Genomic DNA, 57671 nt, shown 5'->3' on the forward strand with positions numbered 1-57671 from the left:
AAGGATACCACCGTATACCGCAACTCACACCACCAAAACGGGTAGGTAAACCCAAATTCAAAGGCAATTTCATATGCTTGGGAAAACAACTGAAGCAATCGACGTCATGCTGGCGGACAGCAATCCGCTGGTGCTCTCGGCAATGTCCGAAATCTTTGAACGCGACACCCGATTCTCGCTTGTCGCAACCTCGGCAACCGCAGAAGGCTTTCTGGGAATGGTTGTGCGCGTGCCCGTTAAGATCGCCGTCATCGACTGGAACCTGCCCGTTCTTGGGGCTGCGAAGTTGATAGAGGTGCTGCGCGAACAGGAAAACGCGCCCCGGTTCGTGGTCTATGGCGATACAGCAGGAGATATTCCCAGATTGGCGATGCAGGCCGGTGCTGCCGGGTTTGCTGCGCGCTCGGGCGAGGTCGAAGGGTTGTTAGAAACCTGTGCCGAAGTGGCAGCGGGCAAAATGGTTTTCCCCTTTATCGACGTGCGCAAGATGCAGCAGGATCCCATACACAGCCTGTCCCGCAAAGAGCGCGCGATTCTGGATGCGCTGGCCAAGGGGATGTCAAATCGAGACCTGTCAAAAGAGCTGCAAATCTCGACCAATACGGTGAAATTTCATTTGTCCAACATCTATGAAAAATTGTCGGTGAAGAACCGGGCGCAGGCGATTGCCTATTACTATTCTTCGCAGTTTTCCGGAGGCTCAAAACAGTCATAAGTCTTCAGACGACGGAAGGTTTATTTGTCTGAAAACAACGATCACCCGGAAAATTCAGCCCGGCGTGGGTACGCCGGGCCTTGAAAGTGCTACCTTTAACTCAGTCGTAAAGGACGGCCGCGATTTCCGGATCGTCGATGTTGGATGCATCATAGTAGTAGAAGCCAGTATCGATCAGTCCCGGAACCTCTCCACCCTTGGTGGCGGCGACGGCAGCTTTGACCGTCTCGTATCCGATGCCAACCGGGTTCTGAGTGATTGCTCCGGCCATCAGGCCGCTTTTGATCGCGTCCTTCTGGGCTTTGCCCGAGTCATAGCCGATGATCACCAGATCCTTGGTGCCAAGTTCCTGCACACCGTTCACCACACCAATCGCTGACCCCTCATTGGTGCCGAAGATACCTTTCAGGTCTGGGTTCGCTGTCAGAATGGCCTTGGTGACTTCGGTGGATTTCAGGTGGTCGCCCTGACCGTATTGAACTGTGACAACCTCGATATCCGGGTATTTCTCTGCAATGCGATTAACAAAGCCGTCGCGGCGGTCAATCCCGGTCCGGCTGGTCTGGTCGTGTGCAACAACTGCCACCTTGCCGCTGCCGCCGAGCAGCTCGGCCATCTTGTCGGCCGCCAGCGATGCGGCGGCGACATTATCGGTGGTCGCGGTAGCTAGGGGGATGTCACTATCGACGCCACTGTCAAAGGCGATCACGGGAATGCCTGCCTCTTGCGCCTGACGCAGCAGGGGGATGGCGGCTTGACTATCCAGCGCAGCAAATCCGATGGCGGCGGGCTTGTTGGCCAGCGCGGCGGCCAGCATGTCGATCTGCCTGTCCACCATCGTCTCATTGTCTGGGCCTTCGAATGTGATCCGAACACCCTCTTCGGTGGCGGCCTGTTCCGCACCGGCCTTCACCGCCTGCCAGAACTGGTGCTGGAAACCTTTCGAGACCAGCGGAACATAAATTTCCTCGGCAAAGGCAGTGGTGGCGGGAACGCTGAGCGCCACAGCGCTGAGAGCCCCGAGAATTAAGCGGCGTGAAAGCATGTCTTCTCCTCCTGTTGAGTCTTTATCCTGTTGAATTTTCTTTTGGTTTTGCCTGTATTGAAGTTGCCTCAGCTCGTTTTTCCGCGGCGCACCATATCGGCGTAGACCGCAAGGATGATGATGGCGCCGGTCACCACCGTCTGCCATTCCTGCGCCACCGACAGGACACGCAGCCCGTTGGTCAGAACTGCCATGATCAGGGCGCCGATCAGCGTTCCCAGAATGGTGCCCCGCCCGCCGGACAGGGATGTGCCGCCGATGACCACCGCGGCAATCGCCTCCAACTCATACCCAAGCCCCAGAGCGGGCTGGGCCGAGTTCAAGCGCGAGGCGATGAGAACGCCCGCGATCCCGCAGATGCCGCCGGCAAGGGCATAGATCCGCATTTTCCAGGCATCCGTGTTCACACCGGACAGGCGCACCGCCTCTTCGTTTGATCCCAGTGCAAATGTGTACCGGCCCAGCACGGTACGGCTGAGGATGTATGACGTGGCAATGGCCACCAGAAACAGGATCAGCACCCCGTTCGGGATGGGCAGGCCGGGAAAAACATCGCCGATCAGCGATCCGCGCGAGATTTGGTCAAAGCCGGGTGTATCATTGAAATAGATCGGTCGCGTTCCGGAGATCACCAGCGACAGACCCTTGAGGATCAGCATCATGCCGAGCGTGGCGATGAACGGCGGGATCTTCATTTTGGCGACGAACGTGCCCGAGCACAGGCCGCAGAAGGCGCCAGCGGCAATGGCCGCAATTACGCCAAGCAAAAGCGGCATGCCCAGATAGGTTAGAACCACCCCGGCGATGACGGCGCAAAAGGTCATCAATGTGCCCACCGACAGATCGATGCCACCAGTAATGATGACAAGGGTCACGCCCACGGCAAGCACCCCATTGACCGAAGTCGCCTGCAAAATGGCGATCATGTTCGAGGTTTGCATGAAGTTGGGCGACGCTATCGAGAATCCGATCAGTAGAGCGATGAGGCTGGCAAAGGCCAGCAGCTTTTGATAGGCGCCCGTGTCGGTCAGCGGAGCCAGCGGCTTTTTTTGCTTCACGTCGGTTGCAGTGGTCATTGATGTGTCCCCGTTGCGTGCTCTGACACCTGCATTGCCGCTTCGCGTTGCGTGGCCAGTTTCATTATTTCTTCCTGCGTGGCCGTTTTGCCGCCGGGCAGGATTCCGGTCAGGCGCCCTTCGCACATGACAGCGATGCGATGGCTCAGCCGTAAGATTTCAGGCAGTTCCGATGAGATCACGATGATCGCCTTGCCATCGGCAGCCAGTTCTTCGAGAAGTTTGTAAATTTCGGATTTAGCACCGACATCGATCCCGCGCGTCGGTTCGTCGAAAATCAGAATGTCGCAGTCACGCAGTAGCCATTTGGCGATGACAACTTTCTGCTGATTGCCACCCGACAGCAGCCTGACCTCTTGCGTGTCTGACGGTGTGCGAATGCCTAACTGAGCGATATAGTTCTGCGCTGTGCGCGAAATACCGGCGTCATTCAGGACGCCGCCGCGCCGGGTAAACATGTTCATCGAGGCCAATGCGATGTTGTCGCGGACGTTCATGCCGGTCGCCAGACCGAAATGCTTGCGGTCTTCGGAAAGGTATCCGATCCCCGCCTGTACGGCATCGGCCGGGGATGCAATCCCGACGCTGTGACCATGCACGCGAATTTCGCCCGCGTCTTTGGCGTCAGCCCCGAATATGGCGCGCGCGACCTCGGTCCGGCCCGCGCCCATCAGCCCGGCAAAGCCCAGAATTTCACCCTTGCGGACGGAAAAACTGACGTCCTGAATTTCCCTCCCACGGTTAAGCCCAACGACTTCCAGCGATACTTCGGCTTTGCTCAGGTCCGGAATATCCTGTGGCTCTTCCTTGACCTCCCGCCCGACCATCATGGCGATGATCTGCGAAATGGGTGTCGCGGCGGCATCGACCGTTCCGACGTATTCCCCATCGCGCATGACGGTCACACGGTCGGCGATCTGTTTGAGCTCGTCCATCTTGTGGCTGATATAGACGATGCCCACGCCTTCGGCCTTGAGGCGCCGGATGATAACGAACAACTCGGCGATCTCGGCATCGTTCAGCGCCGCTGTGGGTTCGTCCATGATCAGAACCTTCGAGCGGTAGGACAGTGCTTTTGCGATTTCGATCATCTGCTGTTTGGCGATGGTCAGGTTTCCAACCAGCGTTTTCGGGTCCAGCGACAAATTCATCGAGGCAAAGACCTCTGCCGCCTGCGCATTCAGCGCGGCTTCGTCCAGACGACCAAACCGCTTGCGCGGCTCACGCCCGATATAGATGTTTTGCGCGGCAGTCAGATCGTTCATCAGGCTGAGTTCCTGATGGATGATCCCGATGCCAAGATCCTGCGCGGCGCGCGGAGAGTCCGGATCGACGCTTTGGCCGCCGATCTTCAGTTCGCCCGCATCACGCTGGTAGATGCCGGACAGGATTTTCATCAACGTCGATTTGCCTGCTCCGTTTTCACCCATCAGGGCGTGAACCTCTCCGGGCTCCAGATCGAACCTCACGGTCTTGAGGGCGTGCACGCCGGGGAAGTGCTTTTCGATCCCCGTCATTTCGACCAGTTTCGTCATTTCTCCTCCCCCGATCCGGTCATGTTGCGCCATCCTTCCGCATCACATCACGGCCCCGATCTGCCAGGGGACGAATTCGACCCCGCCAAATCCAAGTTCTTCGCTTTTGGTCTGCTTGCCGCTGGCAACGTCGATCATCAGTTCGAACAGTTCTTCGCCCTTGGCTTCGATGCTGACACCGTCGGTGACGATGTCGCCGCAGTTCAGGTCCATGTCCTCGGACATGCGCGCATACATTTCAGAGTTTGTGGCCAGCTTGATGCAGGGTGTCGGCTGATACCCTGAGACCGAGCCTCGTCCGGTGGTGAACACGATCAGGTTCGCGCCCGAGGCAACCTGTCCGGTGACCGAGCACGGGTCAAACCCGGGGCTGTCCATGAAGACGAAACCCTTTTTGTCGACAAGCTCTCCGAATTTGTAGACATCGCGCAGGGGTGCGCTGCCGCCTTTGGCCACGGCGCCCAGAGATTTTTCCAGAATGGTGGTGAGGCCGCCGCGCTTGTTGCCCGGACTGGGATTGTTGTCCATTTCACCGCCGTTTCGAGCGGTATAGTCTTCCCACCAGCGCACCCGCTCGACCAGTTTTTCGCCGACTTCGATTGTCTCGGCACGCCGGGTCAAAAGATGCTCGGCCCCATAGATTTCCGAGGTTTCGGACAAGATCGTGGTGCCCCCGTGGCGCACCAGAAGGTCCGAGGCACAGCCCAGGGCTGGATTGGCTGTGATCCCCGAATACCCGTCCGATCCGCCGCATTGCATCCCGACGGTAATCTCACTGACAGGGGCGGGCGCGCGACTGGCCTGATTGGCCAGTTCGGCAATGCCCCGCAGTTCGGTCAGTCCCTTTTCGATGGTCTTTCGCGTCCCGCCTTCGTGCTGGATAGTCATGTATCGCAGGATGCCGTCAGCCCGGATTGGCCGACCGCCAACCAGATCCGCCACCTGCATCACCTCGCACCCAAGACCGATCAGCAGAATGCCTCCGAAATTCGGGTGCTGGGCATATCCCGCCAGCGTGCGGAACAAAGTGTCATAGCCTTCGCCCGTGCCGGACATTCCGCAGCCCGTGCCGTGTACGATGGGAACAATCCCGTCAACATTGGGATAGGCGTCAAGCAGACCAGCTTTTTCGGCCGCTTCTGCGATGAAACGCGCCACGGAACCTGCACAATTCACCGAAGTCAGGATGCCGACATAATTGCGGGTTCCGACCTTGCCGTCGGCGCGGTGATAGCCCTGAAACGTCCTATTGCTGCCAATGGCGGGTAGAGGATCGTTCTGGCTGGCAAAGCCATAATCCTGCTGATGCGCGCCCATGCCCAGATTCTGGACGTGAACATGATCACCCACTGCAATGTTGCTTCTGGCCTGGCCGATGATCTGGCCATAGCGAAGAACGTTAGCGCCTGCCGCAATCGGCTTGCTGGCGATCTTGTGGCCGCGGGTGACGGCTGAGGTCAGTGGTGCTTTCAGGCCCGCTACAATCTGCCCGGCAGGCAGATCACGCAGTGCAATGACCACATTGTCCTGTGACTGCAACTGAACAACATCGCTGGCTTGCGCGTCCACGCTGAGCTTCCTCCTGCCTTGCGTCCGAATTCGCTACGAGTGATGTATGTGCTAGCTTGACTTGAGACGCATGTCAACTAACATGTTAGTCGACACGGAGGAATGAATGACCGCCCCAACGGAAATCGATGCAGCCCAACTGAAAGAGATAAGCGCGCTTGAAGGGTCGCTGGCGCAGCGGGTTTACCTGTCGCTCAAGGGCGCCATCCTGTCTTTGGAATTCCTGCCGGGCACGGTTTTGCGCAAAGGGGCGATCTGTGAGCAGCTGGGTGTATCCCGTTCTCCCGTCTCTGAAGCGATAGCGCGGCTTAGTGCCGAAGGACTGGTGGATGTGGTTCCCCAATCAGCGACACGTGTTGCCTATTTCTCGATGGCTGAAATCCGCGAAGGTGCATTTTTGCGCGAGGCGCTGGAATTGGCTGCCGTGGCCAAAGTGGCGGAAGACCGAACCGATGAGCAATTGGCGCAACTGACCCGCAACCTGCGTCTGCAAGGGCTGCTGGTCGAAGATCAGGATTTTGCCGGGTTTTATCAGGCGGATGAGGAATTCCACGCGATGTTGATGCAATTTACCGGATTTACGCGTCTGATAGCGGTCGCCCGGATGGTTTCGCTGCAAGTCAGCCGTGCGCGGGTGCTGCTGCTGCCAACGCCTGGCCGCGCTGTGGAAACCTATGAAGAGCACCTCGCCATACTCGAGGCTATTCGCAGCCGTGATCCTGCCGCAGCGCAGGCCGCCATGCGCCGCCATCTGGGTCAGTTGCTGCCGCGAATTGAGCCGCTTGAGCAGCAACGCCCCGAACTGTTTAGCTCTTCCTGAGACGAGGATTAGTAATGAAAGTAACCGATACCGCACTACTCAACGCCCGTACTGCCCGGTCTGTGCCGCTGACGCGGATGGGCTTTGGTGGGGCGCCGCTTGGGAACCTGTATCGCAAGGTCAGTGACAAGGATGCGCAGGCCGCTTTGCAGGCGGCGTTTGACGCCGGTATCCGGTATTTCGACACAGCACCGCAATACGGGCTGGGACGGTCAGAGCAGCGGTTTGGTCCCGCAATCGGCAGGTTCGGTCGGACCAACATCCAGCTTTCGACCAAGATCGGTCGCCTGCTGCTGGATTGCGAACCGCATGAAGTGACGCCCGAGGCCTTTGTCGATGTTCCTCAGAAACGGATCGTGTTCGACTATACATATGACGGGGTAATGCGGTCATATGAGGCCAGCAAGGCCCGGCTGGATGTTGAAAAGGCAGACATTCTGCTGGTGCATGATGTGTGCGCCTTCAGCCAGGGGTCACAGGAGGCATCGGATGCCAAGGTGCGTGAACTATTTGACGGCGGTGGTTTTCGAGCCCTGACCGAGTTGCGCGCTGCCGGAGAAATCGCTGCCATCGGCGCGGGTGTGAACGAATGGCAGGTCTGCGAACGTCTGCTGGGTCTGGGTGATTTCGATGGTTTCCTGCTGGCCGGTCGATACACACTGCTGGAACAGGACGCGCTGGAGAGTTTTTTGCCCCTATGCGTGAAACGCGATGTCGGCATCATTCTGGGTGGCCCGTACAATTCGGGCATTCTGGCGACCGGGGCTGTGCCGGGTGCGAAATACAACTACGCCGACGCCCCGCCTGAAATCCTTGACCGGGTCCGGCGGATCGAAGCGGTTTGCGCCGCCCATAAAACTCCGCTGATCGCCGCCGCGCTGCAATTCGTTTTGGGGCATCCCTGCGTGAAAACGGTTGTCCCCGGTGCGGTTAACGCAGCCGAAGTTCAGGCCAATGTCGCTTTGCTTGAACGCCCGATACCCACGGCGCTATGGTCGGACCTGCGCAATGAAGGGCTGATCCGATACGATGCGCCTTTGCCGACGGAGGGTGCGCATGCTGCGTAACATCGACCCGATCCTGTCGCCCGACCTTCTGCATGCCCTGCGGGCAATGGGGCACGGGGACATGATCGTCATCGCTGATGCCAACTTTCCCGGTGAAAGTCTTGGCCCGCCTTGTGTCCGGGCTGATGGCTCTTCTGCCAGCGAAATGCTGCGCGCGGTGTTGTCGGTGATGCCGCTGGATACATTTGCTGAGGACCCGGCGCTGACGATGCAGGTGGTCGGCAACGCGGATGAAATCCCCGAAGCGGTGGCCGATTTTCAGACCATCATAAATTCGGTTGCAGATAATCCCGCGCAAGCTGCCGGGCTGGAACGTTTCGATTTCTACGAACGTGCCGCGCAATCCTTTGTCGTTGTGCAAACCGGAGAGCGCAGATTGTACGGCAACATCATTCTGACAAAGGGCGTGATTGGATGAGCCGGATCGACGCGCATCAGCATTTCTGGGCTTTGAAGCGGGGCGATTACGGCTGGCTTACGCCAGATCTGGGGCCGATCCACCGGGATTTCGGTCCGCACGATCTGGAACCGCTTTTGCAGACACATGATATCAGCGGCACTATTCTGGTTCAGGCAGCGCCCACGGAAGCTGAGACCCGGTTCATGCTGAACCTTGCCGATAGCAATCCGTTTATCAGGGGGGTGGTCGGATGGATCGATTTTTCAGCCCCCGACGCGCCGGAACGGATCGTTGACCTTGCCCGGCATCCCGCACTGGTCGGGTTGCGGCCGATGATTCAGGATATACCCGACCCTGACTGGATGTTAGGCGAGACGCTGACGCCCGCATTCCAGACAATGTTGGCGCAGGACCTGACATTCGAGGCCCTGACATTGCCGAGGCACCTGCCGAACCTGCTGACCCTGTTGCATCGGCATCCTGAAATGCGCGTTGTGATTGATCATGGCTCAAAGCCGGCAATCCGGGATCAGCTGATTGATGGATGGGCGCTGGATATATCGGCGCTGGCGCGTGAGACAGGTGCCTATTGTAAACTGTCCGGCCTGATGACCGAGGCGGCAGCGGATTGGTTGGTCGAGGACCTGAAACCTTATGTCAGTCATCTGCTGGACTGCTTTGGACCGGATCGCCTGATTTGGGGCAGTGACTGGCCGGTCTGTACGCTGGCAGGGTCATATGACCGCTGGATTGAGACCACTGAAACCCTGCTAGCCGAACTTTCCGGGCCAGAGCGGGACGCCGTCCTTGGCGGCAACGCGACCCGCGCTTATCTGTTGAGAGAGTGACATGACCCCTGATCTGGACCCCGCCGGCCTGTGGTTGGGCCGAATTGACGTCCCGGGCATCGGACCTTGTGTCGTAACCCTGCGCGAAAACCATCTGGTGAATATCACTGATCGGGCGGCACCGACTGTCCGTGATATTCTCGAACGCGAGGACGCCGCCGAATATGTACGCAGCGCCCCCGGTAAGTATCAATGGCCGCTGAACGGGGATCATCGTTGGCTGGCCCCATGTGACTTTCAGGCGATCAAGGCCTGCGGCGTGACCTTTGCCGGATCAATGGTCGAGCGCGTGATTGAAGAACAGGCGGCGGGCGACCCGGATCGTGCCCACAGTATCCGCGAGAGGATCGGCACACGGATCGGTGAAAGCCTGTCGAATATCGTTCCCGGATCCGAAAAGGCCGCCGAGGTGAAACGGGCACTGATCGACGAAGGATTATGGAGCCAGTATCTGGAGGTCGGCATCGGACCTGATGCCGAGGTGTTCACCAAGGCGCAGGTATTGTCCTCGGTCGGGTTCGGCGCTGATGTGGGTCTGCATCCGATCTCGACATGGAACAACCCCGAACCCGAGGTTGTGCTGGCTGTGAACTCGGGCGGGCGAATTCAGGGTGCGGCGTTGGGCAACGACGTCAATCTGCGCGATGTCGAGGGTCGCTCGGCGCTTTTGCTGGGCAAGGCCAAGGATAACAACGCATCCTGCGCGATCGGACCGATGATCCGGCTGTTCGATGACAGCTTCACACTGGACCATGTACGAAAGGCCGAACTGACCCTGACAGTCATTGGCGAGGACGGATACGTGCTGAACGGAAGCTCATCGATGGCGCAGATCAGCCGCGACCCCGCTGATCTGGTTAGGCAGACTATCGGGCGCCATCATCAGTATCCGGATGGTCTAATGCTGTTTCTTGGCACGCTGTTTGCGCCGACACAGGATCGCGACACGCCGGGGCAGGGGTTCACGCACAAGCTGGGCGATGTGGTGAAAGTGGCCTGTCCCGAACTTGGGCAACTGGTCAATACCGTCCGGTTGTCTACCGAATGCCCCGAGTGGAGTTTTGGCGCGACCGCGCTGATGCGAAATCTGGCCGCGCGCGGCCTTTTATGAATGCAGGATAGGCAAAACATGCTGACAGGACACCATCTGATTGCCGGCCATTGGGTTGGCGGCAACGACAGTTTCGATTCTGACCCGGCCAAGGGTCCATCACACACATTCTGCATGGGTAATGCAGAGCTTGTGGACCGCGCAGTCGACGGGGCTGAGACGGCTTTTGCCAGCTTCGGCTGGTCCTCGCGGGCCAGTCGTGCGGCCCTGCTGCGGCGCATCGCGGATGAAATTGATGCGCGTGGTGATGCGATCACCGAAATCGGGTGTCAGGAAACCGGATTGCCCGAGGCGCGTCTTGTCGGCGAACGTGGACGCACCACCGGCCAGCTGCGCCTTTTTGCCGATCATATCGAACGGGGCGACTATCTTGATGTGCGCCACGACGCGGCCTTGCCTGACCGCGCACCCCTGCCACGGTCCGATCTGCGTCTGGTGCAGCGTCCCATCGGTCCCGTGGCGGTGTTCGGCGCGTCGAATTTCCCGCTGGCCTTCTCGGTTGCGGGTGGCGACACGGCGGCCGCCCTTGCCGCGGGTTGTCCGGTGGTCGTCAAAGGGCACGAGGCCCATCCCGGAACCGGCGAGATCGTCGCTCAGGCGATCCACGCAGCCCTGACTGCGCTTGACCTGCATCCCGGTATCTTTTCGCTGGTGCAGGGCGGTGCGCGCGAAGTCGGGGAACGGTTGGTCCAGCACCCCCTGATCCGCGCCGTGGGCTTTACCGGATCATTGCGCGGCGGACGCGCCCTGTTTGACCTGTGTGCGCAACGGCCCGAACCGATCCCGTTCTTTGGCGAGCTGGGGTCGATCAATCCCATGTTCCTGCTGCCCGAAGCCTTGTCAGCAAAGGCCGAGGCCTTGGGTGAAGGCTGGGCAGGGTCCCTGACCATGGGTGTGGGGCAGTTCTGCACCAATCCGGGTGTCGCTGTTGCCATGGCCGGGCCGGATGCCGAGCGTTTTGCCGATGCTGCGCGTCACGCGTTGCAGCAGACCGGGCCACAGACCATGCTGACGCAAGGCATTGCTGCGGCCTATGAGGCGGGTGCGGACCAGATGGCGCAGCAGGCGAATGTAACGCCTCTTCTGAACCCATCCTGTTCCGAGCGGGCGGTGGCCCCAGCATTGTATTCCGTTTCGGGTGCGGACTGGCTGACCAATCCCGACCTGCATCATGAGGTTTTTGGCCCCCTTGGTCTTTTGGTCACAGTTTCCGACTTCGACCAGATGATGCAGGTGGCGCGCACCCTTGACGGGCAACTCACCTGTACCCTGCACATGGAGGCTGCGGATCGCGACCGCGCCGCGCAGCTGTTACCGGTGCTGGAGCGCAAGGCAGGTCGCCTGATCGCCAATGGTTTCCCTACCGGGGTCGAGGTTTGCGACGCGATGGTGCATGGCGGCCCTTATCCGGCCTCCACCAATTTCGGCGCAACCTCGGTCGGGACGCTGTCCATCCGGCGGTTTCTGCGCCCTGTCTGCTATCAGGACATGCCAACAGACATTATTCCGGAATACGAGAGTTAAGGAGATCGAGGTGACAATCGACAATGGACGTTTGGCCGGAAAGCGGTGTCTGATCACTGCGGCGGGTCAGGGCATCGGGCGCGCGACCGCTGAATTGTTCGCCGCACAGGGCGCCGAAGTGATCGCCAGCGATATCAACGCGACCGTGCTTGAGGAACTGGACGCGCTGAACGGAATAACGGCGCGGCAGCTTGACGTGACTGATACTGATGCGGTTTCGCGTGCAATGGTGGAGATTGGACCGCTGGATGTGTTGTTCAACTGTGCCGGATATGTGGCGGGTGGCAGCATTCTGGAGTGTGACGAAAGCGATTGGGATTTCAGTTTCGATCTGAACGTCAAGGCAATGTATCGCCTGTGCAAATTGACGCTTCCGGGGATGCTGGAGCGGAGCGGGGGCTCCATCATCAATATGTCTTCGGTGGCTTCCTCGATAAAGGGTGTGCCGAACCGGTTCGCCTATTGTGCCTCAAAGGCGGCGGTAATCGGTTTGACCAAGGCGATCGCGGCGGATTTCGTCGAACAGGGCATACGGTGCAATGCGATCTGTCCCGGCACAGTGGACAGCCCCAGCCTGCATGACAGGCTGCGCGCAACCGGCGACTACGACAAGGCGATGCGGGATTTTGTTGCTCGCCAGCCCATGGGGCGCATCGGAACGGCCGGGGAAATTGCCGATCTGGCGCTCTATCTGGCCAGTAACGAAAGCCGGTACACGACCGGTCAGGCCATGGCCATCGACGGTGGCTGGACCATCTGAAGCAAGGGAAAGAAGTTATGAAACTGTTACGCTATGGCCCTGCGGGGCAGGAAAGGCCCGGCCTGCTTGCCGAGGATGGGAGCCTTCGTGATCTGTCCGGGCATATCGAGGATCTGTCCGGCGACGCTCTGAGTGACGCTGCGCTGGAACGGCTGAGGGCACTTGATCCGGCGAACCTGCCCATGGTCGAAGGTTCCCCCCGCCTTGGCCCGTGTGTAGGGCATGTTGGCAAGTTCATTTGCATTGGCCTGAATTACGCGGACCACGCTGCGGAATCCGGGATGGAATTGCCGGAAGAACCGGTGATCTTTTTCAAGGCAACTTCAGCAATCATCGGACCGGATGACACCGTGGAAATCCCCCGTGGATCGGGCAAAACCGATTGGGAGGTTGAACTGGGTGTCGTGATCGGAAAAGAGGCCAAGTATGTGTCCGAGGCCGAAGCGCTGGACCATGTGGCAGGGTATTGCGTGATCAATGACCTGTCCGAGCGTGACTTTCAGTTGCATCGCTCGGGCCAATGGGTGAAAGGCAAATCTGCGGATACCTTCGGCCCGATCGGGCCATGGCTGGTGACGCGCGATGAAATCGCCGACCCTCAGAACCTTTCCATGTATCTTGAAGTGAACGGGCACCGCTATCAGGACGGCTCGACCCAAACGATGTATTTTGACGTGGCGACGGTGATTTCCCATCTGTCGCAGTTCATGTCTTTGCAGCCGGGCGACGTGATCTCGACCGGGACGCCACCCGGCGTGGGTATGGGGCAGAACCCGCCGACCTACCTTAAACCGGGCGATGTGATGGAATTGGGCATCGAAGGACTGGGGGTTCAAAAGCAGCAGGTCGTGGCTGGCTGAATGTGATTGCAACCGGGCCGACGGATCGTCGCGCCCGGTTGCCAACCGTTCAGGGATGTCAGGCTTTTACACGCTGCATTTTGGGGTCGTATAGCGGCTCCAGATGGACCTTTGCGGATACGCGTTCCGTTGCGACCTCAAGCTCATATTTGCCGGACAGAACGTAGTCTGCCGTCACGCAGTCCGGATTGCGAACATAGCCGTAGCCAATGGACTGACCAACGGTATAGCCATAACCACCCGAGGTCAGCCAACCAACGCGTTCACCGTTGCGATAGATGGTCTCGCGGCCCAGCAGAACCACATCAGGGTCGACCGTGAAACAGGCCAGCATCTTTTTGACGCCTTTGGCCTTTTGCCGTTCAGCAGCGGCCCGGCCTTTAAAGTCGATATCCTTGCGTAGTTTCACGGCCCAGCCCAGCCCGCTTTCGAACGGTGTGTGATCGGCACCGATATCCGACCCCCAAGCGCGATAGCCCTTTTCCAAGCGCAGGGATTCAATGGCACGGTATCCGGCATTGACCAACCCATGCGCCTTGCCAGCCTGCATCAAAGCGGCATAGACGGTCTGGGCGTATTCCACCGGCAGATGCAGTTCCCATCCCAACTCGCCCACATAGGTCACACGCAGCGCCTTGACCGGGCAACCGGCGATTCCGATGGTGCGGATAGTGCCGAATTTGAACCCTTCGTTCGAAACATCGTCGCGGGTGACTTCGGACAGGATATCGCGCGCTTTCGGCCCCATCAGCGACAGAACGGCATTGGAGGATGTGATATCAAATAGCTGGCAGTTCATGCCTTCGGGGATGTTGCGGCTGATCCAGTCGAAATCATGGGTGGCATAGCCGGTGCCGGTGACGATGTAGAACTCGTCATGCGCGACGCGGCCGACAGTGAGATCACCTTCGATGCCCCCTTTGTCGTTCAGCATCTGGGTATAGACCAGCGCCCCCACAGGTTTGTCCACGTCATTGGCGCAGATCCAGTTCATCGCGGCGAGTGCGTCCGGGCCTTTCAGGGCAAACTTGGCGAAAGATGTCTGGTCGAACAGCACCGCTGCCTCGCGCGCCGCTTTGTGTTCGCGCCCGACGGCTGCAAACCAGTTCTGGCGGCCAAAGCTGTATTCGTCCTTTGCGGTCTCGCCCAGCGATGCGTCCGCGTACCAGTTCGGGCGTTCCCAGCCCAGCTTTTCACCAAAGCATGCGCCCTGATCCTTGAGCGTGTCGTAGAGCGGCGATTTCCGGCAGGGACGGCCTGAGTCGTGTTCTTCATGCGGCCAGGCCATGGTGTAGTGTTTGCCATAGGCTTCGACCGTGCGGGTGCGCACCCAGTCGGTATCAAAATGCGGGCGGCCAAAGCGGCGGATGTCGGCAGACCAGAGGTCAAAGGGAGGCTCACCTTTGGCGGCCCATTCCGCCAGCACCATGCCTGCGCCGCCGCCCGACGCGATGCCGAATGCGTTGAAACCCGCGCCGACGAAAAAGTTCTTCAGCTCGGGCGCTTCGCCCATGATGAAATTGCCGTCAGGGGTAAAGCTCTCGGGGCCATTGGTAAGCGTTTTGATCCCGGCGGTTTCCAATGCGGGAACGCGACCTAGCGACAGTTCCATGATCTGCTCGAAGTGGTCGAAATTGCTGTCGAGCAGCGTGTAGTGGAAGCCTTTGGGTATGCCATTTACAGCCCAGGGGATCGGGTTGGGTTCGTACCCGCCCATGACCAGCCCGCCGACCTCTTCCTTGTAATAGGTCAGCCGGTCGGGGTCTCGCAGCGTCGGCAGGTCGCCCGGGACACCAAAGGGTTCGGTGACCATGTATTGATGCTCCATCGGCACCAGCGGAACGTTCACCCCGAATTTGGCGGCGAAATCGCGGGTCCATTGCCCGGCGCAGACAATCACCTTTTCACATTCGATACGGCCATGCTCGGTGATGACGGCGCGGATTTTGCCGTTTTCGATCTCAAGATCGGTGACCTTGGTATCTTCGAAAATCTTCGCACCCGCCATGCGCGCGCCCTTGGCCAGTGCCTGTGTGATGTCGGAAGGGTTTGCCTGACCGTCTGTCGGCAGGAAGGCTGCGCCAATCACATCACCGATATCCATCAGAGGCCACAGATCCTGCGCCTCTTTCGGTGTCAGAAGTTGCATGTCCAGGCCAAAGGAATGCGCCGTTGTGGCCTGTCGTTTGACTTCGGTCCAGCGTTCCTCGTTACAGGCCAGCCGCAACCCGCCATTCATCTTCCAGCCTGTGCCAAGGCCGGTTTCCTCTTCCAGCTTCTTGTACAGGTCTACCGAGTAGCCCAACAACTGGGTGATGTTGGCGTTCGACCGCAATTGCCCGACCAGCCCCGCCGCGTGAAACGTGGTGCCCGAGGTCAGTTTTTTGCGTTCCAGCAGAACCGTGTCGGTCCAGCCCATTTTGGCCAGATGATAGGCCGTCGAACAGCCGATGATGCCGCCACCGATGATGACCGCCTTTGCAGAGGAGGGAAGTTCCGTCATGTCTGTCCTCAGGTGTTTTTGAATTCAGTCAGGGCCGCGCGGAACCGCGCGAGGTTCTCGGCCGTGTAGGCCGCGTAGTCGAAATCGATGTCCGAAGTGAGCTCGGAAACCATACTCCACATGGTTTCGCGCAGCAGTGACGCGCATTTCATTGCGCCATAGCGATGGTGTAGATCATCCGTGACTGGCGCCCCGAAATAGGTTTCCAGCATCCAGTTTTCCTGATCCGGCGACAGGCCATTGTTCGACGCCAGCCCGCCCAGATCGAACAGAGGCGAGTTGAACCCGGCATAGTCGAAATCGATCAGCCACAACCGGTCGCCGTCGTCCAGAAAGTTGCCACACAGCAGATCGTTATGGCCAAACACCATGTCATATGGTCCGGCCTCGGCTTCCAGCATGTTTCCTGTTTGCACCAGTTCCGGGATCAAGGCCGAGTGGGCGCTGCCACGTTCCGTGAGCGTGGCGGCATAGTCGCGAATGACGTGGAAGACCCAGAACACAAGCGACGGGCCGCGCAGATGGTTGGGCACCTCTTGGTGGCATCGTTTGACCAGATCCAACACACGCGGCAGCATTTGCGGGTCGCGTACGTCCTCTTCGCTCAGCGTGCGGCTGTCGATGAACTGCAGAACTGTCAGGTCGCCCGCGGCATGTACAACCGCGGGTGATAGTCCGGCGGCATGGGCGGCTTTATTGGCCGCCAACTCGTTGAAACGCATGACCTGATGCAGCGGGATGTCGTCGCCCACGCGCACCACATACGCGCCGTGTGCATCGGTCACCTTGTAGTTCACGTTGGTGATGCCGCCGGTCAGAGGCTGGGCCTCGATCTCGCCCTGCCAGATCGGCAAGGCACGGATGCGGGTCATCAGATCGGATTGGCTCATCTCAACTCTCCAGTCCAAAACGGATGCGGGCCTGACGCGCGCCGGCATTGACCAGCCGGTCGGCGATGATGGCAATAAAGGCAATCGCAAGACCGGCGACTAGACCACGGCCCGTGTCGGCCTTGGTCAGGGCGATATAGACCTCCTGACCCAGATCGCGGGTGCCGACGAGGGCGGTGATGACCAGCATCGACAGCGCCAGCATGATGGTCTGATTGATGCCCAGCAGAATTTCGGGCAAGGCCATCGGCAGCCGGATATGACGCAGCAGTTGCGTACGGGTACAGCCCGAGACCAGCCCTGCCTCAATCAGCTCCTCGCTGACCGAACGCACGCCGTGGGCGGCATAACGTACTGCCGGTGCCAGCGCATAAAGCACGATGGCAATCAGCGCGGTGAAATCGCCGACCCGGAACAGCATCACCACAGGGATCAGGTAAACAAAGCTGGGTAGGGTCTGCAGGGTATCGATCAGCAGATTGATGATGGTCCCGGCGCGTTTGTTCAGCGCCGCCAGCACGCCCAGAGGTACCCCGATCAGCGTCGCGAGGATCACCGATGCGCCGCACAGATAGACCGTGACCATCGCCTTGGACCACAGACCCGATACAAGGATCAGCGAGGCCATGCCGCCGCACAGCAGCGCCAGCCGCCACCCGCCCGCGTACCAGCCCAGCAGGGTCAGCATGGCGATCGCCCATGGCCATGGGATACCAAGCAGCACCTTTTTGATTGGCACCATGAACCAGTTGAGGAAGAAGACCTTGATCGCCTCGAACACGTCGAAGTAATTGACGTTCAAGTACTCGACCGTGTTGTCCCAGAAGGCGCCGGTGGTGATGGTCTGGCTTTCGGGGTATTCCAGCAGCAGGGGTGAAAACTGTCCCAGCACCCATGTAAGCACTAGCAGGATCAACACCAAAACTGTGCGTCGATGCCGGGCGACCCACGAGCCGGGAACCTCGTGATGGACCTGCCCCATACGCTCGGCAAAGGCCTGACTTAGCCGGTCCACGGCGATGGCAAGAACCACAATGGCGATGCCGGCCTCGAAACCCGCGCCGATATCCAGACGGCGCAGGGCGGCCAGCACGTCGAAACCCAACCCTCCGGCGCCGATCATCGAAGCGATGATAACCATGTTCAGCGTCAGCATGATCACCTGATTGACGCCAACCATCAGGCTGTGGCTGGCTGACGGCACTAGAACCCGCCACATCAGCTGTCTGGGCGTTGTTCCCGCCATACGCCCGAAATCCAGAATTTCGGGATCGACGGCTTTCAGCGCCAGTGTCGTGATGCGTACCATTGGCGGTGTGGCATAGATGATCGTGGCAACCAGCGCCGAGATCGGGCCGAAACCGAACATGAAAAGGATCGGCACCAGATAGGCAAAGATCGGGATCGTTTGCATCAGGTCCAGAATGGGTGAGATCACTCTTTCGAAAACCGGATGCCGGTAGGCTAGAATACCCAACAGCAGTCCACCACCTGCGCCAATCGGTACTGCGATCAGGACCGAGGCCAGCGTGACCATGGCGCTGTCCCATTGGCCAAATATGGCCAGATACAGGAAACACGCCCCGACAAGCGCGGCCAGACCCCAGTCACGGCAATACTGACCCAGAGCGATCACGGCGGTTGTCACCACGATCCAGCTGATTGCCGGCAGGATGACCTGCGCATCGTTGCCCTGACCCCTGACAAACCCGTCGGCAAGAAGGGCAAGCATCAGATTGTAGGGCTGTTCGATCAGCCATGCGATAGAGCGGGTGATGTCGGTAAAGGACACCGGCCCGATAGCGGCATCCTCGATCAGCCATGTCATGGCGGACGAGATGTAGCTTTTGAAAGGAATGACCCAAGCCGATGGGAATTTGGTCAGCCACCGCGCGTCCAGCGCTTTGGCCAGATCGCGCCCGAAATAGCCTAGCACGATGGTAAAGACCACCAAGGCCAGAATGACCGCCTGATTTCGGGTCAGGCGGATCATGCGGGATCCCCGCTGCCGAACAGCACATGCGCGACGGCCTTGCGGTCGATAGAGCCGATGATCTGTCCGGCCTCATCCGAAACCGGCAGGGGCGCGTCCGCCGCGATGATACGCTCGGCCACGTCGGACACGCGCGTGTTTTGCGGAATGGGGTCGCCTTCACCTGCTGCACCTGCGGTCATCATGCCGCCGACGGTCAGTACCTTTGAGCGCGGGATGTGGCGCGTGAATTCGGCCACGTAATCCGTGGCGGGTTTCATCACCAATTCCTCGGGCGTTGCGATCTGGATCACTTCGCCGTCCTTCATGATGGCGATCCGGTCCGCCAGTCGCACGGCTTCGTCAAAATCGTGCGTGATGAAAACGATTGTTTTGTGCAGCCGTTCCTGCAGGCGCAGGAATTCATCCTGCATCTCGCGCCGGATCAGAGGATCAAGCGCCGAAAACGGTTCATCCAGAAACCACAGATCCGGTTCGGTCACCAGCGACCGGGCAATACCCACGCGCTGTTGCTGCCCGCCGGACAGCTCGCGGGGGTAATAGTCTTCGCGACCCTTGAGGCCCACCAACTCGACAACCTCACGGGCCTTGGCATCAGCTTCGGCCTTGGGGATCGCCTGAATGGTCAGGGGAAACATGACATTTTGCAGGACGGTCAGGTGTGGCAGCAGGGCAAAGTGCTGGAAAACCATTCCCATCTTGTGTCGACGGATTTCGATAAGCTCGGCGTCGCTAGCGCGCAGCAGGTCAACGCCATCAAACAGCACCTCGCCGCCCGTAGGTTCGATCAGTCGCGACAAGCATCGCACCAGGGTGGATTTGCCTGAACCCGACAATCCCATGATGACAAATATCTCACCTTCGGCAATGTCGATATTGGCATTGCGCACCGCGCCGATGACACCGGCATCGCGAATGTCCTGACCCGAAGGGTTCGGTGTCTGTTTCAGCAGGGACTCGGCGTTCGGGCCGTAGAGTTTCCACACATTACGGCAGGACAGTTTTGTCTTGGCAGTCATCTTCGCATCCGGTCAGGAGGAAAGAAAAAATGGCCGGGACGAGAGAGGGGAGAGAGGAAGCCCGCCCCGGCCTATTGCGGATTACTTGGAGATCCAGCCGGACCAGCGGTCCTTGTTGGTTTCCATCCAATCCGCGACAACGGTGTCGATTTCGACGCCCTCCAGATCGGCCTTGCCGACCATCGCGCTCATTTCATCGTTGTTGATGTTATAGGCCTCGATGATGTCATAAGCGCCGGGCCATTTTTCCTGCAGCCCGGACCAGGCCGCTTTCCAGATCGGGCCGCGCGGCTTGCCGCAGTCATAAGCCAGATCCGGGTTCACACCGACCGACGGGTCGGCATAGCATTCGGCGGAATAGGGCGGAAACTCCACGAATTCACCGTCGTATTTCGCAGGTGCCCAGTGCGGGACATAGACCCACAGCATGATCGGGTCCTGCCGCTGATAGGCGGATTCCAGTTCTGCAAAAAGCGCCGCATCGGTGCCCGCGTGGACAACCTCGAATTCCAGTTCCAGCGCCTCGACGCGCTCCTCGTCAAAGCCACCCCAGGTCACCGGCCCGCCGACATACCGGCCCAGAGGGTCGGTTTCGGCTGTGGCAAATTCCTCGGCGCAGTCTTTCAGGGCTTCCCAGTTCGGCAGGCCGGGGCAGCGCTCTTTCATATAGGACGGGTACCACCATTCCTCGATCGCCATCAGGCCGGTTTCGCCAACATTAACCACGTTGCCTGAGGCGGTCGCTTCATCCAGCGCCTCGCGCCCGGTGGTTTCCCAGATTTCCATCGCCAGATGCAGGTCGCCGGTTTTCAGGCCAGCGAACTGCGCGATGTAGTCTGCCTGCACGTATTCGACGTTATAGCCAGCCTCGTGCAGGATGCTGCCCATGATCTTGGTATTGATCAGCTGACCGGACCAGTCATGCAATGTCAGTTTGATGGGGTCAGAGGATTCGGCCGCCCACGAAGCCGAGGCCGTCACCGCCGCGGCCAAGGCGAATGCGCCTAAGGTCTTGATATTCCGGGTCATGTTTAGCTCCCTGTTATGTGGTATTTTGTGCGAGTTCTCTCGTCATTTTGAGGTATGTTGTACTAAACAAACAGTTTCGTCAATTAAAACCACATAAAGCCACATTAAATTGCGATACTGCCAACACAAAGCAGCAGAAAATAACATATTTTCGGCCTTTATGTTGCTTTTTGTGGCTTATTGAGCTACCCCGATTGTAGGAGGCCTCATGGCAAAAGCAAGAAAAACCACGAACCAACGCGAAGAGGAAATCCTGCGCGAACTGCAAAGAGCAGGGGGATCGTGCCGGGTAAGTTTTCTGGCCCAAAGGCTGGACGTTTCCAACGAAACCATACGACGCAACATTCGCACGCTTGAGGATGCCAATGTAGTGCGCAAGGTTCACGGCGGTGTGCACCTGATCGAAAGTGCCATTGAGCCAACCTTTCAAAGCCGCATGGGAACCCATGCTGAAGAAAAGGCAAATATCGCCGCCGCTGTCGTGGAGATGATCAGCGATGGCGATTCAGTCTTTCTGGATATCGGGTCGACAACGGCCTTTGTGGCTATGGAGCTGAAAAAGCGCAGTAATCTGTTTGTCGTCACCAATTCGGCGTTTGTGGCCAACACGCTGGCGACGCGCAACGGCAACCGGGTGTTTCTAGCAGGTGGTGAGCTGCGCGCACATGACGGCGGCGCCTTCGGTGCCGAGGCTCTGGATCTGGTGAGCCGGTTGAACGTGCAGTTTGCTGTCTTTTCGGTCGGTGCGGTAAATGCAGAACTGGGGTTCATGTTGCATGACCTTGAAGAGGCAAATTTGGCGCGCATAGCGGCCGCCAACGCGCAGGTTCGGATCGTGGTCGCGGACCGTGACAAGTTCAACAAACGCGCGCCGGTGTCGATCGGTCGGGATGTGCAGTTCGATGTTTTTTGTACAGACGAGAAACCTCCGCAGGCGATCACTGACATGCTGAAGGCGATGGATATAGATCTGATTGTCGTGGACTAGTTGCAGCCAAATGGCGGTCTTTTACCTTCTTCCGCGCCAGATTGGATTTGCGAATTACAATTGGCCGGGATATTTCGGCTCGCATAAAGGCGATATCCACCGAGTTCACAAGGCAAGCTCTGTTGAAAAATAGCTGAACGGCATCTGTCGAGGGTCTTTGAGTTACGAGCCAGCAGGGAATAAGGGCCTTTCCCCTTTGTCTCGCAAAGCAGAAGGGTGTTGGTGCTTGACGATATCGCTGTCGAAAAAGCCATCTATCGCGCAGCAGGCGCCTGACGAAAGGACCCGGACCCGTGCATATCGAACCCTTTGGCGTCGAAATCTGGATGAACGAATGGGAAACCCGCTGCGATTGGAATCTGGCAGAGACATGTGTTGAAAGTCTGACCATTGAAGAATTGCTGAAGCTGACGGGCAAGAACGAAACCGACCTGTCCGAGCTGCTAACGATGAAAATGACCTATGGTGCCATCGAAGGTTCTGACCGTTTGCGCCGCGCGATTGCCGCACTTTATGAGCGGCAGGAGGTCGAAAATACCATCGTCACCCATGGCACCATTGGCGCCAATATGCTGATCCACAAAACATTGGTCAGTGCCGGGGATCGTGTGGTGGCGGTAGTGCCTACCTATCAGCAGCACTATTCGATCCCGACCAGTATTGGCGCTGATGTTCACCAGTTGAAGTTGCGGGAGGAAAACGGATTTCTGCCCGATCTGGATGAATTGCGCGAAATGGTCACGCCGGAAACCCGTTTGATTGCAATCAACAACCCAAACAATCCAACCGGTGCCCTGATGGATCGCGGCATGCTGGAGGAGATCGCCGCCATTGCCCGTCAGGCCGATGCATGGATTCTGTGTGACGAAGTATATCGTGGCACAGATCAAGAGGGGGCGGGCATGACCGCCTCGATCGCCGATATCTATGAAAAGGGGATCAGTACGGCGGGGATGTCAAAGGCCTATTCTCTGGCAGGTTTGCGGCTTGGCTGGATCGCTGCGCCGACAGAGGTGATCGAAGCGGTCACGATTCACCGCGATTATGACACGATCTCGGTCGGGATGATCGACGACCATTTCGCAGCGCTGGCCCTTGAAAACCGGGACCGTGTGCTTGCCCGTAGTCAGTCAATCACGCGGGGCAATCTGTCGATCCTGCAGGACTGGGTGCAGCAGCAGCCGCGTATGTCCTGGGTTAAGCCCCGCTCGGGTACGACGGCCTTACTGAAATTCGATCTTCCGATGACCTCGCGCGAGTTTTGCGTGTCTTTGCTGAAAGAAACCGGTGTGATGTTCACGCCCGGCTCGGTCCTGTGCATGGAGGGCTATGTCCGCATCGGCTATGCCAACAATCCGGAGATATTGAGGCAAGGGCTTGCCCGCGTGTCGAACTATCTGGCGGACCGGAAGTGACCAGTTGACTGGGTGCGCCTACCGTGAAAGCTGACGCCGTTTGGCGGCCCTGACTTCGCGCGCCTGTTGCTCTTGCCCAACGCGAAACGAGGATTCGACAAAATCCATGTGGCTGCGTGCGGCGGCCTCGGCGCGTTCGGGGTGGCCATCCAGAATGGCTTGCGCGATGTCCTTGTGCTGCTGCAAAAGCGTTTCGCCGGACCCGTCCATCGTGCGCAGGAACCTTCGATTGTAAAAGACGCCCTGCCGGGTCAGGTCATAGATTGAGGCCATCATGTGGATGAGGGTTGTGTTCTGGCTTGCGTCGACCACAGCGGCGTGAAGGCGAAAATCGGCCTCCTGACTGGCGTCGATGTCGTCTTCTTCCCATGCCTTTTGCATATCTTCGACAATTTCAGCAATGCGTTCCTTATCGGACTGCGTAGCCCGTTCAGCCGCAAGACGGCAGGCAAAGGCCTCCTGCTCGCGACGGTATTCCAGATAGTCATAAAATGCGCCGCCATGGCGGGCGTATAGTGATAACAGGGCAGGGGACATCGCCCGCCCGGTCAGTGGTGCAATAAAGGTCCCTTCGCCGTGGCGCACGTTGACCAGCCCGCGCTGTTCCAGCACTTGCAGCGCTTCACGTAGCTTGGGACGGGATACGCCCATCGCTTCGGCGAGTTCCCGTTCGGACGGTAATTTGCGTCCTTCTTTCAGGATTCCATCGACGATCATTGTCTCGATCTGATCCACCACGGCATCGGCAACCGATTCGTGGCCGACCCTCTCAAACGGGCTGTTTTCGCTCATTTCGTCCATGTCGCGCCAAATTCGCAAAATTGATGGTTGTTTAAAAAATTTACCACTGCTGAGTTCTAATGCAAGAAAAATTACCCAGAAATACGGATTGCTGCGCCTCAAATAAAATAAGGGAAATAAACGAAAAACAACCTTGAATTGTTTTTATTGTGTGATTTTTTCGGCTTCCAGAAGAGAGTTGATATTTTCAGCTTTTCTAAAAGAGGTAAACAAAATTATTGACTGAATATAGTGGTCAATAATATTTACCACACATGCCGCCAATGCGGTGTGACCAGCGGCTGCGCACGCGGCTGACCTGCAATCTGGAGGAGATACCATGAAGAACACCCTGACCTCGCTTGCTGTCGCAGCCTCGCTGCTGACTGCACCCGCCGCGTATGCTGCCGACAAGATGCTGCTGAAAACGCCGATCGCGTTTTCGACCGCTCTGCCGGGTCTTGGAACGCCGATTCCGCGTGTGGCCGAGCAGCTGGACCTGATGTCCGGCGGCACTCTGAAGATGAAAGTTTATGAGCCGGGCAAGCTGGTTCCGCCGTTCGAAATTCTGGATGCCGTGTCCTCGGGCAAGATCAATTCGGGCTACACCACCGCTGGCTACTGGGCCGGTAAAATCCCTGCCGCACCGTTGTTTTCGGCAGTTCCCTTTGGTCCCGAAGCGGGCGAATACATGGCATGGCTCTACTACGGAAACGGTCTGAGCCTGTATCAGGAGATGTATGATCAGGCCGGTTTCAACGTGCACGTCATCCCCTGCGCCATCATTGCGCCTGAAACATCGGGCTGGTTCGCAAATGAAATCAACAGCCCCGAAGACCTGAACGGCCTGAAGATGCGTTTCTTCGGTCTGGGCGGTCAGGTCATGCAGAAACTGGGTGTTGCGACCTCGTTGCTGCCGGGTGGTGAGATTTTCCCGGCGCTGGAAAAGGGCGCGATTGACGCGACCGAATTCTCGATGCCTGCCATCGACGCGCGCCTGGGTTTTCACAAGCTGGTCAAGTACAACTACTTCCCCGGCTGGCACCAGCAGGCCACCGTGTTTGAGCTGATGATCAACAAGGATGTCTGGAATGACGCCAGCGATCAGCACAAGGCAATCATTGAAAACGCCTGTAAGGCGTCGATGGCTGACAGCTTTGCGGAAGGCGAGGCAATCCAGCACGCTGCCCTGATAGACAACGTTGAAAACAACGGTGTTCAGATCAAGCAGTGGAATGACGACATGCTGGCCACTTTCCGCACCACATGGGAAGAGGTTGCTGCCGAGCAGGCCGCCAACGACGAATTCTTCAACAAGGTTCTGACTGACATGAACGAATTCCGCGATGGCTATGCCGTGTGGAAAGAGAACGCGTTCCTCCCCCGCAAGTGATCTGATCACCTGCGCCTCCCCGGAGGCGGCCTGATCCGCCGCCTCCGACCTCTGATTTTCTTGATTTTCCAAACCGACCCCGGGCGCATTTCCGTCCCCGTTGCCTGCACCTTGAGGAGGAGACCATGGCCGAGATTAAGCGCACTCAGGATGACCCGATTGAAGTCTATGAAAGCATCCTTGAACACGGCGAACCCGACCGTCAGGGTCTGGCGGTGGCCATCGACAACGGGGTCAAGGCCATCGGGCATGTGGTCATGTGGGCCAACCTGCTGTTGGTCGGCGCCATCGTTTCACAGGTGGCGCTGCGCTATCTGCTGAACCAGAATTATCCCAAGCTGGACGAGATTCAGTGGCACTTCTACGGGCTGGTGACAATGATCGGCATTTCCTATGCGCTGGTCACCGACAGTCATGTGCGCGTGGATCTGCTGCACATGCAACTCAGCCAGCGGGCGCGCCGGATTATCGAGATTATCGGAATATTTGCCCTGCTGGTGCCTTTCATCTGGCTGATGATCGATCAGGGGTATGACTATTTCTACGAAAGTTGGCGGGTGAACGAGTCCTCTGACAGCCCCACCGGCCTGCCTGCCCGCTGGGCGCTCAAAGCGGTGATCCCGGTCAGTTTTGTCCTGCTGGCGCTGGCGGCGGCGGCGCGTCTGATCCACGACGTTCATGCCCTGCTGGTCAACCTCGAAGAAGAGAGGCAGGGCAAGGGACTGCGTCTTATCGTTTGGGCATTGCTGGGTTTTGCCGTTGTCGCGGTTGCGCTGACCTTCCTTGTGGAATCGACCGAGGAAAAACTGGTCATCGCCATGTTCCTGACCTTCATCGCGCTGCTTTTTACCGGCTTCCCGGTTGCGTGGACGCTGGCCGGTGTGGGGGTGGCCTACTGCGGTCTGGCCTACCTGTTCGACAACGGCATGATGAACTGGACCGGGCTTGAGGAAACGCTGACCGGTCTGGATTATCTTACGCTGGGTGCGGTGGTGAACCGTGTCTATGCCACAATGTCCAACGCGGTTCTGGTCGCCCTGCCGATGTTCATTTTCATGGGCCTGATGCTGGACGAGTCCGGCGTGGCCGAGCGGCTGATGTCCTCCATGCAGCGCCTGTTTGGTACGGTGCGCGGTGGGTTGGCGATTACAGTCACCATGATTGGCATCATTCTGGCTGCTTCGACCGGTATCATCGGCGCCTCGGTTGTTCTGCTGGGCGTGCTGTCGCTGCCGTCGATGATGGAACAGAAATACAACCCCTCTCTGGCCGCTGGTGTGGTGTCAGCCTCGGGCACGCTGGGCATTTTGATCCCGCCTTCGATCATGCTGGTGATCATGGCCGATCAGATGGCCCTGTCGGTGGGTGACCTGTTCATGGCGGCGGTCTTTCCCGGTGTCATCATCGGCATGCTGTACCTGACCTATATCTTCGTGATCGCCCTGATCAAACGCGACGTGGCCCCTGTGCCCGAGGGGGCAACGCGCCCTGATTGGTCTGCGGTCAAGGATGTGCTGATCGCCGTACTGCCGACCCTTGGTCTTATCCTTGCCGTGCTGGGGTCGATCTTTGCCGGTCTGACCACGCCGACCGAAGCCTCGGGCGTGGGTGCACTTGGGGCGACTCTGCTTGCGCTTGGGTATCGCAAGCTGACGCTGGCCAAGCTGGTGAATGTGTTGAAGGCAACGTTCAACACCACCGCATATATCTTTGCGATTTTCCTTGGCGCGACGGTGTTTTCGTATGTCCTGCGTGAGCTGGGTGGCGACGCGCTGATCGAGGATATGATTCAGGGTACTGGCCTTGGCCCCACCGGCACCATCTGCATGATCCTGTTCATCGTATTCCTTCTGGGCTTTGTGCTGGATTGGATCGAGATCACGCTGATCGTTCTGCCGCTGATGCGACCGATCGTTAACGGACTGGGATTGGACATCGAAGGTTTCGGCGTCATCGATGAACCGGCGCTGGTGTGGTTCGTGATCCTAGTGGCTGTGACATTGCAGACATCGTTCCTGACGCCGCCGGTTGGGTTTGCGCTGTTCTATCTGAAAGGCGTCTGCCCGCCCGAAATCAAGCTTGCCGACATCTACAAAGGCATCATTCCTTTTGTTATCCTGCAGTTGATCGGCCTGTTCTTTGTCTTCCTCTGGCCTCAACTGGCAATATGGCTGCCTTCGGTAGCGTATTGAGGAGGGTCGGCGGATGACCGATGCCGAACTGATCAAACGGTTTCAGGCCATCTGCGGGCGGCGGCATGTGATGACCGGCGCCCGGCGTACCCGGCGGTTTCGCAAGGGCTTCCGCTCGGGCGAGGGTGAGGCGCTGGCGGTGGTGCAGCCCGGCACGCTGTTGGAGCAATGGCAGGTGTTGGAGGCCTGTGTTGAGGCCGACAAGATCGTCATCATGCAGGCGGCCAATACTGGCCTGACCGAAGGCTCGACGCCAAAGGGCAGTTATGACCGCGATGTGGTGCTGATCAACACCCGGCGCATGGACCAGTTGCAGCTGATCAGTGATGGCACGCAGGTCATCAGCTTTCCGGGATCGACGCTGTTCGCGCTGGAAAAGCAATTGGACCCCATTGGGCGTCAGCCGCATTCGGTAATCGGATCGTCCTGCATCGGCGCGTCTGTCGTGGGTGGTGTATGCAACAACTCGGGCGGGTCGCTGGTTGAACGCGGGCCGTCCTATACTGAATTGTCCCTTTATGCCCAAATTACACAAGACGGCCGGTTGGAGCTGGTCAATCATCTTGGCATCCAACTGGGTGACACGCCCGAAGACATCCTGACCCGTTTGGAAAAGGGCGACTTCACCGCCGATGATATCGAAGCCGGCAATCGTAAGGCGTCTGATACGGATTACGCCCGAAGGGTGCGAAATGTGGATGCGGATACTCCGGCAAGGTTCAACGCCGACAAGTCGCGACTGTACGAGGCGTCGGGCTGCGCCGGAAAGCTGGCCGTCTTTGCGGTGCGGTTGGACACCTATCCCAAGAATAACAGGGAACGCACATTCTATGTCGGCGCACAGGACACCGCCACCCTGACCGAGTTGCGCCGCCGCATCCTGTCGGATTTTCAGACGCTGCCCGTCAGTGCCGAATACATGCATGAAGAGGTGTTCGATATCTCGGACCGCTACGGCAAGGATACGATGGTGATGATCGACAAGCTGGGCACCGACCGGCTGCCGACTTTCTTTGCGATCAAGGGCGCGGTTGATGCGCGGCTTGAGGGCGTGCCGGGTCTGTCCAACTTTACCGATCGTTTCATGCAGTTCGCCATGCGGTTCTGGCCTGACATCCTGCCGCGCCGGATGCGCGAGTTCCGCACCCGGTTTCCGCACCACCTGATTCTCAAAATGCGAGACGAAGGGATTGAAGAGGCACACGCGCTGCTGAAGGACATGACCGGCCAAACCCGGCTGGATTTCTTCGAGTGCGATCCGCGCGAGGCCAAGATGGCCGGTCTGCACAGATTTGCCGCCGCCGGGGCGGCGATACGCTATATGAAAGTACGTGCAAGCGAAGTCGAAGACATCATCGCGCTGGATATCGCATTGCGGCGCAACGACGTGGACTGGTTCGAGGAACTGCCTGCGGAGATCACGGACCAACTGGTGAGTAAGCTCTACTATGGCCATTTCATGTGCCACGTGCTGCATCAGGACTACGTCGTCAAAAAGGGTGTAGATCCTGCAACATTGAAGGCGGCGATGCTTGAGATTCTGGACCGACGCGGTGCGGAATACCCGGCCGAGCATAATGTGGGTCATCTGTACCCGGCCAAGCAGGACCTTGCCGCGTTTTACAAGTCGATTGATCCGACCAACAGCATGAACCCCGGCATCGGCAAGATGTCCCGAGCCAAACATTACGATTGACCGGCCAACCCTTCGTTGTCGTGGGTAATTGGGTTTCGGAGCAGCGGCGAACTGACATTGGCGGCTGATCCGGATCAAATGCGTTGATTTCGCAGGTCTCATGCGGGAAAAGATGGAGACGCCATGAGAATGTGGAACTGAACATGTCCATTGATGCCAGGATCGCGGATGATCTGATTGCCAATCAGATAGAGTTCGTAACCACCGTTCCGTGTAAGCAACTGGCCGGTGTCATCAATGAAGTCGACAGGCGGCCCGAAATTCTCCATGTCCCTTCCAACAAGGAAGACGAGGGCATGGGGCTGTGCGCCGGGGCATGGATGGGTGGCAAACGCCCGGCGATCATCATGCAGAACACAGCCATCGGAGTGACGATCAATACGCTGGCGACGCTGATACAGTTCTACAGGATGCCGCTGCCCATGCTGATCTCGTATCGTGGTGAATTGCGCGAACCGGTGGCATGCCAGGTCGAGATGGCCGTTCACACCAAAGCATTGCTGGCGCAGCTCAACATCCCGACCTACCACTTTCACCATCAGGCGGATGTCGAAGAGCTGGATGCGATCCTGAAATACACCTTCATGTGCAACAAGCCGGTCGCCATCCTGACCGACGCCAGTTTCTGGGGAGGTTATGGCGACCAATGATACGTTCGGAAGTGTTAGAAAACATCGCCCCTATCCTTCGCGACCAACTGGTTGTCTGCAACATCGGTATTCCCAGTCAGGAACTGCACGCGATCGACGATCAGCCCACCAATTTCTACATGCTGGGCACCATGGGGTTGGCTTCAAGCATTGGTCTGGGTCTGGCGCTGGCGCAACCGAAGCCGGTGATTGTGATCGACGGGGATGGTTCGGTTCTGACCAACCTTGGCACCCTTCCAACCATCGCCAACAATGTGGCCGACAACTACATCCTGCTGATCGTGGACAACGGCTCCTACGGTTCGACCGGTGATCAGCCGACCTACGCGGGTAAAAAGACATCGCTGGCGGCCGTGGCCAGCGCCTGCGGGTGCGAAAACGTAATCGAGTGTCGGGCAGAAGATACCAGTGCCGCGCTGCAAAAGGCGCTGGACAGTGGCAAGATGACGATCATCGTCAGCAAGTGCGAAAGCGGTAACGCCAAAATGCCGGTGATTACCATGGATCCAGTAGTGATCCGTGACCGGTTCATGAAGGCGGTCCAGGCCTGAACCCGGATAGCCGGGCAAGCACTGCCATAATTTGCAACCAGCCCCGGCAATCTGACCGGGGCTGATTTTTTGTCTGAAACTGCTCAACCGCCGTTGGAATTTGCCAGTGCGGGCTGGGCAAAATCATTGGCGGGTGGCGTCAGGTCCTGAGCGCCGGTGCCGGGCATCAGCTCAAAGCCCAGATCGAACTGATCCAGTGTTGAGGCCAGTTGGGCCACCACATCAGTATTGCCTTCGGACTGTGCGGTGCCGTCGGCCAGCAGGTCGGTCAGTTTGCTCTCACCGGTCATGACCTTCTCCAGATCGGCCCGGTTCAGGCTGATGGACAGATCGGCGTTTTCGGCCACCTGATCGACGATGTGGGTCAGGGTGGCGTTGCTCATTTCAACCACGATGTTCTCATCCCGATCGGGGATCTCAAGGTTGATGGTGAACTCCATCCCTGCCGCCTTGGCGCTGTTGACACGGATGCCGATGAAATCCAGCCACATGGTGGTCTGCATCGCCTTGATCGTGTCCGGGCCGGTGGTTTCGATGGTCGCCCCCTGCGGGATGCCGTTGCGCAGTTCATAGGCCGCACCCAGGAAAGAGTTGCGGACCGAGGGGCTTTCCTTTTGATAACCGATCTGTTCGAACGCATCAGCCAGCAGGTCTTTCGCCGTCTGGTTCTGCGGTTCGGCATAGACCAGCTTGTTCAAAATTTCGGTGGCCTCAAGGTATTTGCCGTTTTCGATAAGTTCCTGCCCCTTGTTCAGGATCGGCTCGGCACCGCCCATCATTTCGACAAACAGGGGTGCGCTGTCTTCGGGGGACAGAGGCGTCAGCGTGGTCGGGTTTGCATCCCAATAGCCCAGATAGCGGTTGATCACCGCGCGGCTGTTATGCTCGACCGAGCCGTGATAGCTGCGTGCTGCCCATTGCTGTTGCAGGCTTTCGGGCACCTCATAGACATTGTGCACCTGATTGATGGTCACGCCCTGGTTGGCCAGGTTCAGCACCCCATTGTTGAGGTTGGCATAGGTATCGCGCTGTGCCCGCATCACTTCCTGAATGCGATCATTGCCAAAGCGCGGCCACGAGTGTGAGGCGAACATCAGTTCCGCATCCTGTCCGAACTCATAAAGCGCGTCATTGATATGTTTCGACCAGCTCAGCGCATCACGCACCAGCGCGCCGCGCAGGGTATAAATGTTGTGAATGGTACCGGTGATGTTTTCCGCCGCCCAGAACGCCTTGAGGTCGGGGAAATAGGTGTTCATTTCTGCCGGTGCCTCGGTCCCCGGTGTGTTCTGGAAGATCATGCGCACACCGTCGACGGTGATCTCTTCGTAATCATCCGAGACATAACGCGTTGGCTCGATCAGGCCGGTGGTGCCAGCCGAGATGTTCTTGCCGATCGACTGGTCCACGTGCCCATAGGGGTTGCGCGGCAGCAGCACGCCATATTGGAAGAACAGGCGGCGGTTCATCACGTTGCCCGCATAGACGTTTTCGGAAACCGCATGTTCCATAAAGCCCGCAGGCGCAATAACCTCGACCCCGTTAGCAACATCTTCGTCAGTGATGACACCGCGAACACCGCCATAGTGATCCGCATGCGAGTGCGAATAGATCACCGCCTTGACGGGCAGTTCACCGACGGTATCGGTCAGCAGCTTTAGTGCTGCCGCGGCAGTTTCCTTGGAAGCCAGCGGGTCAAAAATGATCCAGCCGGTATCGCCGCGGATGAATGAAATGTTGGACAGATCAAAACCGCGGACCTGATAGATTTTACCCTCGAGAATTTCGTACAGGCCATAGTTCATGTTCAGGATCGCCTGACGCTGCAGCGAAGGGTGGATCGAGTCGAAGGTCTGACCCTCCTGCAGCAGGAACTCATAGCTGCCGATATCCCAAGCGACAGTCCCGTCCTCGGTCTTGATCTGCGTGTAGTCGGGAACGGCGATCAGCCCTTTGCGGCTTTCTTCGAAATCGCGCTGATCCTCGAACGGCAGTACATCGCGCATCTGCTGCTGGAATTCAGCGGTAAAGCTGGATGGTGGTTTGCCTTTCGGATCAAAATGTTCTTGTGCGGTCACGAGGCCCGCGCTCAGCGTCAGCAACGCGGTGGTCAGAACCAGTGTATATCGGCGTGCCATTTTCAAACGGCTCCTGTTGATGGTGAATTCAATTGGGCTAACGCGGTAAAGAATGCCAAATGTACCGGACCACGAGGCCAGATCCGGTTGATTGACAGTATTGGCTTTGGTTTGAAAAACCGGGCTTTCTCCTTGTCGCGTTGTCGCCCGCCGACATGACGGGCAGTTCGCCCGTCCTAGCCATACAAACGCAGGGGTGAAGTTCGAACATGTTGCTACCTGCACCCCAACCAATGTATGACCGTGAAAACACTGATGTTTTTGGCCATTTTCACAGATCTGTTCAGATCGGAGATCATTAGGTTGACCATTTCGGAACGCGACATCCGGGAGCAGTTGCAACGTCTTCTGGACCATCCCGATTTTGCCGCCACCCCACAGCGGCGGGCGTTTCTGACCTATGTGGTCGAAGAACATCTGGCCGGCCGCGCCGAACAGATCAAAGGCGTGTCAATCGCCATGTCAGTATTTGGCAGGGATGCCAGTTTCGATCAGCAGATCGACCCCATTGTTCGGCTTGAAGCGCGGCGGTTGCGGCAGGACATCGACAGTTACTATGCCGGTCCCGGACGGGACGATCCGATACGCTTGTCTATCCCCAAAGGTGGATATGCGCCCCGTTTCGATGCGGTGATCGCGCGCCCACCGACCACTGACGTAGCAGACGTCAAACGCGCACCAAATGCTCCGATACAGCGCCTGGTGCTTGCGGTCATGGCGATCTGTATCGTGTTGGCCGGTGGCATCGTCTGGGCCCGGATTGCAGGGTTTGGCCAAACTGATCCCGCGTCTGCGCACGACTTAGACCTGCCCAGCGGGCCGGTTGTTGCGGTGCTGCCGTTTGAGTCCCTTGGAGCCGCGCCCGAGGTTTTTGCCAATGGGGTCACGCAGCAACTGACCACGGAACTGGTGCGTTTTCGCGATTTGTGGGTTCTGCCACTTGGCAGCGTCGAGCGGTTTCGCAACGGTCAGACCGATCCTCAGGAATTGAGAGCCGAGTTCAACGCAGATTTTGCACTGGAAGGCAGCGTTCTGGAAGCGGGCGATGCGCTGCATCTGTCGGCCCGCCTGATAGATATGAAGGCCGGGCGGTACATCTGGGTCCGCAGTTACGTCACTGGCCGGTCACCGGGCGAAATTTATGACGTGCAGGACAGGGTAGTCCGTGATGTGACGGGCCAGCTTGCCGGGAAATACGGTCTGTTGACCCAAGGCGCGATGCAGACGGCCACCCGAACGCCGCCCCATGACCGGGATGCCTATGACTGCGTTCTCGATTACTACAGCTATCAGATCACCATCGATCTGGATCGCCACGATGACGTCAAGGCCTGTATTCTGAAAGCGGTCGAACAAAACCCGGATTATGCCGAGGCCTGGGCGGTTTTGTCGAACCTCTATCTTCAACAGATCCGGTTCAATCTCGCCGGTGATCCTGCCCGGATTCTGGATGCCGCCAAAGCAGCGGCACAGCGTGCGGTTCAGGCCGATCCCAATCTGGCCACAGCCCATCTTATGCTGGCGAACATGCGTTTCGTTCTTGGTGAGATCGACGGCTTTCGTCAGGCCGGACAACGGGCCATGGAATTGAACCCCAATGATGCAACCATACTTGCACATTACGGTATGCGGCTTGCCTTTAGCGGAAACTGGGACGAAGGCCTTGCCATCGTGGATCGCGCCATCGCCCTGAATCCGGTGCATCCGCACTGGTATCACTTTCCACGCGTCTTCTATTTGTTTGATAAGTCCGAATATATGCAGGCTCTGGCCGTGCTGGACCGGATACAAATGCCGAATTTCTTTTGGACACACCTGTGGCGTGCAGCATTGCACGCCGAGCTTGGGAACCGGGAACAGGCGCGGGATGCACTACAGAATCTGTTGGACCTGCAACCGGATTTTGCAGCCAAAGCCCCTGAAACTCTGTCGATCTGGCGGTTGGACGACACGTTCCGGGAAAAGCTGATGCGCAGCTTGCAAAAGGCCGGGCTGGAACATCAGTTCTGACAGCCGGGCAGGTTGGGTCGGGATCAGCACCCCAGTTCCTGCAAAACTCGGTTGTCTGGCTCGGATCCGGAGGGATCGGCCATTACATTGCCCAAGCGACCGTTTTCCCCGCATTCGATGATCTTGGTACCCCTGTCAATCATCTCGGGCTGATCGGTATATGCCACAAGGCCACTGCCCAGAACTGTATAAAGGCCATCTGGCTTCGGGGTGGAGTAGTATCCCTGAACCTGAACCACTCCGACCCTTTCGCCGAATAAATGGGTTTCCAGACGTGTTGCATCGATCCCGTTCGGTGTCGGCCGTCCAAAGACGCGCACCAGATCACCCGGTTTCAGATGGCTGGGCCTGATCCCGGTGATTACGGTATCTCCAACCACGTCATTGCCGTTGCGATCCGGGCCCAGATAGGTTCCGCTCAGCCGCGCCTCGGACTGTGCGCCGGGCAACCGCTCGATCATTGATGCGTTTACCTTTTGCCCTTGCCACAATCCGCTGATTGCGACCCAATCCCCGACCTTAATATCCGGCAAAAGATCGATTAACTCGACCTCGGTGCCCATCACGGTTATCCCGGCTTCGGACGCGGCGCTTATCTCCCCGACAAGGGGATATACCTGCCGAATGTTCCGCGCATACCAATTGTCACCCTGCCGCTCGGCCACAATCGCGACGGTGTGGCCGGGGCGCAGTTCGCTTGCGTTCATTGCCGGAATGGCCCCGTCGACGGGCATGTCGTCTGTGATCTCTAGATGCAGCCCATTCACGACGATACTGCCCAGATCGGTGATTGTGCCGACAATACCGGTTCCGATGATCCCGCCTTCGCGGTCTTCGTTGTCCCGAGCTGTGACCGGTGCGATCCATGCAGTCATAGCCAGGATTGCAGCCAAAATGCGCAGAAACACGATCATGTCTCCTTACCTTTGTCCGGTGAGGGCAGAACATAGGCGCCCATTGCAAAGCGGCCCCTGTGATCGCCGTCCTGATCGCGGTCCTGCAATTTGCGTGCCAATGCGTTGATGTCCTGAAGCAACGCCTGCGCCCGCTGGCTTGAAGTTTCGCGCAATTCCTCGATCGAAGCGGGCGAAAGGTGCGAGTATCGAACGGCCCGGTCGAAGTTTCTGAGTGTGTCCTGATCCGCAAGAAGGTTTTGGGTGGCGGCTGTCAGGTGTGCCGACAAGGTGGCCTGATAGGCCGCCACCTGTTCGGCACTGCCGCCCGACGGCAGAAAGGCGTGGGTCAGCAACCGGAAAGCGCCGTCTGCCTGCAACTGCACAATATTTTGATCCACAAGGGTCTGCAAAACAGTTCCCGGGGCCATGTCGACACGTGCATGGCGTACAAGCTCGTCAAAACCCGGGCTGTCCTCGTCACCCTTGCGGTGCAAATCACGTGGTGAACCGGAATTATCCTGAAACTCCGGCGACGTTGCCCAATAGCTGATGACCAGTGCCGCTGCGTTGCAACTGCGCCTCTCGGCAACATCACTTTCCGGATCACGAAGCCTTTTGACATCCTTGCGGTGAATGCCGGTCAAAAGGCTGGCTTTGCTGTCACTGAGCGGTTCTGCCGAGGTTTCGAGCGCGGCTGTCAACAACGCCTTCTTCATTGCCTCGGTCGCCGTGCCAATGGTTACGCCATGCGCGACCATGGCCTGCGCCAGCGGGGCCAGCAGCGCGGCCAGGGCGGAATCGAATGGGTTATCAGGGCCGTTTGACATCGTGTTACTAGTTATGGGCTTTCAGGCGGATAACATTTACTATTTGACTGCACATTCAACGGTTTCGTTACCGATGTGTGATTGAACGTGAAGTGTAATGGGAAATTTTCCCATTATCAATATGGCGTGACCCACTAGAAAGTGAGACCGCCATGCAAGATATAGTCATCAATCATTTGAAGGAATTTCGGCCACTTACACCGTCAACGGCTGATTGTGCGCCTGATAACAACGCCTTGTCGCGCCTCAGCCCGCAGGACCGTGCGCAGTTCCGCAGGTTTGGCTGGGGGCCCAAGGTCAAGCCTCGGTACGCGACGATCGCAGACGCAGTGCTTCACCAGTTGGGCACGCAGCCGGATGCGGACGCTGTTGAGTGCGGTGGCTATAAGATGAGCTATCGCGCGCTGGATGAGGCATCCAACCGGTTGGCAGGTGTGCTGCGCGCCCATGGTGTCAAACGTGGTGATGCGGTTTGCCTCTATTTACGCCGCTCAGTCGAAATGGTGGTCGGAATTGTCGCCGCAATGAAGCTTGGCGCTGCATATGTGCCGCAACACGTGGGCGTAGCGCCGTCCGAAACGCTGCGCCACATCGCCGATGTCACCGGGGCAAAAGTGCTGCTGAGCCTCAGCGAACTGGTCGATCAGGTGCCCGTGGCGGCCGATCAGACGCTGATCACAATTGACACGGTGATGTTTGATCCAATGCTGGATGCGCCGGTGCCTGTGGGCGACGAATTTCGCGCCTTGCCGGATGATCTGGCGATGATCCTGTTTACCTCGGGCACAACGGGTGTCCCGAACGGAGTGCAGGTCACACACGCCAATCTGGCTAACATTCTGTTGACCGCACCCGGCGATCTGGGAATGCGCCCGGGGTTGAAGGTCGGTCAGATCCTCTCGATCGCATTCGACATGGCGGCATGGGAGACGCTTGGGGCGCTGTCCAACGGTGCGACGCTTGTCATTCGCGGCAAGTCCATTCAGGAAACGGCGGAAAAGGTCGATGTGCTGATTGCCACACCGTCGATCCTGAATTCGCTGGATCACTCCCGGTGCCGGCAAATCAAAGTGGCCGCTGTGGCGGGTGAGCCCTGTCCGCGCCCGCTGGCCGATGCCTGGTCATCGTTTTGCACCTTTTACAACTCCTGTGGGCCAACGGAAACGACCATCATCAATACGGCCGAGCCGCATTTTCCCGATAAACCGGTCCTGTCAATCGGGCGTCCGACACCGAACAATACCGTCTATATTCTGGACGAGGACCTGCGCCCACTGCCGATGGGTCACAAGGGTGAGATGTGGGCAGGCGGTGACTGTGTGACTGCGGGGTATCTGGCAAATCCCGATCTGACCTCAGACCGTTATCGCCCCGATCCGTTCCGGCCCGGCCACATGATGTTCCGCACCCGCGATCTGGGCCGCTGGACGGAAGATGGAGAGTTGGAGCATTTCGGGCGCGTGGACGATCTGGTCAAGATACGTGGCTTTCGCGTCGAGCTGGATGGTGTCACCAATGCGCTGGAGGCCTCGCCGTGCTGCCAACAGGCGGTGACACTGAAATATGACGACCGCAATCTGGTCAGCTTTATCTCACCGGCCACGGCCTGCCCGAAACAGGCCGCGCAGTCGGTGTCCGACCGCCTGCCTTACTACTGCGCTCCGGCGTTGGTGCTTCCGATGGAGAGCCTGCCGCGCACGCCACGCGGAAAACTGGACAAGCGTCTGCTGCTGAAGCTGGCGCAGGACCATATGACCGCCACAGATACGGAGCTGACCAGATGACGACCCAAGCGACAAATCTGGAATCCCGCGCCCTGAACTGGCGGCGGATCACCCGGCATCCCGCACTGATGGAATACCGCCGTCTGGCTTTCCTCGTGGCAGTCCTGAATTTGAGTGTGTTTGCGCTGGGGCTGCGCGACGGGCGTTGGTTCTTTGGTAACGAGTACGCACTGAGTCCCATTGCGGACATGGCGTTGATCAACCTGAGCTTCGGAATTCTGATCCGGCAGCAAAGGGTGATCAACGCCTTATTCTGGCTGGCAACCCGCGTGCCGGTTTCCTGGCCACTATGGATACGCTGGGGGGCCGGAAAGGTGTTTCATTTCGGTGGCCTGCATTCGGGTGGAACGGTCGCAGGCACGATCTGGTTCGGATTTCTTCTTTATGCGATGATCCGGAACCGGTTGAGCGGGGGTGTGGTCCCTTCGGATCTGACGCTGGGGTTGAGTGCAGCCATGGTGGTGCTGATGACCGTGATGGTCATCTCGGCCCTTGGTCCGATCCGCGCCCGGTTTCACAACGCGTTCGAGAAAATTCACCGCTTTGTCGGGTGGACGGTTCTGGGCTTGTTCTGGGGGCAAACCGTGTCGATCACACGGGATATGGGGGGAGATCTGCTGCACAGCCCCGCCTTCTGGATGCTGTGCCTGATCACGCTGTCGATCCTGTCGCCATGGTTAACCCTGAAGAGGGTCAAGGTTGATATCGTCAAGCCTTCCAACCATGCCGTTCTGGCGCGGTTTGACTATGGCGATACACCATTTCCCGGCAGTTCCAATGCGATCAGTCATACCCCCTTTGGCGAGTATCATTCGTTCGCCAACATCCCGGCACCGAATGAGGCTGGATACAGGCTGGCGATCAGCCGGGCGGGGGACTGGACCGGGCGGTTCATCGATAGCCCGCCGGACAAGGTCTGGGTCAAGGGCATTACCACATCAGGCGTGGCGCGGATTGAGGTGTTGTTCAAAAGGGTCGTCTATGTCGGCACAGGTTCCGGCATTGGACCGATCCTGCCGCATCTTTTGGCGGGTGAGGTACCCAACCGCCTGATCTGGTCCACGCGCAGCCCGCGCAAGACATATGGGGATGCGCTCGTGGACGAGATCGAGGCGCATACCGAAAACCCGCTGATCTGGGACACTGACACGCAGGGCAAGCCGAACCTGTCGGCGCTGGCCTTGCAGGCGGTGCGGGACAGCGGGGCCGAGGCGGTCATTGTGATCTCGAACCAGAAGCTGACCCGTAAGGTCGTGCATGACATGGAAAGCCTGGGCATCCCGGCCTATGGCGCAATCTGGGACAGTTGAACATGTATGAAACGATTGAAACCGAGACACAGGGCCGGGTTGCGACGATCCGTTTCAACCGGCCCGATCAATTGAACGCGCTGAATACGCAGGTGATGGACGAGGTGTTGAAGGCGACGACCGCCTTTGACGCTGACCCGGATATCGGCTGCCTGATCCTGACCGGAAACGATCGCGCCTTTGCTGCCGGGGCTGATATCGGTGAACTGCTTGTTCAGGACTACGCCAGCATGCAGGCCAGCGACTTCTTTGGAGGATGGGACCGGTTCGCCGCGCTGCGCATTCCAAAAGTGGCGGCCATCAGTGGATATGCTTTAGGCGGAGGGTGCGAGATTGCGATGATGTGCGACGTCATTCTGGCCTCGGACACTGCAAGGTTCGGGCAGCCTGAAATCAAGATCGGATGCATTCCCGGTATCGGAGGTACACAACGCCTGACGCGGCTGATCGGGCGGGCGCGGGCGATGGACATGATCCTGACCGGGCGCATGATCGACGCGCATGAGGCCCTGCAGATGGGACTGGTCAGCCGCGTTGTGCCGCAGGACACATTGATCGAAACTGCGCAAGACGTGGCGCAGACGATAGCAGGGTATGCTCCGGATATTGTGCAAATGGCGCGGTCTTGTGTGAACTTGGCCGAACAAAGCCAGCTTGAGACCGGTATCCGGTACGAGCGGCAGATGTATCACTCGCTGTACGGGCTACCGGCCCAAAAAGAGGGGATGTCGGCCTTTCTGGAAAAACGAAAACCCCGGTTTCATCCCGATTGATCCTGAGGGGGTGGCTACGGAACCCTTTGTCCCTCAGGGCTGAAGGACAGCGCCTTGTCCTGATCAAATTCGATCGCGACCGCCGCGCCGGGTTCAACCTGATGTTGTCCGAAGGCCCTGACAGTAAAGGGTTTTTCCGTTCCGATATCAGCAAGGATATTTGTATCCGCCCCCAGATTCTCAACATGTACGACAGTGCCTGACAGGGGCCCGGTGTCACTCAGCCGGGCATGTTCGGGGCGGATGCCCACCAGCTGACCCTGAGCCCTGCCAACTCGGTCCGCAGGAACAAAATTCATCGCCGGGGACCCGATAAATTCCGCCACAAACCGGTTGGCGGGGTTGTTGTACAGCTCCATCGGACTGCCCACCTGTTCAACCTGACCGTCACGCAGAACGACGATCTTGTCGGCGAGTGTCATGGCCTCGGTCTGATCATGGGTCACGTAAATCATGCTGGCACTGATCTGCCGGTGCAGGTTGGCAATTTCGATGCGGGTGTTCAGCCGCAATGCCGCGTCGAGATTGGAGAGCGGCTCGTCAAACAGAAACAGCTTGGGATTGCGCACAATGGCACGACCGATTGCCACCCGTTGCCGTTGACCACCGGACAATTCGGCCGGGCGGCGCTCCAGATACGACCCCAGCGACAGCATCCGGCCGGCCTCGGTGATCCGGCGCTGAATTTCAGCCTTTGGATGTCCAGCCTTTTTCAGCCCCAGCTCCATATTGCCCCGGACGGTCAGGTGCGGGTAGAGCGCGTAGGATTGGAATACCATCGCGATCCCACGCTTGGCGGGGGGAGTGGTGTTTACCACCTCGCCGTCGATTTCGACCGTTCCTTCCGTCGCATCCTCAAGCCCGGCAATGACGCGCAACAGGGTCGACTTGCCGCAGCCCGAGGGGCCGACAAACACCACAAACTCATTTTCTTCTACCGTGAGGTCGATGTTTTTCAGAACCTCGACCGAGCCGAATGACTTACAAACGTTGGATAGTTTCAGCGCGGTCACGTTACGCCTCCTTCAGGTCAACCGGTTGTCCGGTTCGGATACTTTCGTCTGCCGCCAGACAAATGCGCAAGGATTGTACCGCGTCGCTCATGTGGCGGGTCAGATCGATATCCTGCGAGATCGCGCGCAGCATATAGTCCTGTTCCGCATCGCAAAGCTGTTGATGATCCGGCTCGCCCTGCATCTCGATCAGGTGATCGCCCGAGGGGCGATGGACCAGAATGCCACCGACCCGGGTATGGCCGTCCACGTCATCGGATGCGCCCTTGTTGCCTTCGGTGATCGAAACTGCACCGTTGGGCGAGATGATGTCTTTCACGAAAAACGCAGTTTCGGACATCATCGGCCCCCAACCCGCTTCGTACCAGCCCACGGAGCCGTCAGCGAAGACCACCTGAAACTGGCCATAGTTATACATGTCCTCGGCAATCTCATCTGACAGGCGCAAACCCATTCCGTTCACGCGAACGGGCAGGGCATCTGTGATCTGGCACATGACGTCAACGTAATGCACGCCGCAATCCACGATGGGAGAGGTCGTTTGCATCAGCATCTTGTGCGTTTCCCATGTAGGGCCGTCCGATTGCTGGTTCAGGTTCAGGCGAAAGACATAAGGACCACCAAGATCGCGTGCCTCGGATATCAGGCGCATCCACGAAGGATGGTGTCGCAGGATGTATCCGACGACCAGTTTGCGGCCGGTTTCCTTTGCTTTGGCTACGACGCGTCGGGCATCTGCAACAGTGGTGGCCAGAGGCTTTTCAACAAAGACATGCGCGCCGATATCCATTGCCGCGCAAGCATAATCCGCATGGGTGTCTGAATAGGTGGCGATGACCACCAGTTCGGGCCGGGTCCGTGACAAAGCGGTGTTGAAATCCGTAAAGACCGGATACCCTTGCAGCGCCGGATGCGAGACTTCGCCCGAGCGGTTGATCAGCCCCACGATTTCAGCGTCAGGGTTATTGTGATGTGCAAGGGCGTGACTCAGCCCCATATTGCCCAGTCCGGCAATCAGTACACGGATCATTTGACCGCTCCCGAAGTGATGCCGCGGATGAGTTGCCGCGAAAAGATGATGTAGAGGCCCATGACCGGCAAGATCGCCATGCTGAGTGCAGACAGAACCGCATTCCAGTCGGTCACGAATTGCCCGATGAAGACCTGACTGCCAAGTGTCAGTGTCTTGGTCTCTTCCGCCGGTGCAAGGATCAGCGGGAACCACAGATCGTTCCAGATGGGGATCATGTTGAATACCGCAACCGTCGCCATTGCCGGTCGCACCAGCGGCAGAACAAGGCGGAAGAAAATAGTATATTCGCTGAGGCCATCGACACGCCCGGCATTCTTCAGATCGTCACTGACCTGCCGCATGAACTCGGACAAGATGAAAACGGCCAGCGGCAGCCCTTGCGCGGTATAGACAAGGATCAGCGCCCAAAGCGTGTTCACAAGTCCGGTGGCCACCATCATCTCAAGGATAGCGACAGTACCGATCCGGATGGGGATCATGATGCCAAGCGCCAGATACAGCCCCATCAGGGTGTTGCCCCGGAACCGGTATTCGGACAGGGCAAAAGCGGCCATGGCCCCGAACAGAAGGATGAAGAACAGCGAGGCGACGGTGACGATCATCGAGTTCTGAAAATACAGGAAGAAATCCCCCTGTTTCATCACCGTCTGGTATCCGATCATCGAAAACGTGTCCGAGCTTGGCAGCGCCAGCGGCTCGCGAAAGATGGCTTTGCGGGTTTTGAAACTGTTGATCAGGATCACAAAAACCGGGAACAGCGCGATCAGCGTGTATATGATCAGCGCCCCATGCATCGCGGCAATATTGAGTGGGTTTGTGCGGGCCTTGTTCATCACTATCACCTCAGAACTGATACCGGCGGATGCGTGTCTGGATCAGGAAAAGATAGATACAGACGCCGGTCAGGATGATGCCGAACATGGCTGTGGCGATGGCCGAACCCATGTGCGGATCGCCCAATTGCAACTGAAACCCGAAGAAGGTGCGGTACATGAAAGTCCCGAGGATGTCCGTGGAAAAGTCCGGCCCGGCCAGCGCGCCCTGTGCCGCGTAGATCAGGTCGAACGCGTTGAAGTTTCCCACGAATGTCAGGATCGAGATGATGCCGATCGAGGGCAGGATCAATGGCAGTTTGATCCGCCAGAACGCGGACATGCCAGTGACACCTTCAACCTCGGCGGCCTCAAGAATTTCTTCGGGGATCGACAGCAGTGCCGCATAGATCAGCATCATCGGGATGCCCACGAACTGCCAGACCGACACAAGCGCCAGCGTGGTCAGTGCGTATTCCTCCTTGCCCAGCCACGGGGCATAGAGCGATTTCAGACCCACCGCTTTCAGCAGATCGGGGGCGATACCCCAGATCGGCGACAGGATCAGCTTCCAGGCGAAACCCACGATGACAAAGGACAGTATCGTCGGGATGAAAATGGCCGAGCGATAGAAGGCGGCATAGCGCAGGCGCGGATGGCTGAGTATCGCGGCCAAAGCGATGCCGATCGGGTTCTGAACCAGCATGTGAATGAAAAAGAACCAGAAGTTGTTGCCAAGCGCATTCCAGAATGCCCCGGACCAGTTGGGATCACCAAACAATGTCAGAAAGTTATCCAGCCCGACAAATACGCGGACCTGTTCCACCTCGGTATACAGCGCCAGTCGCAGGGTGTTGAACAGGGGAAAGATCATCACAGCGGTATAGACCAGCACCGCAGGTGCCAGAAAAATCACGATGTGCCATTTGTTTCGGCTGTTGCCCATAGCCTGCCTCGGCGGTTCGGAACGCCCCCGGCCAATCAGCCGAAGGCCTTCGATATAAGGGATGGGTTACTGGTGTGGCGCGTACCAGCTAGCCAAACCGTCCTGCAGCCGCTGGCCTGCATCGGCCGGGCTTTCGGTGCCTTTCACAACGTTCGCCGACGCGTTCCAGGTTTCCAGTTCCAGGTTCGGCTCGCCGCGCGACAGAATCTGGTAGGTCGAGCGAATGGTCGACCCGCATTCCCCACGCCAGCTTGCGAATTCCTTGGCAAGTGGGTCTTCCAGTTCGACAGGCTCGTTGGACAGCGGGAAGAATCCAGGCAGGGCGTTACCAAAGATATTCGCAAATTCCGGAGACGCGACCCAAGCCAGAAACGTTTGCGCCGCCTCGGGGTTTTCGGTCGCGGCATTCATGCCAATCCCAATATCTGTGTGATCAGAGATATAGCACGTGTCCCCGGCGTTCTTTACCGGAGGCTTGAATGCGCCCATTTCAAAGTCCGCTTGCGTGTTGAAGCCCGAGATTTCCCAGCTCCCCGCTGGGTAAATAGCAGCCCGTCCCAGCGTGAACAGGTTCTGGCTGTCCGGGTAGGTCTGTGCCTCGTACCCGTCGCCCAGATAGTCTTTCCATCGCGCCAGAGTTTCATAGGGCGCGACCCATTGTTCGTCGGTCAGTTTTTGCGATCCATCGATCAGAGCAAGTCGACCCTCTTCACCTTTCCAATAGTTCGGCCCAATGTTGTTGTAGCCCATTGTGGCGGCTTCCCATTGGTCGTTCGTGCCCATCGCCATCGGAATGTAAGTGCCGTCCTCTCTGATTTTGTCCAGCGCAGCAAAGAACTCATCCTCGGTCTGAGGGGCCTCGATTCCAAGCTCGTTAAATGCGTCCTTGTTGTAGATGAAGCCATGGATCACCGAGGCCATCGGAACGCAGAAAGTGGCCGAGCCGTCATCGGTCTGCCACGCAGATTTTGCCACGTCCGAGAAGTTTGACATTGCCGGTAAATCGGAAAGGTCAGAAAGGTGCCCGCCATCATACAGCCCGAGCGACCGATCAAATGGACGACAGGTGATTATGTCACCTGCCGAACCGGCCTCGAGTTTTGCGTTTAAAGCGGCATCGTATTCCGTGGGTGCAAGCGGTGAGAATACAATCTTGATGTCAGGATGTCGCGCCTCGAACGCCGGTATGATCTTGTCCTGCCACAACGTCAGGTCATCGTTGCGCCAGCTTTCGATCGTTAGTGTCGTTTCCGCAAAGGCCGCGCCACTCAGAGCGGTTGATGCCAATAATATTGCTCCAAAAGACTTCCTGTTCATGTTTCCTCTCCCTGTTGATGCAAATTGATTTTGAGGCGCTCCAGTGCCGGTCGGACCTGCCCCCCGGTATCCTGTAAAATTTGTTCCGCCCGATCGCGTGCAGAGACACCCGCAGCCAGCAAGATGGCAGTTTTCACGTGCCCCTCAGAGCGTGTCAGCGCATCCCGCGCTAAGGTGTCTGAGCTGCCGGTAATTTTCTTCACGATACTCAGCGCGCGAGCCCTGAGCTTTTTGTTGTCGGCGATGACATTTACCATAAGGCCGTCAAGGACATGCCCCAGCCGAATACCCATCAGTGTCGACATCAGGTTGAGCGCGGCCTTTTGCGCTGTCGCGGCCCCCATGCGGGTCGATCCCGCAATAATTTCGGGCGGAGTTTGCAAATGGATTGCGCAGGTCGAATGCGCGAACAGCTTGGCATCAGGGTTGTTCGCGATGCAAATTGTCTGCGCGCCTGAGTTTCGGGCCAGTTTCGCAAACGCCACTGCAAACGGGGTCGATCCGCTGGCTGATATGGCGATAACTGTGTCATGCGCGGTTACGTCCTGTGCAGCGGTTTGCGCTTCGGCTTCATCATCTTCGGTATGCCCCGGCATCGCGGCATCTGTCGGCACACCTCCGGCCATGCAAATCCGAATGCGTTCTGGGGACAATCCGAACGTTCCCGACAACTCTGCCGCATCTGCAAGGCACATAAGGCCCGAGGACCCTGCGGCGGCATAGAAAATGCGCCCCCCTTGCCGAATGGTTTCTGTGAGGATTTCCGCGCCCGCCGCAATTTCGTTTAGGCTGCCGGCGACCGATGCAAGGGCATCCTGTTGCCCTTGCAGAAGGCAGGACAGAATTTCCGGGTTGGGCTTGAGGTCCAAGTCAACCGCCGCATCGCGCAGCATTTCGGTTTTTAGCGGCGTTTGCGGCTTCATGCGATTCCCCCGTGGCCCTCATATCTAATACCTTTACAATACCTTTTGTCCATCTTTTCTTTTTCAAAAACCACCTAATGAATTGGGAAAAGTGCCAACCGCGGATAAATTTTAGCTAAAAAATACCTTTTGGTGCGCTCAAAGGTATTGTAAAGGTATTTACATGATTGAGTCCTTTCCCTACTTGATTGCCATAGATGGCGGCGGCACCTCCTGCCGGTTCGCCCTGACGACTCCGGCGGGCCGCCATGAGTTGAAACTTGGCAGTGCGAATGTCTTCTCGGACTTCGATCGCGCCATCGGTACGATATTGGAAGGCCTTCGCGGATTGATGGAAGCCGCCGGGCTCAATCCAGCTGAGCTGGAAGGCATACCCGTTTACGCGGGGTTGGCGGGCGTCACGGATCAGACCGTTGCCCGGCGTGTTGCCCGGCACCTGCCGTCCGGAATCGTCGGGGTTGAAGATGACCGGCGGTCCGCCGTTGTGGGTGCGCTGGGGGATCGGACGGGCAGTTTGATAGGAGTGGGAACCGGTTCGTTTCTCGCGCGACAGGATTGCGGTGAAATCCGGTTCGCGGGTGGATACGGCCCTTTGATTGGGGATCAGGCGTCCGGGAACTGGCTTGGGTTGGAGTTGTTTCGGCAGGTTCTGCTGACAATGGATGGTGTTGGATCTTCCACGCCCCTGACCGACGAGATTTCGGCGCGTTTCGGCGACGATCCGATGCGTCTGGTCGAATTCTCAGGACAGGCGCGCCCGGCCGATTTCGCGAGCTTTGCCCCGGCAGTGGTGGGTGCTGCCGGAAAGGGTGACAAAGTCGGGCTGGATCTCATGCAAAGGGGGGCTGACTATCTTATGGTGGTATTGCGATCTCTGGGATGGACAACCGGCGAGCCGATTTGCGCAATAGGTGGGGTGGCGCCTCACTATGTTCAGTACTTGCCACCGGAAATGGCGGGATCAGTCATTGCACCGTTAGGCAGCGCCCTGGATGGCGCGATGGTGCTGGCGCAAAGGCTGGCCCAGAGACACCGGCAGGGCGCGGCATGACAGTTCAGACAATCGAAAGCTTTCTGAAGTCGGACGGTTGGATGCAGGACAGCGCCGGCCCCAGATATGTCCAGTTGCGCAAGCGGATCGAAGAAAGCATCGCAAAAGGGGTTCTGGTCAAGAGCTCGCCGCTACCGGCAGAGCGCGAGATTGCAAACCTGACGGGCTTGTCCCGTGTCACGGTTCGCCGGGCCATGCAGGATCTGGTTGACCGTGGCATCATCATACAGCGTCAGGGTTCGGGTAGCTTTGTCTCGGACGGCACGCCGAAGGTTGAGCAATCGTTGTCCCGTCTCACCTCATTCACCGAGGACATGATGCGTCGTGGGTTGCGCTCATCCAGCGAGTGGCTGGAGCGTGGTGTACATGTGCCTTCCCCCGAGGAGGTCATGGCCCTTGCCCTGTCATCCGGTGAAGCCGTATCGCGGATCGCCCGGCTGCGCCGTGCCAACGACAAGCCGATGGCGATTGAGCGCGCCTCGTTGCCGACCGATATTCTGCCCGATCCACTTGAGGTCAAGACCTCGCTTTACGAGGTGCTGGAAAGCAGTGGAAACCGCCCGGTGCGTGCCTTGCAGCGCATTTCGGCGATCAACCTTGAAGATGAGGACGCAAACCTGTTGGGTGTCTCTCCCGGTGCGGCCGGTCTTAGAATTGAACGTACATCTTACTTGCCGAACAGGCGGGTCGTAGAATTTACCCGCTCCATCTATCGCGGTGATGCCTATGATTTTGTGGCCGAACTGCGCTTTGCAAATAGTTAGGACGCCGGATGCAGACCCTACCAACCCGAATGCGTCAGGAGATCGACGAAATTCCCGAAGCCGTCGAACGGTTGCTGAGCCTTGGAGAGAACGACATTCGCCAAGTGGCAACGGCCGTGCGGACACTAGACCCGGCGTTCATGATGACAGTGGCTCGAGGGTCGTCTGATCATGTCTGCACCTACCTGAAATACGCGTCGGAAATTCTGTTGGGCGTACCGGTGGCATCCGTCGGGCCGTCCATCGGCTCGATCTATGATGCGACGCTCAAACTGAACCGTGGGCTATGCGTTTCGGTTTCCCAATCCGGGAAAAGCCCGGATATCACGGCGATGGCCACCAATGCCGGTCGCGATGGCGCGATGACCGTAGCATTGACAAACAATCCCGACTCGCCGCTGGCAAAAACCAGTGCGCACACGATTGATATTCAGGCCGGGCCAGAGTTAAGCGTGGCGGCAACCAAGACATTCGTGACCTCGGTCGTGGCCGGGCTCTGGCTTTTGGCTGACTGGAACAGGAACGAGGCCTTGCTGTCTGCGATCCGCAATCTGCCGAAGCAGTTGGAAAAGGCGACTCGGATAGATTGGCCACAGGTGCGCGAAGCAATCGGGGCGCAATCTTCTCTGTTCACCCTCGGTAGGGGACAGGCACTGGCGGTGTCCCACGAAGCAGCTTTGAAGTTCAAGGAAACATGCCAATTGCACGCTGAAAGCTATTCCTCTGCCGAAGTGTTGCACGGACCGGTTTCGATTGTTGAAGAGGGATTCCCGGTTCTGTGTTTCGCTGCAGCTGATGCGGCGGAACCGGCGCTGTCTGAAATCGCTGATGCGATCAGCGCAAAAGGCGCGCGCGTTTTTGCCACGACAGACAGGGTTCAGGCGGCGGCGTGTATCGAATCTGTGAGGACAGATCATGCGCTGACCGACCCCGTCAGCCTGATTGTCTCGTTCTATTCGATGGTCGAGGCATTTGCGGCATCGCTTGGCATCGACCCCGACGCCCCGCGACACCTGAACAAGGTAACGGAAACCGTATGATGACTGGCCTGCAAGCCTTTATGGGCGCACGTATCCTGACAGAGGACGGAGTGCTGGACGGTCACGCAGTGATGCATGAGGCCGGTCAGATCGTGGCGATTGCGCCCGAGGCGGAAGTCCCCGACGGTGCAGAGGTGACGCAATTAGACGGTGGCCTGCTGACGCCCGGTTTTGTGGACCTTCAGGTCAATGGCGGGGGCGGGGTGATGTTCAACAATGCTCCACATGTCGAAACACTGCGCAGGATGGCTGATGCTCATGCCCGGATCGGGGCAACGACGATCCTTCCGACGCTGATCACAGACACACCAGAGATTACCGGGCATGCAATAGATGCCACGGTTCAGGCAATCGGCGAAGGCATTACCGGTATTGCGGGTCTCCATCTGGAAGGGCCGCATCTTTCGCTGTCCCGCAAGGGTGCGCATGATGGGCAACTTGTACGGCCGATGCAGGTGCCAGATCTTGATGTTCTGTTGCGGGCAGCCGAAAGGTTGCCGGTGTTGAAGGTTACGGTTGCCCCGGAAAGCGTAACGGACATTCAGATCACGGCCCTGTCTAGTGCTGGCGTTCTTGTATCCTTGGGGCACACGGATGCGAGTTTTGACGATTGCCGTAAGGCTGCAGAGGCCGGAGCGCGCTGCGTCACGCATTTGTTCAATGCCCAAAGTCAGATGGGCAATCGCGAACCCGGAACTGTAGGTGCGGCAATAGCTCTTGGCCGTCTGTCCGCCGGGCTGATTGCAGACGGTATCCATGTTCATCCGGCATCGGTACGCAATGCCATCCGCGCAAAGACCGGACCCGGACAGATTTTTCTGGTCAGTGATGCAATGGCGACGGCAGGGTCAGAGATTGACTCGTTCACATTGAACGGCAGGGAAATCCGGCGTGACGGCGACCGACTGACGCTTGAGGATGGAACTCTGGCCGGGGCGCATCTTGAATTGCTGACAGCGATCAGGAACGTGAGCGACATGGCAGAGTTGTCCGTCGAAGAGGCGTTTCGTATGGCGACGCTGATTCCGGCGGATCTGATCGGTGCGGGTCATCTGGGCAGGCTGAATGCCGGTGCGCAAGCTGACATATTGCATGTTGATAATACCACCAGACTACGCGGGGTCTGGACGCGCGGCCTTCAGCGCACGCTTTAACCCGCCAGTTCCGGGTGCAGATAGGCCTTGGGGTAGGGCAGAGGTGTGATCGGCCCCAGAGGAACAACGCCGTTCCAGCTTCTGCCGAAATATCCCTGCCGGCAGTGAACCAACGAGTTGCTTTCAGCAACGCCCGGCATCGCGTACACCCGACAGAGCCAGCGCCACAGATGCGGGTAGTCAAGCATTCTTGCGCCGTTCAGCTTCATTCGCAGGTAATAGACAGGATCGTGGCGGAACAACGTCGGGAAAAGGCGCAGATCGGCCTCGGTGAATGACGTGCCAGTCAAAAATGGCCGGTTGTCTGAGGCCAAGCGGGCTTCGAGTTGGGAAAGTGTGTCGAAATAGGCCTCGAACGCAGCTGCATATATTTCCTGATCCGAAGAAAATCCGGCCTTGTAAGCTCCGTTATTGATTGTGGTGTAGATTAACGTATTCAAGTCGTCGATCTCGGCGCGCAAATCCGGATCGTGAGGATACAGGTGGGGATGGCTCACCCCCGGAATGCCGCCGCCAAGTTCCACGGCATGCAGGTCCAGCATCCGGATGATTTCGGCACTTTCGTTGTTGACGATCCGCCCGAGTTTCTTGTCGTAAAGGATCGGAACGGACCGTTCGGTTGATCCTTCGGCCGCGTATATGCCCTTGACCAGCCGATGATTGCGCCCGGTTCCGGTTTCACCGGTGCATTCGGGCAGTGGTGCACCGGTTAGCGAAGCGACCTGGCTCGGATCAAATTGCCAGTTGTTGGCACCTTCGGGATCGCTTTCCTCTGTTCTGTTGGGAAACGCGACATCCATCGTGCTGCTGTCCTGAAGTCCAAGAATGTTCCGCGCCAGCGTCACCCGGTGGCACCAGGGACAATTCAGCGCCACAAAAAGGTGATAGCGCCCCGCCTCCGCGGGAAAGTCGGCGTCACCGATTGCGTGTCTGAATCCACTGACGCCACGCACGAATTCACCCCGTGCGCGGCGGCTTTCGGCATTCGCCTGATCTTCCTGTTTCGTCAGATCGCCCATCTTCTCAGACGGTGATGCAGAATGATGGGCACGGCAAGCTCTTCTTCGTCGCCCAGATGGCGGTTCAGAAAGGCTTCGATCACTTCCGAGGTGTCATGCAATCGCCCGACCTCGTCATGCGCTTGCCGTTCATCAAGCTGGATCAGCTTAATCGCACGGTTGGCGGTCCGAGTGTAGCTGTCCAGAACCTGATCAAGATCAGCGTGATCTTTTTCCAGCAGCTCTAGACCCGCATCGAACCGGGGGTCTGTCGCCGACAATTCCGGGAAAAAGCTGTGATCTTCCCAGCCGTGATGACCGTGCAAGTTCGCCACCAGCGCGTTTCCATAATAAGAAAGGCGGCTTGCGTATTTCTCGGGGGCAATGCCCTTGTCCAGATACGCCTGCGCGTCCGTCCGCACCAGACTGGCCAGCCGACGAAACATCTGGTGCGCGCCAAGCCAATGGCGGGTCTTTTCATGGAAGCCTGGATGGGTGTCCCAGTCCCCGCGCGGATACTCGTTCAGCAAGACGCGCATTTCGGTGGGCATATCGTCAGTACGGATGTTGACTGTGTCAAGCATGGTCCTGCTCCTTTCCGACCACATCTGGGGCGGAAGGTATCATTTTTTCAGACCGAAAAATGCACAGGCAATGTGCTGCGTACGCACGTTACTCTATGATGCTCGATTGCGCAGCAAGGTGGCCGGTTTGTCGGAAGACGCAGATGGAGTGCGTTTTTTTATCACGTGTCACAAAGAAAAGGGGCGGTGAATAACCGCCCCGATCAATTTTTCGACTTAGGTGTTAGGCGTGCACATCGATCTTGCAGATCGACATGTCCTCGACTTCGTCCCAGTCGATTTCAAGACCCAGCCCGGCCCCGCCGGATGCGTTGACGTATCCTTCGGCGTCGACCTCGATCCGGCCAAGCGCATCCACCTGAAAGTCGGCATAGGGCACCGGCATCTCGAAGTACTCGCAATTATCAAAGGCGAGCATGAGGTGCAGGTTCGCCGCCATCGACAGGGCGCAGCCCCAGCTCTGGAACTCGACGTTATAGTTGTTTGCTTCGGCCAGTGCCATGACCTTGCGCGCGGGCGTGATGCCGCCTGCGGTTGTCGCGTCGATCCGCACACCGTCCCAGCAGTCGTGCCGCATGGCGTGGGCGATGTTGGGTAAATCGACGATGGTGTTGCCACCGGGCAGGATCGGGAGTTCCGTGCGGCGGCGCAGTTCGCGATATCCGTCCAGATCATGGTCGGGGAAGGGCGCCTCAAGCCAGACATAACCCATTTCGTACATCGCACGCGCCACCTTCAGCGCGCCTTTGTGGCTGTAGTAGGCGTCGGCATCGAACATGAAGTCCAACCCCTTGTCGCCATGGGCGGCATGGACGGCCCGCATCATTTCAATGTCGGCATTCGGCTCGCATTTGTAGTGGAACTTGAATGCGGCAAATCCCTGTTCGCGCAGCTCATCGATCAGATCAACGTAGGGTTCCGGTCCGTCGAATACCTGCGTCGAGGCATAGGCTTTGACCCGATCACGTGAGCCGCCGAGGAACATGTAAAGCGGCATGTCTGCCCGCTTGGCGGCCAGATCCCACATGGCGATGTCCAGCCCTGCGATTGAGGTGTTGGGGATCGATAGGCGGCGCAGTTGCATCCATTTCCAGATATCCTCGCGGCGCAGGGCGGCGCGGCCCAACAGGCCCTTCAGCAGCGGGCGCATGCCTTCGGCGACGGCGCGGTCAAAATCGTGCTCGGTGCACGAAAAGACCCCGCCCGCACCTTCGAACCCGTCCGAGGTGGTGATTCTGGCGATGGTGTTGGTGGTCAGCAATGCCGGCATGGTCGGCGACCACGAAAATTTGGGGATCCCGGTCTTGACGACATAGACCTGGATTCTCTCGATCTTACCAAAACGATCTTCTGTCATTTCAGTCATTTGCGTGCCCTCGGATGAGCGTGTTGGGGTTGATTTGCGGTCATTCGCTATCCTCACCTATGACAAACGGTATTGACGATCAATAGATATATCAGTTAATGCGCCAAAAATCATTCACCGCCCAACGGCATGCCAGTTGTAGAGGAGACCGCAGATGGCCAGCTTTGAATCCCAATGGCAGAGCACCTACAGAGTATCTTCGCATAGCGATCTTCCGGTTTTCGCCGATGTCGATGCGGTTGTTGTTGGCGGTGGTGCCGCCGGTGTGGCAGCAGCGGAAACCTTGGGACGCAAGGGACGCTCGGTTTTGCTGATCGAACGCTATGGGTTCTGCGGCGGCGGTGCCGTGGCTGGCCTGTCCGGCACCATTTGCGGGATGTTCCTGTCGACCGAAAAAGAAAACGCGGCGCCCGAGCAGGTGGTCTTTGGCTGGGCCGAGAAATTTCGCGCCGCGCTGGAAAGCCGCAATGGCGTCAGCGGCCCGCAGCGTTATGGCAAGACTTATACCGTTACTCATGATCCGCAGATCTGGCGCGAGGTGGCCGACGGTTTCCTGCGCGAGGCGGGTGTTCAGATCCTCTATCATTCGCAGGTCGTGGGCGTGCTGATGGAAGGCGATGCGTTTGGCGGGGTTATCGTGAACTCGAAATCCGGTCTTGCTCAGGTTCGCGCCAAGCGGATCATCGACGCGTCAGGCGACGGCGACGTGATCCACCGCGCAGGCTTCCAGACCACCAAGGGCAACAACGGTATGATCCAGAACCCGACCATGATCTTCCGCATGGGCGGTATCGATGTCGACCGGTTCTGTGAATATTGGGGCGAGGATACGATCAGCCCGCAAAAGGTCATCGATCAGCTGATCGCGGCGGACAACGAAGGCAAGCGCCTGCCGCGCAAGAAGATCTGGATCTTTCCTACCACCCGCCCGGGTGAACTGATGGTAAATGCAACTCGCATTCTGGGCTTTGACGGCCGCGATCTGGATGTGACCAATCCGGTCGACCATTCCGAGGGTGAACTGGTAGCCCGCCTGCAGGTCCGCGAATACGCAGATTTCCTGCGCAGCAACATTCCGGGTTGCGAAGAGGGCTATGTCAACGACACCGGGGTCGAGATCGGCATCCGCCAGACCCGCACCGTGACCGGCATCGCAACTTTGACCAACGAAGATGTGCTGGGTCGCTCCAAATCGCCCGATGCCATCGCCAACTCACCCTGGCCGATCGAACTGCATTCGGGAACCAAACCCAAGGTCGAATGGCTGTTCGACGACACCTATGAAATCCCCTACGGCACGCTGGTGCCAGTACAGGGCGAGAACATCATCGTTGCGGGACGCTGCCTGTCGGCGGAACACGAGGCGCTGGCCTCGGCCCGGGTGACGGCACAGTGCTTCGGCTACGGCCATGCGGTGGCGCTGGCTACCGATCTGTCCATCAACGAAAACACCGCCATCCGCGACATCAAGGGCGTAGATATCCGCACCCTGCTGAACAACGAAGGCGCAAGGCTGTAAGCGCTCCCTACTCGGATGCTGCACGTTCAAACCACTGCAGCATCCTCCCCAAAACACCGTTTTCGTTGCGCACTGGACGATGCTGAAGAAAATAGGACACTTTCCGGTTCGAAATCGTTGGCCCGAGGCGCAGCACTTCGCCTTTGGCCAGTGCCTGTTCGACAAGCCCGCGCCAGCCCATGCCGACACCCTCGCCATTGCGGACCGCCTCCAACAAAAAGGGATAGGCATTGAACGTCGGTGGGCGGTCGAATGCCGGCGGCTTGAGCCCCGCATGCGCGAACCAGCTGTCCCATGTCATAAAGCCAGAATCACCGACATCCAGATGCACGAACAGGTCGGGCGAGAGGTCAGATATGCACTCCTGCGCCTCGGGATGGGCTTTCAGAAACTTGGGGCTGCAAATTGGAAACGTTTCGCAGGGAATCAATGGAAAATAGGGCCGGTCGGGCATGCGGCCCGGGTCCCAGACTACCGCGGCGTCCAGGCGTCCCAGATCAATGTCGCCCAGCTGATCCGTGGTCACAACCCGGACCCGTCCTTCGCCTACGATCTTACGCAAATCAGAGAACCGCGGCATCAGCCACTGATCTGCAAAACCGAACGTACAGGCAAGGGTTACGTCGGTTCGGTCGGGCGGTGCGGAAATCTCGGTCCAGACCTGATCCACGTGTCCCATGCCCAGCTCCACCGACTTGGCCAGCTTGAAGGCATTCGCGGTCGGAGCCACGCGATTGTTGTTTCGGGTCAAAAGCGGTTGGCCCAAACGCGCCTCAAGCGTCGCGATGTGCCGCGAGACGGCGGGTTGGCTCATCCCCAGCTCTTCGGCGGCGCGGGACAGGCTGGAATGGCGGACGACAACCTCGAAAACCAGAAGCGAGTTCAAGGAACCGGATATCGGGCGGATCGTTCTTTCCATAACAAATTGTTAGCCGCTGCATCATCTTTACACCAGTGTCTATCGGCACCTGTTGCGAGTAGCTTTCGCCAAATTTGCGCAACCCAACCAATGAACATGCATAGGTGATACATGGCGAGACGACCCCTTTCCCACATCCGTGTCCTTGATTTCGGCCAATATTTGGCCGGACCGCTGGTTGGCATGATGCTGGCGGATATGGGGGCCGAGGTCATTCGGATTGACCCACCCGGCGGACCGACCTTTGACGATCCGGCCTTCGACATGATTTCGCGCGGCAAAAAGGTGCTGACGCTGGATCTGAAGACCGATGAAGGCCGCGCTAAAGCCATCGAGCTGGCCAGACGCGCCGATGTCGTGATCGAGAACTTCCGCCCCGGTGTCATGGACCGGTTGGGTCTGGGCCAAAAAGCCCTGCGCGCGGCCAACGATCAGCTTGTCTATCTGTCGATGCCGGGATTTGCCTCGACCGACCCGGAACTGGCCGGACTGCCCGCCTGGGAGGCGGTGATTGCCGCCTATACCGGGCAATTCACCGATATGGGCCTGAACCGGCGGCTTATGGGCATCAACCCCTCCTTCACACCGTTGACGCTGGCCTCGGCCTACGGTGCCAGCTTTGGCGCTATGTCCGTGCTGTTTGCACTCAACGCACGTGACAACAATGGCGGTGATTACATTGAGGTCCCGCTGGCCTCGGCCTTGCTGGAAGGGCTGATCTACAACTGTGAGCAAATCGAAGATTACCCCGAACGCTACAAGTCCCCGCGTGAGGTCGAGCTGGACCGGAGGGCCGCCGAAGGCTTGCCGATGAACCTCAAGTTCGAAGAACTGTCCGAATTCCTTGATCCGTTCTACCGCACCTATACCTGCGCCGATGGGCGTGGTTTCTATGTGGTTTCCGGTTCGGTCGCCACGCACCCGCGCCGGGTGCTTGAGACATTGGGGCTAAAGGAGCTGGCAGACGAATTGCCGGATTTCTCGGCCTATCTGGACACAAAGGACTGGCCCGCCGAATGGTCCGTGCGAAATTATCCTGTTGGCGCGTCGGATCGCGAGCGGGTCTCGACCGCAATGAAAAAGGCGTTTCTGACGCGCCCCGCGCACGAATGGGAAGAACTGTTCGGAACCGCCAAGGCACCCGCGACGGCACAGCGCTTCACCAAGGAATGGCTGGCCGATCCGCATGCCCTGGCATCCGGTCTGGTGCTGAAAGTCGATGATGCCCGTAACGGTGAGATGCGGCAGATGGGCAACGTGGCCTGGCTGTCGGGCGATGACGAAGCGGCGGTGAAATCGGGCCCGGGTTCCGCTGATCTCGATGCGCTGCTGACTGAGGCCCCCCGCAGCGGTGGCCAAACCGGCAACGGCGGTTGGCTGGACGGGCTGAAGGTGCTGGACCTGACCAACGTAATCGCTGGCCCGACAATCGGGTCGACGCTGGCCCGCTATGGGGCGGATGTCACTCTGGTTCAGTCGGTTGAGCCTTCGGTCGACCCTTGGAACACTGTTGTTTTCGGCGTCCACGCGCAACGCGGCAAGGAAAGCATCCTGCTGAACCTGCGTTCGGATGACGGACAGGAGGCGCTGGCCAAACTTATCGAGCGGTCGGATGTCATCACCATGAACGGCACGGACGAACAGCGCGACAAGCTGGGTCTGTCTCCGGACCGTTTGGCCGCGATCAACCCGAAACTCATCCTTGTGCAACTGGATGCGTTTGGCGGGCCGATGCGAGGGCCGAAATCCGATCACCTCGGTTACGATGATCTGGCACAGGCTGCGACCGGGGTCATGGTGCGGTTCGGGGGTGGCATGGACACGCCCGAGGAACACGCTCATTTCGGCACTATCGACGTACTGACAGGTTTCTGTGCCTGCGTCGCACTGGGTGGCGCCTTGTTGCGCCTGCGTGAAACCGGAAAGGGCGGGATTGCCCGCGCTTCGCTGGCGGGCGCAGGTAACCTGATTCAAGCGCAATTCATGTATGACTATGACGGACGAGCCCCGTTCAACGAGCCATCGGGCCGCGAGGCGTTGGGTTGGGGACCCTTCTACCACTGCT

The 57671-nt window shown here is 58.3% G+C and carries 49 protein-coding genes (1 of these 49 running past the window's edge); 26 read left to right on the forward strand and 23 right to left on the reverse strand.

Annotation, left to right across the window (positions count from 1 at the left end; translation table 11 throughout):
• The first annotated feature begins 73 nt into the window (after nt 1-73).
• A complete protein-coding gene (locus ACR0D6_RS19735) occupies nt 74-715 on the forward strand; it encodes a LuxR C-terminal-related transcriptional regulator (protein WP_480766769.1) in 642 nt (213 codons plus the stop codon).
• 100 nt (nt 716-815) lie between these two features.
• On the opposite strand, the gene ACR0D6_RS19740 is transcribed toward ACR0D6_RS19735, so the two are convergent.
• The 4 genes from ACR0D6_RS19740 to ACR0D6_RS19755 form a co-directional block, all read right to left on the reverse strand.
• A complete protein-coding gene (locus tag ACR0D6_RS19740) occupies nt 816-1760 on the reverse strand; it encodes a substrate-binding domain-containing protein (protein WP_480766770.1) in 945 nt (314 codons plus the stop codon).
• 68 nt (nt 1761-1828) lie between these two features.
• Nucleotides 1829-2836 (reverse strand): ABC transporter permease, encoded by a 1008-nt coding sequence (locus tag ACR0D6_RS19745; protein WP_170652641.1) that lies wholly within the window; start codon nt 2834-2836, stop codon nt 1829-1831.
• Nucleotides 2833-4371, reverse strand: a complete 1539-nt coding sequence (locus ACR0D6_RS19750; RefSeq protein WP_480766771.1) for a sugar ABC transporter ATP-binding protein — start codon at nt 4369-4371, stop codon at nt 2833-2835. The genes ACR0D6_RS19745 and ACR0D6_RS19750 overlap by 4 nt, the downstream gene beginning before the upstream one ends.
• Before the next feature lie 42 nt (nt 4372-4413).
• Nucleotides 4414-5940: a UxaA family hydrolase gene (locus tag ACR0D6_RS19755; protein ID WP_480766772.1), complete on the reverse strand. Its 1527-nt coding sequence runs from the start codon at nt 5938-5940 to the stop codon at nt 4414-4416.
• A 106-nt stretch (nt 5941-6046) separates the two neighbouring features.
• Here ACR0D6_RS19755 and ACR0D6_RS19760 point away from each other — a divergent pair, with 106 nt between their 5' ends.
• Genes ACR0D6_RS19760 through ACR0D6_RS19795 form a run of 8 tightly spaced genes read left to right on the forward strand, consistent with a single transcriptional unit; the run spans nt 6047 to nt 13330 of the window.
• Complete coding sequence (locus tag ACR0D6_RS19760) at nt 6047-6760, forward strand: GntR family transcriptional regulator (RefSeq protein WP_480450569.1); 714 nt, start codon at nt 6047-6049, stop codon at nt 6758-6760.
• A gap of 14 nt (nt 6761-6774) precedes the next feature.
• On the forward strand, nt 6775-7827 hold the full coding sequence (locus tag ACR0D6_RS19765; RefSeq protein ID WP_480766773.1) for an aldo/keto reductase: 1053 nt from the start codon (nt 6775-6777) through the stop codon (nt 7825-7827).
• Nucleotides 7817-8245 carry an RbsD/FucU family protein gene (locus ACR0D6_RS19770; RefSeq protein ID WP_480766774.1) on the forward strand — a complete coding sequence of 143 codons (429 nt, stop codon included), beginning with the start codon at nt 7817-7819 and terminating at the stop codon, nt 8243-8245. Before ACR0D6_RS19765 ends, ACR0D6_RS19770 begins: the two co-directional genes overlap by 11 nt.
• Nucleotides 8242-9075 (forward strand): amidohydrolase family protein, encoded by an 834-nt coding sequence (locus tag ACR0D6_RS19775; RefSeq protein ID WP_480766775.1) that lies wholly within the window; start codon nt 8242-8244, stop codon nt 9073-9075. Before ACR0D6_RS19770 ends, ACR0D6_RS19775 begins: the two co-directional genes overlap by 4 nt.
• Before the next feature lies 1 nt (nt 9076).
• Entirely contained in the window at nt 9077-10186 is a 1110-nt protein-coding gene (locus ACR0D6_RS19780) for a fumarylacetoacetate hydrolase family protein (protein WP_480766776.1), read from the forward strand.
• Nucleotides 10187-10204: 18 nt separating this feature from the next.
• Nucleotides 10205-11710, forward strand: a complete 1506-nt coding sequence (locus ACR0D6_RS19785) for an aldehyde dehydrogenase (NADP(+)) (RefSeq protein ID WP_480766777.1) — start codon at nt 10205-10207, stop codon at nt 11708-11710.
• Between the two features lie 16 nt (nt 11711-11726).
• Complete coding sequence (locus ACR0D6_RS19790; RefSeq protein WP_480766888.1) at nt 11727-12470, forward strand: SDR family oxidoreductase; 744 nt, start codon at nt 11727-11729, stop codon at nt 12468-12470.
• 17 nt (nt 12471-12487) lie between these two features.
• On the forward strand, nt 12488-13330 hold the full coding sequence (locus ACR0D6_RS19795; RefSeq protein ID WP_480766778.1) for a fumarylacetoacetate hydrolase family protein: 843 nt from the start codon (nt 12488-12490) through the stop codon (nt 13328-13330).
• A gap of 58 nt (nt 13331-13388) precedes the next feature.
• On the opposite strand, the gene ACR0D6_RS19800 is transcribed toward ACR0D6_RS19795, so the two are convergent.
• The 5 genes from ACR0D6_RS19800 to ACR0D6_RS19820 form a co-directional block, all read right to left on the reverse strand.
• Nucleotides 13389-15833 (reverse strand): GcvT family protein, encoded by a 2445-nt coding sequence (locus ACR0D6_RS19800; RefSeq protein ID WP_480766779.1) that lies wholly within the window; start codon nt 15831-15833, stop codon nt 13389-13391.
• A gap of 8 nt (nt 15834-15841) precedes the next feature.
• A complete protein-coding gene (locus ACR0D6_RS19805; RefSeq protein ID WP_480766780.1) occupies nt 15842-16723 on the reverse strand; it encodes a phosphotransferase in 882 nt (293 codons plus the stop codon).
• Nucleotide 16724: 1 nt separating this feature from the next.
• The gene (locus tag ACR0D6_RS19810; protein ID WP_480766781.1) at nt 16725-18716 is read right to left on the reverse strand and encodes an ABC transporter permease; all 1992 of its coding nucleotides are present in this window, start codon (nt 18714-18716) and stop codon (nt 16725-16727) included.
• Entirely contained in the window at nt 18713-19735 is a 1023-nt protein-coding gene (locus ACR0D6_RS19815) for a quaternary amine ABC transporter ATP-binding protein (RefSeq protein WP_480766782.1), read from the reverse strand. The genes ACR0D6_RS19810 and ACR0D6_RS19815 overlap by 4 nt, the downstream gene beginning before the upstream one ends.
• Before the next feature lie 81 nt (nt 19736-19816).
• Nucleotides 19817-20764: an ABC transporter substrate-binding protein gene (locus tag ACR0D6_RS19820; RefSeq protein WP_480766783.1), complete on the reverse strand. Its 948-nt coding sequence runs from the start codon at nt 20762-20764 to the stop codon at nt 19817-19819.
• A 208-nt stretch (nt 20765-20972) separates the two neighbouring features.
• On the opposite strand from ACR0D6_RS19820, the gene ACR0D6_RS19825 reads away from it, so the two are divergent.
• On the forward strand, nt 20973-21752 hold the full coding sequence (locus tag ACR0D6_RS19825) for a DeoR/GlpR family DNA-binding transcription regulator (RefSeq protein WP_170652672.1): 780 nt from the start codon (nt 20973-20975) through the stop codon (nt 21750-21752).
• Between the two features lie 293 nt (nt 21753-22045).
• Nucleotides 22046-23167 (forward strand): aminotransferase, encoded by a 1122-nt coding sequence (locus ACR0D6_RS19830; protein ID WP_480766784.1) that lies wholly within the window; start codon nt 22046-22048, stop codon nt 23165-23167.
• 18 nt (nt 23168-23185) lie between these two features.
• Here the strand turns inward: ACR0D6_RS19830 and ACR0D6_RS19835 are convergent, their stop codons facing one another.
• On the reverse strand, nt 23186-23968 hold the full coding sequence (locus ACR0D6_RS19835; protein WP_170652676.1) for a FadR/GntR family transcriptional regulator: 783 nt from the start codon (nt 23966-23968) through the stop codon (nt 23186-23188).
• A gap of 319 nt (nt 23969-24287) precedes the next feature.
• Here ACR0D6_RS19835 and ACR0D6_RS19840 point away from each other — a divergent pair, with 319 nt between their 5' ends.
• The 5 genes from ACR0D6_RS19840 to comE all read left to right on the forward strand — a co-directional run bounded on the left by ACR0D6_RS19840 (nt 24288) and on the right by comE (nt 30429).
• Complete coding sequence (locus ACR0D6_RS19840) at nt 24288-25340, forward strand: TRAP transporter substrate-binding protein (protein WP_170652678.1); 1053 nt, start codon at nt 24288-24290, stop codon at nt 25338-25340.
• Between the two features lie 125 nt (nt 25341-25465).
• A complete protein-coding gene (locus ACR0D6_RS19845) occupies nt 25466-27532 on the forward strand; it encodes a TRAP transporter large permease subunit (RefSeq protein ID WP_480766785.1) in 2067 nt (688 codons plus the stop codon).
• Nucleotides 27533-27545: 13 nt separating this feature from the next.
• Nucleotides 27546-29228, forward strand: a complete 1683-nt coding sequence (gene dld, locus ACR0D6_RS19850; protein ID WP_480766786.1) for a D-lactate dehydrogenase — start codon at nt 27546-27548, stop codon at nt 29226-29228.
• A 143-nt stretch (nt 29229-29371) separates the two neighbouring features.
• Nucleotides 29372-29878 carry a sulfopyruvate decarboxylase subunit alpha gene (gene comD, locus ACR0D6_RS19855; RefSeq protein ID WP_480766787.1) on the forward strand — a complete coding sequence of 169 codons (507 nt, stop codon included), beginning with the start codon at nt 29372-29374 and terminating at the stop codon, nt 29876-29878.
• Nucleotides 29875-30429 (forward strand): sulfopyruvate decarboxylase subunit beta, encoded by a 555-nt coding sequence (comE, locus tag ACR0D6_RS19860; RefSeq protein ID WP_480766788.1) that lies wholly within the window; start codon nt 29875-29877, stop codon nt 30427-30429. Before comD ends, comE begins: the two co-directional genes overlap by 4 nt.
• A gap of 83 nt (nt 30430-30512) precedes the next feature.
• On the opposite strand, the gene ACR0D6_RS19865 is transcribed toward comE, so the two are convergent.
• Nucleotides 30513-32567: an alkyl/aryl-sulfatase gene (locus ACR0D6_RS19865; RefSeq protein WP_480766789.1), complete on the reverse strand. Its 2055-nt coding sequence runs from the start codon at nt 32565-32567 to the stop codon at nt 30513-30515.
• 303 nt (nt 32568-32870) lie between these two features.
• Between ACR0D6_RS19865 and ACR0D6_RS19870 the strand changes: the two genes are divergently transcribed.
• Complete coding sequence (locus ACR0D6_RS19870; protein WP_480766790.1) at nt 32871-34577, forward strand: hypothetical protein; 1707 nt, start codon at nt 32871-32873, stop codon at nt 34575-34577.
• A gap of 23 nt (nt 34578-34600) precedes the next feature.
• On the opposite strand, the gene ACR0D6_RS19875 is transcribed toward ACR0D6_RS19870, so the two are convergent.
• Both ACR0D6_RS19875 and ACR0D6_RS19880 read right to left on the reverse strand, forming a co-directional pair.
• The gene (locus ACR0D6_RS19875) at nt 34601-35491 is read right to left on the reverse strand and encodes a DUF5666 domain-containing protein (protein ID WP_480766791.1); all 891 of its coding nucleotides are present in this window, start codon (nt 35489-35491) and stop codon (nt 34601-34603) included.
• Nucleotides 35488-36300, reverse strand: coding sequence for a DUF6502 family protein (locus tag ACR0D6_RS19880; RefSeq protein WP_480766792.1), 813 nt, complete (start codon nt 36298-36300; stop codon nt 35488-35490). Before ACR0D6_RS19880 ends, ACR0D6_RS19875 begins: the two co-directional genes overlap by 4 nt.
• Before the next feature lie 152 nt (nt 36301-36452).
• Between ACR0D6_RS19880 and ACR0D6_RS19885 the strand changes: the two genes are divergently transcribed.
• Genes ACR0D6_RS19885 through ACR0D6_RS19895 form a run of 3 tightly spaced genes read left to right on the forward strand, consistent with a single transcriptional unit; the run spans nt 36453 to nt 40167 of the window.
• Entirely contained in the window at nt 36453-38084 is a 1632-nt protein-coding gene (locus ACR0D6_RS19885) for an AMP-binding protein (protein WP_480766793.1), read from the forward strand.
• Nucleotides 38081-39394: a ferric reductase-like transmembrane domain-containing protein gene (locus tag ACR0D6_RS19890; protein WP_480766794.1), complete on the forward strand. Its 1314-nt coding sequence runs from the start codon at nt 38081-38083 to the stop codon at nt 39392-39394. Before ACR0D6_RS19885 ends, ACR0D6_RS19890 begins: the two co-directional genes overlap by 4 nt.
• Nucleotides 39395-39396: 2 nt before the next feature.
• Nucleotides 39397-40167, forward strand: a complete 771-nt coding sequence (locus ACR0D6_RS19895) for an enoyl-CoA hydratase-related protein (protein WP_480766795.1) — start codon at nt 39397-39399, stop codon at nt 40165-40167.
• 14 nt (nt 40168-40181) lie between these two features.
• Here the strand turns inward: ACR0D6_RS19895 and ACR0D6_RS19900 are convergent, their stop codons facing one another.
• From ACR0D6_RS19900 to ACR0D6_RS19925, 6 genes are all read right to left on the reverse strand, one after another.
• Nucleotides 40182-41180, reverse strand: coding sequence for an ABC transporter ATP-binding protein (locus ACR0D6_RS19900; protein ID WP_480766796.1), 999 nt, complete (start codon nt 41178-41180; stop codon nt 40182-40184).
• A 1-nt stretch (nt 41181) separates the two neighbouring features.
• Nucleotides 41182-42210 (reverse strand): Gfo/Idh/MocA family protein, encoded by a 1029-nt coding sequence (locus ACR0D6_RS19905; RefSeq protein WP_480766797.1) that lies wholly within the window; start codon nt 42208-42210, stop codon nt 41182-41184.
• Complete coding sequence (locus tag ACR0D6_RS19910; protein WP_480766798.1) at nt 42207-43046, reverse strand: carbohydrate ABC transporter permease; 840 nt, start codon at nt 43044-43046, stop codon at nt 42207-42209. The genes ACR0D6_RS19905 and ACR0D6_RS19910 overlap by 4 nt, the downstream gene beginning before the upstream one ends.
• 10 nt (nt 43047-43056) lie before the next feature.
• The gene (locus tag ACR0D6_RS19915; RefSeq protein WP_480766799.1) at nt 43057-43971 is read right to left on the reverse strand and encodes a carbohydrate ABC transporter permease; all 915 of its coding nucleotides are present in this window, start codon (nt 43969-43971) and stop codon (nt 43057-43059) included.
• A 66-nt stretch (nt 43972-44037) separates the two neighbouring features.
• Entirely contained in the window at nt 44038-45288 is a 1251-nt protein-coding gene (locus tag ACR0D6_RS19920) for an ABC transporter substrate-binding protein (protein WP_480766800.1), read from the reverse strand.
• The gene (locus ACR0D6_RS19925) at nt 45285-46211 is read right to left on the reverse strand and encodes an N-acetylmuramic acid 6-phosphate etherase (protein ID WP_480766801.1); all 927 of its coding nucleotides are present in this window, start codon (nt 46209-46211) and stop codon (nt 45285-45287) included. Before ACR0D6_RS19925 ends, ACR0D6_RS19920 begins: the two co-directional genes overlap by 4 nt.
• 163 nt (nt 46212-46374) lie before the next feature.
• Between ACR0D6_RS19925 and ACR0D6_RS19930 the strand changes: the two genes are divergently transcribed.
• From ACR0D6_RS19930 to nagA, 4 genes are read left to right on the forward strand one after another with little or no spacing between them, the layout of a single operon-like run.
• Nucleotides 46375-47262, forward strand: a complete 888-nt coding sequence (locus ACR0D6_RS19930) for a glucosamine kinase nucleotide-binding domain-containing protein (protein WP_480766802.1) — start codon at nt 46375-46377, stop codon at nt 47260-47262.
• Nucleotides 47259-48026 (forward strand): GntR family transcriptional regulator, encoded by a 768-nt coding sequence (locus tag ACR0D6_RS19935; protein ID WP_480766803.1) that lies wholly within the window; start codon nt 47259-47261, stop codon nt 48024-48026. Before ACR0D6_RS19930 ends, ACR0D6_RS19935 begins: the two co-directional genes overlap by 4 nt.
• An 8-nt stretch (nt 48027-48034) precedes the next feature.
• Nucleotides 48035-49066 (forward strand): SIS domain-containing protein, encoded by a 1032-nt coding sequence (locus tag ACR0D6_RS19940; RefSeq protein WP_480766804.1) that lies wholly within the window; start codon nt 48035-48037, stop codon nt 49064-49066.
• Complete coding sequence (gene nagA / locus ACR0D6_RS19945; RefSeq protein ID WP_480766805.1) at nt 49063-50220, forward strand: N-acetylglucosamine-6-phosphate deacetylase; 1158 nt, start codon at nt 49063-49065, stop codon at nt 50218-50220. Before ACR0D6_RS19940 ends, nagA begins: the two co-directional genes overlap by 4 nt.
• On the opposite strand, the gene ACR0D6_RS19950 is transcribed toward nagA, so the two are convergent.
• The 3 genes from ACR0D6_RS19950 to ACR0D6_RS19960 all read right to left on the reverse strand — a co-directional run bounded on the left by ACR0D6_RS19950 (nt 50217) and on the right by ACR0D6_RS19960 (nt 53168).
• Nucleotides 50217-51239 (reverse strand): glutathione S-transferase C-terminal domain-containing protein, encoded by a 1023-nt coding sequence (locus ACR0D6_RS19950; RefSeq protein ID WP_480766806.1) that lies wholly within the window; start codon nt 51237-51239, stop codon nt 50217-50219. The genes nagA and ACR0D6_RS19950 overlap by 4 nt on opposite strands.
• Nucleotides 51227-51802 (reverse strand): hemerythrin domain-containing protein, encoded by a 576-nt coding sequence (locus ACR0D6_RS19955; RefSeq protein WP_480766807.1) that lies wholly within the window; start codon nt 51800-51802, stop codon nt 51227-51229. The genes ACR0D6_RS19950 and ACR0D6_RS19955 overlap by 13 nt, the downstream gene beginning before the upstream one ends.
• A gap of 223 nt (nt 51803-52025) precedes the next feature.
• Nucleotides 52026-53168, reverse strand: coding sequence for a mandelate racemase/muconate lactonizing enzyme family protein (locus ACR0D6_RS19960; RefSeq protein ID WP_480766808.1), 1143 nt, complete (start codon nt 53166-53168; stop codon nt 52026-52028).
• 154 nt (nt 53169-53322) lie between these two features.
• On the opposite strand from ACR0D6_RS19960, the gene ACR0D6_RS19965 reads away from it, so the two are divergent.
• Nucleotides 53323-54687 carry an FAD-dependent oxidoreductase gene (locus ACR0D6_RS19965; protein ID WP_480766809.1) on the forward strand — a complete coding sequence of 455 codons (1365 nt, stop codon included), beginning with the start codon at nt 53323-53325 and terminating at the stop codon, nt 54685-54687.
• A gap of 7 nt (nt 54688-54694) precedes the next feature.
• Here the strand turns inward: ACR0D6_RS19965 and ACR0D6_RS19970 are convergent, their stop codons facing one another.
• Nucleotides 54695-55606, reverse strand: coding sequence for a LysR family transcriptional regulator (locus ACR0D6_RS19970; RefSeq protein WP_480766810.1), 912 nt, complete (start codon nt 55604-55606; stop codon nt 54695-54697).
• A 111-nt stretch (nt 55607-55717) separates the two neighbouring features.
• Between ACR0D6_RS19970 and ACR0D6_RS19975 the strand changes: the two genes are divergently transcribed.
• Nucleotides 55718-57671 carry the 5' portion of a CoA transferase gene (locus tag ACR0D6_RS19975; RefSeq protein ID WP_480766811.1) on the forward strand. The gene runs 509 nt beyond the window's last position, so only the first 1954 of its 2463 coding nucleotides appear in the window; the start codon lies at nt 55718-55720; the stop codon falls past the right edge of the window.

This window comes from Ruegeria sp. BJ6, assembly GCF_056537885.1.

Coding starts and splice junctions, on each gene's coding strand:
- ACR0D6_RS19735 (WP_480766769.1), top strand. CDS start 74: ATGCTTGGGAAAACAACTGAAGCAATCGACGTCATGCTGGCGGACAGC.
- ACR0D6_RS19740 (WP_480766770.1), bottom strand. CDS start 1,760: ATGCTTTCACGCCGCTTAATTCTCGGGGCTCTCAGCGCTGTGGCGCTC.
- ACR0D6_RS19745 (WP_170652641.1), bottom strand. CDS start 2,836: ATGACCACTGCAACCGACGTGAAGCAAAAAAAGCCGCTGGCTCCGCTG.
- ACR0D6_RS19750 (WP_480766771.1), bottom strand. CDS start 4,371: ATGACGAAACTGGTCGAAATGACGGGGATCGAAAAGCACTTCCCCGGC.
- ACR0D6_RS19760 (WP_480450569.1), top strand. CDS start 6,047: ATGACCGCCCCAACGGAAATCGATGCAGCCCAACTGAAAGAGATAAGC.
- ACR0D6_RS19765 (WP_480766773.1), top strand. CDS start 6,775: ATGAAAGTAACCGATACCGCACTACTCAACGCCCGTACTGCCCGGTCT.
- ACR0D6_RS19770 (WP_480766774.1), top strand. CDS start 7,817: ATGCTGCGTAACATCGACCCGATCCTGTCGCCCGACCTTCTGCATGCC.
- ACR0D6_RS19775 (WP_480766775.1), top strand. CDS start 8,242: ATGAGCCGGATCGACGCGCATCAGCATTTCTGGGCTTTGAAGCGGGGC.
- ACR0D6_RS19780 (WP_480766776.1), top strand. CDS start 9,077: ATGACCCCTGATCTGGACCCCGCCGGCCTGTGGTTGGGCCGAATTGAC.
- ACR0D6_RS19785 (WP_480766777.1), top strand. CDS start 10,205: ATGCTGACAGGACACCATCTGATTGCCGGCCATTGGGTTGGCGGCAAC.
- ACR0D6_RS19795 (WP_480766778.1), top strand. CDS start 12,488: ATGAAACTGTTACGCTATGGCCCTGCGGGGCAGGAAAGGCCCGGCCTG.
- ACR0D6_RS19800 (WP_480766779.1), bottom strand. CDS start 15,833: ATGACGGAACTTCCCTCCTCTGCAAAGGCGGTCATCATCGGTGGCGGC.
- ACR0D6_RS19805 (WP_480766780.1), bottom strand. CDS start 16,723: ATGAGCCAATCCGATCTGATGACCCGCATCCGTGCCTTGCCGATCTGG.
- ACR0D6_RS19810 (WP_480766781.1), bottom strand. CDS start 18,716: ATGATCCGCCTGACCCGAAATCAGGCGGTCATTCTGGCCTTGGTGGTC.
- ACR0D6_RS19815 (WP_480766782.1), bottom strand. CDS start 19,735: ATGACTGCCAAGACAAAACTGTCCTGCCGTAATGTGTGGAAACTCTAC.
- ACR0D6_RS19820 (WP_480766783.1), bottom strand. CDS start 20,764: ATGACCCGGAATATCAAGACCTTAGGCGCATTCGCCTTGGCCGCGGCG.
- ACR0D6_RS19825 (WP_170652672.1), top strand. CDS start 20,973: ATGGCAAAAGCAAGAAAAACCACGAACCAACGCGAAGAGGAAATCCTG.
- ACR0D6_RS19835 (WP_170652676.1), bottom strand. CDS start 23,968: ATGGACGAAATGAGCGAAAACAGCCCGTTTGAGAGGGTCGGCCACGAA.
- ACR0D6_RS19840 (WP_170652678.1), top strand. CDS start 24,288: ATGAAGAACACCCTGACCTCGCTTGCTGTCGCAGCCTCGCTGCTGACT.
- ACR0D6_RS19845 (WP_480766785.1), top strand. CDS start 25,466: ATGGCCGAGATTAAGCGCACTCAGGATGACCCGATTGAAGTCTATGAA.
- dld (WP_480766786.1), top strand. CDS start 27,546: ATGACCGATGCCGAACTGATCAAACGGTTTCAGGCCATCTGCGGGCGG.
- comD (WP_480766787.1), top strand. CDS start 29,372: ATGTCCATTGATGCCAGGATCGCGGATGATCTGATTGCCAATCAGATA.
- comE (WP_480766788.1), top strand. CDS start 29,875: ATGATACGTTCGGAAGTGTTAGAAAACATCGCCCCTATCCTTCGCGAC.
- ACR0D6_RS19865 (WP_480766789.1), bottom strand. CDS start 32,567: ATGGCACGCCGATATACACTGGTTCTGACCACCGCGTTGCTGACGCTG.
- ACR0D6_RS19875 (WP_480766791.1), bottom strand. CDS start 35,491: ATGATCGTGTTTCTGCGCATTTTGGCTGCAATCCTGGCTATGACTGCA.
- ACR0D6_RS19880 (WP_480766792.1), bottom strand. CDS start 36,300: ATGTCAAACGGCCCTGATAACCCATTCGATTCCGCCCTGGCCGCGCTG.
- ACR0D6_RS19885 (WP_480766793.1), top strand. CDS start 36,453: ATGCAAGATATAGTCATCAATCATTTGAAGGAATTTCGGCCACTTACA.
- ACR0D6_RS19890 (WP_480766794.1), top strand. CDS start 38,081: ATGACGACCCAAGCGACAAATCTGGAATCCCGCGCCCTGAACTGGCGG.
- ACR0D6_RS19895 (WP_480766795.1), top strand. CDS start 39,397: ATGTATGAAACGATTGAAACCGAGACACAGGGCCGGGTTGCGACGATC.
- ACR0D6_RS19905 (WP_480766797.1), bottom strand. CDS start 42,210: ATGATCCGTGTACTGATTGCCGGACTGGGCAATATGGGGCTGAGTCAC.
- ACR0D6_RS19910 (WP_480766798.1), bottom strand. CDS start 43,046: ATGAACAAGGCCCGCACAAACCCACTCAATATTGCCGCGATGCATGGG.
- ACR0D6_RS19915 (WP_480766799.1), bottom strand. CDS start 43,971: ATGGGCAACAGCCGAAACAAATGGCACATCGTGATTTTTCTGGCACCT.
- ACR0D6_RS19920 (WP_480766800.1), bottom strand. CDS start 45,288: ATGAACAGGAAGTCTTTTGGAGCAATATTATTGGCATCAACCGCTCTG.
- ACR0D6_RS19925 (WP_480766801.1), bottom strand. CDS start 46,211: ATGAAGCCGCAAACGCCGCTAAAAACCGAAATGCTGCGCGATGCGGCG.
- ACR0D6_RS19930 (WP_480766802.1), top strand. CDS start 46,375: ATGATTGAGTCCTTTCCCTACTTGATTGCCATAGATGGCGGCGGCACC.
- ACR0D6_RS19935 (WP_480766803.1), top strand. CDS start 47,259: ATGACAGTTCAGACAATCGAAAGCTTTCTGAAGTCGGACGGTTGGATG.
- ACR0D6_RS19940 (WP_480766804.1), top strand. CDS start 48,035: ATGCAGACCCTACCAACCCGAATGCGTCAGGAGATCGACGAAATTCCC.
- nagA (WP_480766805.1), top strand. CDS start 49,063: ATGATGACTGGCCTGCAAGCCTTTATGGGCGCACGTATCCTGACAGAG.
- ACR0D6_RS19950 (WP_480766806.1), bottom strand. CDS start 51,239: ATGGGCGATCTGACGAAACAGGAAGATCAGGCGAATGCCGAAAGCCGC.
- ACR0D6_RS19955 (WP_480766807.1), bottom strand. CDS start 51,802: ATGCTTGACACAGTCAACATCCGTACTGACGATATGCCCACCGAAATG.
- ACR0D6_RS19960 (WP_480766808.1), bottom strand. CDS start 53,168: ATGACTGAAATGACAGAAGATCGTTTTGGTAAGATCGAGAGAATCCAG.
- ACR0D6_RS19965 (WP_480766809.1), top strand. CDS start 53,323: ATGGCCAGCTTTGAATCCCAATGGCAGAGCACCTACAGAGTATCTTCG.
- ACR0D6_RS19970 (WP_480766810.1), bottom strand. CDS start 55,606: ATGGAAAGAACGATCCGCCCGATATCCGGTTCCTTGAACTCGCTTCTG.